The organism is Pseudonocardia bannensis (assembly GCF_012911875.1).
Lineage (GTDB): Bacteria > Actinomycetota > Actinomycetes > Mycobacteriales > Pseudonocardiaceae > Pseudonocardia > Pseudonocardia bannensis.
This window is the reverse complement of record NZ_JAAXKZ010000036.1, coordinates 1-45,937: the sequence shown is the minus strand read 5'-3', so window position 1 is coordinate 45,937 and position 45,937 is coordinate 1. Positions and strand designations below refer to the sequence as shown.

The window sequence follows — 45,937 nt, the reverse complement described above, 5'->3', positions numbered from 1 at the left end:
TGTGCTGCACCCCGCGCAGCACCTGCGACGCGTCCAGGTAGTTCAGGCACCCGACCTCGTCGTCCGGACCCCACTTACCCCAGTTGCTGGGCGCGTCGGCACCCAGGAACTCACCCATCGCGGGGGCATCAGACATCCTCGTCTCCTCCTTGCGAGCGGCCTCGTGGTCGCCCGTGATCGTTGTGGCGGCGATCACGGCGTGTCAAGGAGCCCGACGCGGCGTCCCGGATGGTGGATCCGGCACCCGGAACGGCCCAACGGGCGGGTGCGCGAAGCGAGGGACGGGTGGCCCACGGAGCGTGACGAACCTCTCATTCAGCGGCCGTCCGGAGACGCGGTGACCGTCGGGATGTCAGGGAGGTGGCCCGGCGAGCGGTCGGACGGTCGGGCCGGAGGGGGCGAAGGCGCTGCTTGGCGGCCCACTCGTTAGGCTGTAGGGCCCTGACCGGCCGGTCGTCCTCCGAAAGGGACCACTTACCGACGCGTAGAGTCTTGACTCGGTGCGCCTGTCAGGTCACTCTTAGGTCTCGATGGTTCCCTCGGTGACCCGTCTCGACAGCGGCTGCATTTGCAGCTAGACTGCCTCTTTGCGCTGCCTCCGGCCAGGTTTCGTGCGCGCGCTGTCGGGAGCTCCCCACCGGGAGAGGTCCGGCTCGTGTCGACGGACCCTGGTTGGTGCCAGCGCCCGACAACAGACGGCGTGCACCAACCTCTGCGACCAGATGATCGCCCCCGCCCGGACCTCCCGCCCGGGCGAGACGACCAAACGGTAGCGCGTAGGGGCCGGTGCCCGCCAGACGAGAGCGTAGTTCTCGGAAGGACGCATCTTGGCTGTCTCCCGCGCCACCAAGACCCCCGCGACCGCCGTCTCGGCCAACCCGAGCTTCCCGGGCGCACCGACCCGGGTCTCTTTCGCGAAGATCCGCGAGCCGCTCGAGGTTCCCGACCTCCTCGATCTGCAGATCCAGTCCTTCGAGTGGCTGGTCGGCAACGAGGCGTGGTTCCAGCGGCGGATCGACGCCGGCGAGGAGAACCCGCTCGGCGGTCTCGAGGAGATCCTCGCGGAGATTTCTCCGATCGAGGACTTCTCCGGTTCCATGTCCCTGTCCTTCTCCGACCCGCGCTTCGACGAGGTCAAGGCCTCCGTCGAGGAGTGCCGGGACAAGGACATGACGTACGGCGCCCCGCTGTTCGTCACCGCGGAGTTCACCAACAACACCACCGGCGAGATCAAGAGCCAGACGGTGTTCATGGGTGACTTCCCGGTGATGACCGACAAGGGCACCTTCATCATCAACGGCACCGAGCGCGTCGTCGTGTCGCAGCTGGTGCGCTCCCCGGGCGTCTACTTCGATCACAGCATCGACAAGACGACCGAGAAGGACGTCTACTCGGTCAAGATCATCCCGAGCCGGGGCGCCTGGCTCGAGTTCGACGTCGACAAGCGCGACACCGTCGGTGTCCGCATCGACCGCAAGCGTCGGCAGCCGGTCACCGTGCTGCTCAAGGCGCTGGGCTGGACGACCGAGCAGATCCAGCAGCGTTTCGGCTTCTCCGAGACGATCCTCGCGACGCTCGAGAAGGACCACACGGCGGGCCAGGACGAGGCCCTGCTCGACATCTACCGCAAGCTGCGCCCGGGCGAGCCGCCGACGCGCGAGAGCGCGCAGACGCTCCTGGAGAACCTGTTCTTCAAGGACAAGCGCTACGACCTCGCGAAGGTCGGCCGTTACAAGGCCAACAAGAAGCTCGGCCTCCGCATCCCCATGGAGGTCGGGACCCTCACCGAAGAGGACGTCGCCACCACCATCGAGTACCTCGTCCGGCTGCACGCCGGTGAGACCACGATGACCGTGGGCGAGGGCGACGACGCGGTCGAGATCCCGGTCGAGACCGACGACATCGACCACTTCGGCAACCGGCGTCTGCGCACGGTCGGCGAGCTGATCCAGAACCAGGTCCGGGTGGGCCTGTCGCGGATGGAGCGCGTCGTCCGCGAGCGGATGACGACCCAGGACGTCGAGGCGATCACGCCGCAGACCCTGATCAACATCCGGCCCGTCGTGGCCGCGATCAAGGAGTTCTTCGGCACCAGCCAGCTCTCCCAGTTCATGGACCAGCACAACCCGCTCGCGGGCCTGACGCACAAGCGCCGGCTCTCCGCGCTGGGTCCGGGCGGTCTGTCCCGGGAGCGGGCCGGCTTCGAGGTCCGCGACGTGCACCCCAGCCACTACGGCCGGATGTGCCCGATCGAGACCCCCGAAGGTCCGAACATCGGCCTGATCGGGTCGCTGTCGACGTTCGCGCAGGTGAACCCGTTCGGCTTCATCCAGACCCCGTACCGCAAGGTCGAGAACGGCCGGGTCACCGAGCAGATCGACTACCTGACCGCGGACGAGGAGGACCGGTTCGTCATCGCGCAGGCCAACGCGCCGCTGCACGACGACGGCCGCTTCCAGGAAGAGCGCGTCCTGGTCCGCCGCAAGGGCGGCGAGGTCGACTACATCTCGCCGGCCGGCGTCGAGTACATCGACGTCTCGCCGCGGCAGATGGTGTCGGTCGCGACGGCGCTGATCCCGTTCCTCGAGCACGACGACGCGAACCGCGCCCTGATGGGTGCGAACATGCAGCGTCAGGCCGTTCCGCTGCTGCGCAGCGAGGCGCCGCTGGTCGGTACCGGCATGGAGTTGCGCGCCGCGGTCGACGCCGGTGACGTGCTCGTGGCCGACAAGGCCGGTGTGGTCGAGGAGCTGTGCGCCGACTACATCACCGTGATGGCCGACGAGGGCACCCGGCAGACCTACCGGCTGAACAAGTTCCGCCGGTCGAACCAGGGCACCTGCAACAACCAGAAGCCCATCGTCGACGAGGGTCAGCGGGTCGAGGCCGGCCAGGTGCTCGCCGACGGGCCGTGCACCGAGAACGGCGAGATGGCGCTGGGCAAGAACCTGCTCGTCGCGATCATGCCGTGGGAGGGCCACAACTACGAGGACGCGATCATCCTCAGCCAGCGGCTGGTCCAGGACGACGTCCTCACCTCGATCCACATCGAGGAGCACGAGATCGACGCCCGGGACACCAAGCTCGGCGCCGAGGAGATCACCCGGGACATCCCGAACGTCTCCGAGGAGGTGCTCGCCGACCTCGACGAGCGCGGCATCATCCGGATCGGCGCCGAGGTCCAGCCCGGCGACATCCTGGTCGGCAAGGTGACGCCGAAGGGCGAGACCGAGCTGACCCCGGAGGAGCGGCTGCTCCGCGCGATCTTCGGCGAGAAGGCGCGCGAGGTCCGTGACACCTCGCTGAAGGTGCCGCACGGCGAGAACGGCAAGGTCATCGGCATCCGGGTGTTCAGCCGGGACGACGAGGACGAGCTGGCGCCGGGCGTCAACGAGCTGGTCCGGGTCTACGTGGCCCAGAAGCGCAAGATCTCCGACGGCGACAAGCTGGCCGGTCGCCACGGCAACAAGGGTGTCATCGGCAAGATCCTGCCCGTCGAGGACATGCCGTTCCTGCCGGACGGCACCCCGGTCGACATCATCCTGAACACCCACGGTGTTCCGCGACGGATGAACATCGGCCAGGTGCTGGAGACCCACCTCGGGTGGATCGCCAAGTCCGGATGGGAGATCGAGGGCAAGCCCGACTGGGCGTCGATGATGCCCGAGGAGCTCTACTCCGTGCCCGCCGGCACGAACACCGCTGTGCCGGTGTTCGACGGCGCCAAGGAGCACGAGATCACCGGGCTGCTCGGCTCGACGCTGCCCAACCGCGACGGCGAGCGCATGGTCGGCCCGGACGGCAAGGCCCAGCTGTTCGACGGGCGTTCCGGGGAGCCGTACCCGTTCCCGGTGGCCGTCGGCTACATGTACATCCTGAAGCTGGCGCACCTGGTGGACGACAAGATCCACGCTCGCTCGACCGGTCCGTACTCGATGATCACCCAGCAGCCGCTCGGTGGTAAGGCCCAGTTCGGTGGCCAGCGCTTCGGTGAGATGGAGTGCTGGGCCATGCAGGCCTACGGCGCCGCCTACACCCTGCAGGAGCTGCTCACCATCAAGTCGGACGACGTGGTGGGCCGGGTCAAGGTCTACGAGGCCATCGTCAAGGGGGAGAACATCCCCGAGCCGGGCATCCCGGAGTCGTTCAAGGTGCTGCTGAAGGAGCTTCAGTCGCTGTGCCTGAACGTCGAGGTGCTGTCCAGTGACGGTGCGGCCATCGAGATGCGCGACACCGACGACGAGGACCTGGAGCGGGCCGCGGCGAACCTGGGCATCAACCTGTCCAGCCGTCCCGGATCCGACTCCGTCACCGTCGACGACGTCGTGAACTGACCAGACCCGAGGCCACCTGTCGACCTACGAAGGAACTGAGGACACACGTGCTCGACGTCAACTTCTTCGACGAGCTGCGCATCGGCCTGGCGACCGCCGAGGACATCCGCCAGTGGTCCCACGGCGAGGTGAAGAAGCCCGAGACCATCAACTACCGGACGCTGAAGCCGGAGAAGGACGGTCTCTTCTGCGAGAAGATCTTCGGTCCCACCCGGGACTGGGAGTGCTACTGCGGCAAGTACAAGCGCGTCCGGTTCAAGGGCATCATCTGTGAGCGCTGCGGCGTCGAGGTGACCCGTGCCAAGGTCCGCCGCGAGCGGATGGGGCACATCGAGCTGGCCGCCCCGGTCACGCACATCTGGTACTTCAAGGGTGTGCCGAGCCGGCTGGGCTACCTGCTGGACCTGGCGCCGAAGGATCTCGAGAAGATCATCTACTTCGCCGCCTACGTCATCACCAGCGTCAACAAGGAGCTGCGCCAGCAGGACCTGCCCACGCTCGAGAACGAGATGAGCGTGGAGCGCAAGCGGGTCGAGCAGCGCCGCGACACCGACGTGGAGGCCCGGGCCCAGAAGCTCGAGGCCGACCTCGCCGAGCTGGAGGCGGAGGGCGCCAAGAGCGACGTCCGCCGCAAGGTCAAGGAGGGTGGCGAGCGTGAGATGCGCCAGCTCCGTGACCGTGCCCAGCGCGAGCTGGACCGGCTCGACGAGATCTGGACGACCTTCGTCAAGCTGGACGTCCAGCAGCTGATCGCGGACGAGGGGCTCTACCGCGAGCTCTACGACCGCTACGGCGACTACTTCACCGGTGCCATGGGCGCCGAGGCGATCCAGACCCTGCTGCAGAACTTCGACATCGACGCCGAGGCCGAGAACCTGCGGGAGACCATCCGCAGCGGCAAGGGTCAGAAGAAGCTGCGCGCGCTCAAGCGGCTGAAGGTGGTGGCCGCGTTCCAGGCCACCGGCAACAGCCCGATGGGCATGGTGCTGGACTGCGTCCCGGTGATCCCGCCGGACCTGCGCCCGATGGTGCAGCTCGACGGTGGCCGGTTCGCCACGTCGGACCTGAACGACCTGTACCGCCGGGTCATCAACCGGAACAACCGCCTCAAGCGACTGATCGACCTCGGCGCGCCCGAGATCATCGTCAACAACGAGAAGCGGATGCTGCAGGAGGCCGTCGACGCGCTGTTCGACAACGGCCGCCGCGGCCGGCCGGTGACGGGCCCGGGCAACCGGCCGCTCAAGTCGCTGTCCGATCTGCTCAAGGGCAAGCAGGGCCGGTTCCGGCAGAACCTGCTGGGCAAGCGCGTCGACTACTCCGGCCGTTCGGTCATCGTGGTCGGCCCGCAGCTCAAGCTGCACCAGTGCGGTCTGCCCAAGCAGATGGCGCTGGAGCTGTTCAAGCCGTTCGTGATGAAGCGGCTGGTCGACCTCAACCACGCGCAGAACATCAAGTCCGCGAAGCGCATGGTCGAGCGCGGCCGCTCGCAGGTGTGGGACGTGCTGGAGGAGGTCATCTCCGAGCACCCCGTGCTGCTGAACCGCGCGCCGACGCTGCACCGCCTCGGCATCCAGGCCTTCGAGCCGCAGCTGGTGGAGGGTAAGGCCATCCAGCTGCACCCGCTGGTCTGCGAGGCGTTCAACGCCGACTTCGACGGTGACCAGATGGCGGTCCACCTGCCGCTGTCGGCCGAGGCCCAGGCCGAGGCCCGGGTGCTGATGCTCTCGAGCAACAACATCCTGTCGCCGGCGTCGGGTCGTCCGCTCGCGATGCCGCGGCTGGACATGGTGACCGGTCTGTTCCACCTCACCCGGGAGCGCCCCGGCGCCACCGGTGAGGGACAGTCGTTCTCCTCGCCGGCCGAGGCAATCATGGCCTACGACCGCAAGGTGCTCCACCTGCAGGCGCCGATCAAGATCCGGCTCCAGGGTGTGGTGCCGGAGGCCGGGCAGACCGCCGGGGAGGACGGTGTCTGGCGGGCGGAGACGACGCTCGGCCGGGTGCTGTTCAACGAGCTGCTCCCGTCGGACTACCCGTTCGTCAACGAGCCGCTGCCCAAGAAGCGTCAGGCCGCGATCATCAACGACCTGGCCGAGCGGTACTCCATGACCGAGGTCGCGCAGGTGCTCGACCGGCTCAAGGACGCCGGCTTCTACTGGGCCACCCGCTCCGGTGTCACGCTGGCGATCGACGACGTCGTGGTCCCGCCGAACAAGCAGGAGATCCTCGACGGCTACGAGGCCAAGGCCGACCAGGTCAACAAGCGCTACCAGCGGGGCGCCTTGTCCCACCAGGAGCGCAACGACGAGATGGTCAAGATCTGGACCCAGGCGTCCGAAGAGGTCGCCCGGGCCATGGAGGAGAACTTCCCCGAGGACAACCCGATCCCGACGATCGTGAAGTCGGGTGCGGCGGGCAACATGACCCAGGTCCGGCAGCTCGCCGGTATGCGTGGTCTGGTGGCCAACCCGAAGGGCGAGTACATCCCCCGTCCGATCAAGGCCAACTTCCGTGAGGGCCTGTCGGTGCTGGAGTACTTCATCTCCACGCACGGCACCCGTAAGGGTCTGGCGGACACCGCGCTGCGGACCGCCGACTCGGGGTACCTGACCCGTCGTCTCGTCGACGTCTCCCAGGACGTCATCGTCCGCGAGGTCGACTGCGGGACCGAGCGCAGCATCGTCATGCCGGTCACCGAGGAGACCAGCGACGGCCGGCTCATCCCGCACCGCTACATCCGGACCAGCGTCTACGCCCGCAGCTCCGCTGAGGACGTGTACGGCCCGGACGGCGAGCTCGTGGTGCGCCGCGGCGACGACCTCGGCGACCCGGCGCTCGACGCGCTGGTCGCGGCGGGCGTCCGGCAGATCAAGGTGCGCAGCGCCCTGACCTGCACGTCGGCCACCGGCATCTGCGGCATGTGCTACGGCCGTTCGATGGCCACCGGCAAGCTGGTGGACGTCGGCGAGGCCGTCGGCATCGTCGCGGCACAGTCGATCGGTGAGCCGGGTACGCAGCTGACGATGCGTACCTTCCACACCGGTGGTGTGGCCGGGGACGACATCACGACCGGTCTGCCCCGTGTCCAGGAGCTGTTCGAGGCCCGGGTCCCGCGCGGCAAGGCGCCCATCGCCGACGTCGACGGCCGGATCCAGATCGAGGACGGCGACCGCTTCTGGAAGATCACCCTCATCCCGGACGACGGGGGCGAGGAGATCGTCTACGAGAAGCTGTCGAAGCGGCAGTGGCTGGCGATGACCGTCGTGGACGGTCAGGAGCGGCCGCTGGCGGACGGCGACCACGTGCACGTGGGCCAGCTGCTCCTCGAGGGCACGGCCGACCCGCACGAGGTGCTGCGGGTCATGGGTCCGCGCGAGGTGCAGCTGCACCTGGTGCGTGAGGTGCAGAAGGTGTACCGCACGCAGAGCGTGGACATCCACGACAAGCACATCGAGGTCATCGTCCGGCAGATGCTGCGCCGGGTCACGATCATCGACTCGGGTGCGACGGAGTTCCTGCCCGGTGCGCTGGCCGAGCGGTCGGACTTCGAGTCCGCCAACCGTCAGGTGGTGGCCGAGGGCGGCGAGCCGGCCTCGGGTCGCCCGGTGCTGATGGGGATCACGAAGGCCTCGCTGGCGACGGAGTCGTGGCTGTCCGCGGCGTCGTTCCAGGAGACCACCCGGATCCTCACCGATGCCGCGATCAACGGAAAGCGCGACAAGCTCGTCGGGCTGAAGGAGAACGTGATCATCGGCAAGCTGATCCCGGCCGGTACGGGCATCAGCCGGTACCGCAACATCCAGGTGCAGCCCACCGAGGAGGCCCGCGCGGCCGCCTACGCCCTGCCGAGCTACGACGACGGCTACTACAGCCCCGACGTGTTCGGTACGGGTACCGGTGCAGCGGTGCCGCTGGACGACTACGACTTCGGGCGCGACTACCGCTGACGCGGTAGCCACCTGAGGTCCGGCACCCGAACGGGGCCGGGGACCGCTCTCCCGCGGCGGTCCCCGGCCCCGTTCGTCGTTTCCGGGCGTTGTCCCGCAGGCGCGGCGTCCGAGCCGTTCCGCGGAGCCCCCAGCACATGATCCCCGGCTCGGAGCCGCGAGCCTCGGGCGTCGCGGCCACCGAGCGCGGCAGGCGAGGTCCGGAGCCGGTCAGCGAGCGGGGAGCGGCTCGACGTGGTAGTCCGCCGGGTCGAAGCGGCTGGTGCGCTTGCGGTACTCGCGCATCAGGCCCGGCCAGTTGTTGACGATCCGGCCGGACGCCGTCCGGTACCAGCTCGAGCAGCCGGTCCAGACGCTCTCGGAGAGCCGGCGCTGCATCTCGCTGTCGAACGCCGACGCCGCCTCGGAGCGCACGGTGAGGCTGCGCGCCCCCGCCGACAGGCGGTGCACGGCCTCCCGGACGTAGTGGATCTGGGACTCCAGCATGTGCACGACCGAGCCCGACCCGACGTTGGTGTTCGGGCCGTAGAGCAGGAACAGGTTCGGGAACTCCGGCACGGTGATGCCGAGGTAGGCCCGGGCCCCGTCGCGCCACTGCTCGCTCAGTTCCTGGCCGTCGGGTCCGAACACCTTCATGGGAGCCAGGAAGTCGTTCGTGGCGAAGCCGGTCCCGAAGATGATCACGTCGGCCGGATGCTCCACGCCGTCGCTCGTGCGCACGCCGTTCGCGGTCACCTCGGCGATGGGATCGGTGACGACGTCGACGTGCGGCCGGGCGAGGGCCCGCAGGTACTCCGACGAGATCAGCAGCCGCTTGCAGCCGATGGGGTAGTCCGGGCGCAGTTTCTCGCGCAGCGCGGCGTCGGGCACCTGGCGGCGCAGCAGCCCCTCGAACGCGTACCGGAACGGCACGGCGGCGGTCTGGACGGTCGTGAGGCCGAGGGCGCCGACCTCGAAGAACGCCGCCCAGCCGACGCGTGCGGCGTTGCGCCAGGCCGGCACCCGCCGGAACAGTGCGTGGTGCCAGGCGCGGTACCGGCGGTCCGGCTTGGGGATCAGGTACGGCGCCGACCGCTGGAACACCGTCACGGCGCCGACCCGGTCGGCGATGGCCGGCACGAACTGCACGGCGCTGGCCCCGGTGCCGATGACGGCGACCCGCTTGCCGGTGAGGTCGACGTCGTGGTCCCAGCGGGCCGAGTGGAACACCGGGCCGTCGAACCGGTCGAGGCCGGGCAGGGCGGGGGTCGCGGGCCGGGACAGCTGCCCGCAGGCGGAGACCAGAACGTCGGCCTCGACGGTCTCGCCGCCGGCCGTGCTCAGCCGCCACGTGGCCGTCGGCGCGTCGTAGCGGGCCTCGGTGACCTCGGTGCCCAGCCGCAGGTGCCCGTCGAGGCCGCCCTCGGTCGCCACCCGGCGCAGGTAGCGCAGGATGTCGGGCTGGGGCGCGAAGCGCCGCGACCACTCGTGGCCGGGCGCGAAGGAGAAGGAGTAGAGGTGTGACGGCACGTCGCAGGCGGCGCCGGGATAGGTGTTGTCCCGCCAGACGCCGCCGACGCCGTCGGCCCGGTCGAGGATGGTGAGGTCGGCGGCGTCGCGGTAGCCGGCCTCGCGCAACGCGATGCCCATCCCGATCCCGCCGAACCCGGCCCCGACGACGGCGACACGCGGTCGGCGCGCCGCGCAGTCCCGTCGCAAGGCGGCGCCGAGCTCGGCCACCGCGGCGTCGGCCTCGGCGAGCAGCCCGGCGAAGATCGGGTAGTCGTGCCACATCCGGGGGGCCCGGCGGTAGGTGACGGGCACGCCCGCGGCCCGGGCCCGGTCGACCAGCGCGTCGGAGTCGCTCACCAGCAGCTCGCGTGCCCCCGCGATGACGTGCAGCGGCGGCAGGCCGGCCAGGTCGGCGTGCAGCGGGGTCAGCTCTGGGGTGTCGGCCGGCGCGCCCGCGCGGTACGCCCGGGCCGAGTCGGCGAGCCAGCGTGGGTCGAGCATCGCGTCCCGGTGCGCGTTCGCGGCGACGGCGGGTCCGGTGAGGTCGAGATCCAGCCAGGGGGAGATGAGGCCGACGGTGGCGGGCAGGTCCTCCCCGGCCGCCCGCAGCCGCAGCAGCAGCGCGAGGGCCACCCCGCCGCCGGCGGAATCACCGACGACCGCGATGCGTTGTGCTGGGTGGCCCGCTGCGCGCAGGGCCCGGTAGGCGGCGTGTGCGTCGTCGACCGCGGCGGGGTACGGGTGTTCCGGTGCCCGCCGGTAGTGCAGCAGGTGGACGGGAGCGCCGGTGGCGCGGCTCAGGTGTCCCGCGAGGGAACCGTGCGAGCCGGGTGAACCGGTGACGTATCCGCCACCGTGCAGGAACAGGACGACGTGGGGGCCGGCAGCGCCGGGAGCCACGAAGCGGACCGCGGGGACACCACCGAGTGGCTCCGTGGTCCGGCGGACGCCGGGAGGTGCCGGCACGGTTCGACCCGCGAGGTCGAGCAGCCGGCGCTGGGCCGGGACCGGAACACGGGGGGACAGGATCGGCGCGACGACGGCGCGCACGATCCCGCTGACGACAGGTCGGGGCACCCGAATGCTCATTACCGGACGGTAACTACTCGGCCATTCGGGCGGTACAGCAGGATCCGGGACCGGTCGTCGCGGGGCGTGTGTCCGGACTCACCGCAGGTGGCGACGAGGTCGACGCCGCGACGAGCGGCCATCGGTACGCGGCGAGCGGGTGAGTCGGCTTGCGGCGAAGCGGTTGTTACGGCACCCTGCCGACGACGACTGCGGACCCGTTTTGACCCCTCAACTGCGGGCCGGGTACTCTGTGGTCTTGCGCTCGACCATGGTCGGGCCGATCCGCGTGCCCGATGGTCACCGGCTCTGCGCTTCAGTGCGGGGCGGGACCGACGGGTCGCGGGCCACCCGGACTCTCCTGCTGGGTTCCCCGACCTGCCATGAGGAGCTTCGGGTGCGACACGCCCGACCTCGGGGTACGGGCGGCCGGTGCAGCCGTCCGTCCGACCATCCCGCACAGCACGATCTAAGAGATACAGCCGAGCAAGCCGACGGGAAGAAGTAAACGGTCCATGCCCACGATCCAGCAGCTGGTCCGCAAGGGCCGTCAGGACAAGGTCGCGAAGACCAAGACCGCCGCGCTCAAGGGGAGCCCCCAGCGCCGCGGGGTCTGCACGCGCGTGTACACCACGACGCCCAAGAAGCCGAACTCCGCGCTGCGCAAGGTCGCCCGCGTCCGGCTGACCAGCCTGATCGAGGTCACCGCCTACATCCCGGGTGAGGGCCACAACCTCCAGGAGCACTCCATCGTGCTCGTCCGCGGCGGCCGGGTGAAGGACCTGCCGGGCGTCCGCTACAAGATCGTCCGGGGTTCCCTGGACACCCAGGGCGTCAAGAACCGCAAGCAGGCGCGTAGCCGCTACGGCGCGAAGAAGGAGAAGAGCTGATGCCCCGCAAGGGTCCCGCCCCGAAGCGGCCGTTGGTCTCCGACCCGGTGTACAGCTCGCCGCTGGTCACCCAGCTGGTGAACAAGGTGCTGCAGGACGGCAAGCGCTCGCTGGCCGAGCGCATCGTCTACGCCGCGCTCGAGGGCACCCGGGAGAAGACCGGCACCGACCCGGTGGTCACGCTGAAGCGTGCGCTGGACAACGTCAAGCCGGCCCTCGAGGTCCGCAGCCGCCGTGTCGGTGGCGCGACCTACCAGGTCCCGGTCGAGGTCCGTGCCGTCCGGCAGACCACGCTGGGCCTGCGGTGGCTGGTCTCGTACGCCGGTCAGCGTCGCGAGAAGACGATGGTCGAGCGGCTGATGAACGAGCTGCTCGACGCGAGCAACGGGCTGGGCGCCAGCGTGAAGCGGCGCGAGGACATGCACAAGATGGCGGAGTCCAACAAGGCCTTCGCCCACTACCGCTGGTGACGGGCCGACCGTCCGCGCACCACTGCTGAGGGAGCGAGCGACAAGTGGCACGGGACGTGCTGACGGACCTGGGCAAGGTCCGCAACATCGGCATCATGGCGCACATCGACGCCGGCAAGACCACCACCACCGAGCGGATCCTCTTCTACACCGGGATCAACTACAAGCTCGGTGAGGTGCACGACGGTGCCGCCACCATGGACTGGATGGAGGAGGAGCAGAAGCGCGGTATCACGATCACGTCGGCCGCGACGACCTGCTTCTGGAAAGACCACCAGATCAACATCATCGACACCCCGGGGCACGTCGACTTCACCGTCGAGGTGGAGCGGTCCCTGCGGGTGCTCGACGGCGCCGTCGCGGTCTTCGACGGCAAGGAGGGCGTCGAGCCCCAGTCCGAGCAGGTCTGGCGGCAGGCCACCAAGTACGACGTCCCGCGCATCTGCTTCGTCAACAAGATGGACAAGCTCGGTGCGGACTTCTACTTCACCGTGCGCACCATCGAGGAGCGCCTCGGCGCTCGGCCGCTGCCGCTGCAGCTGCCGATCGGCTCCGAGAGCGAGTTCATCGGAGTCGTCGACCTGGTCGAGATGCGCGCGCTGACCTGGCGCGGCGAGGTCCAGAAGGGCGACGACTACGCGGTCGAGGAGATCCCCGCCGACCTGGCCGACCGTGCCGCGGAGTACCGCGAGAAGCTGGTCGAGGCCGTCGCGGAGACCGACGACGCGCTGATGGAGGCCTACCTCGGCGGTGAGGAGGTCACCACCGAGCAGATCAAGCAGGGCATCCGCAAGATCGTGAACGACCGGATCGCCTACCCGGTGCTGTGCGGCTCCGCGTTCAAGAACAAGGGCGTGCAGCCCATGCTCGACGCGGTCATCGACTACCTGCCGTCGCCGATCGACGTGCCGCCGGTCGAGGGCACGCTGCCGGACGGGGAGACCCCGGCCAGCCGCAAGCCGAGCACCGACGAGCCGTTCTCGGCGCTCGCGTTCAAGATCGCTGCGCACCCGTTCTTCGGCAAGCTCACCTACGTCCGGGTCTACTCGGGCCGGGTCGCCGCGGGTTCCCAGGTCATCAACTCGACCAAGGACCGCAAGGAGCGCATCGGGAAGCTCTTCCAGATGCACGCCAACAAGGAGAACCCGGTCGACGAGGCCCTGGCCGGCCACATCTACGCGGTCATCGGCCTGAAGGACACGACCACGGGCGAGACGCTCTGCGACCCGCAGGCGCCGATCGTCCTCGAGTCGATGACCTTCCCGGACCCGGTGATCCAGGTCGCGGTGGAGCCGAAGACCAAGGCCGACCAGGAGAAGCTCTCGACGGCGATCCAGAAGCTGGCCGAGGAGGACCCCACGTTCCAGGTGTCCCTGGACGAGGAGACCGGCCAGACCATCATCGCCGGCATGGGTGAGCTGCACCTCGAGGTGCTGGTCAACCGCATGAAGAGCGACTTCAAGGTCGAGGCCAACATCGGCAAGCCGCAGGTGGCCTACCGGGAGACGATCCGCCGCCCGGTCGAGAAGTTCGAGTACACGCACAAGAAGCAGACCGGTGGCTCGGGCCAGTTCGCTCGCGTGATCATCGCGCTGGAGCCGCTGAACACCGCGGACGGTGCGCTGTACGAGTTCGACAACAAGGTCACCGGTGGTCGCGTCCCGCGGGAGTACATCCCGTCGGTGGACGCCGGCGCCCAGGACGCCATGCAGTACGGCGTGCTGGCGGGCTACCCGCTGGTCGGCATCAAGCTGACCCTGCTGGACGGCCAGTACCACGAGGTCGACTCGTCCGAGATGGCCTTCAAGGTCGCCGGTTCGATGGCCCTCAAGGAGGCTGCGCGCAAGGCCGACCCGGCCCTGCTCGAGCCGATGATGGCCGTCGAGGTCACCACGCCCGAGGACTACATGGGCGATGTCATCGGCGACCTCAACTCCCGCCGTGGCCAGATCCAGGCCATGGAGGAGCGGGCCGGCGCCCGCGTCGTCAAGGCGCTGGTGCCGCTGTCGGAGATGTTCGGCTACGTCGGTGACCTGCGGTCGCGGACCCAGGGCCGGGCGAACTACACGATGGTCTTCGATTCGTACGCGGAGGTTCCGACCAACGTGGCCAAGGAGATCATCGCCAAGGCGACGGGCGAGTAAGAGGTGCGTGCCGCGGACCTGTAGGGTCCGCGGCCCGTTCCCGTACGACCCCGGAAGCACTTACCAGACCTGCCGTCAGCACGGCGGACAAGAAGAACTCAGTCCAGGAGGACCCTGCAGTGGCGAAGGCGAAGTTCGAGCGGACCAAGCCGCACGTCAACATCGGCACGATTGGTCACATCGACCACGGCAAGACCACGCTGACGGCGGCCATCACCAAGGTTCTGCACGACAAGTACCCGAACCTCAACGAGGCGTCGGCGTTCGACCAGATCGACAAGGCTCCCGAGGAGCGTCAGCGCGGCATCACGATCTCGATCGCGCACGTCGAGTACCAGACCGAGAAGCGGCACTACGCGCACGTCGACTGCCCCGGTCACGCCGACTACATCAAGAACATGATCACCGGTGCGGCCCAGATGGACGGCGCCATCCTGGTGGTCGCGGCGACCGACGGCCCGATGCCGCAGACCCGCGAGCACGTGCTGCTGGCCCGCCAGGTCGGCGTGCCCTACATCGTGGTCGCGCTGAACAAGGCCGACATGGTCGACGACGAGGAGATCCTGGAGCTCGTCGAGCTCGAGGTCCGCGAGCTGCTGTCGTCCCAGGACTACCCGGGTGACGACCTGCCGATCGTGCGCGTCTCGGCCCTCAAGGCCCTCGAGGGCGACGCCGAGTGGGGCGAGAAGCTGCTCGAGCTCATGAACGCGGTCGACGAGTCGATCCCGGAGCCCGAGCGCGACATCGAGAAGCCGTTCCTCATGCCCGTCGAGGACGTCTTCACCATCACCGGCCGCGGCACCGTGGTCACCGGCCGCATCGAGCGCGGCATCGTGAAGGTGAACGAGGAGGTCGAGATCGTCGGCATCCGCGAGAAGTCGACCAAGACCACCGTCACCGGTGTCGAGATGTTCCGCAAGATCCTCGACGAGGGTCGCGCGGGTGAGAACGTCGGCCTGCTGCTCCGCGGCATCAAGCGCGAGGACGTCGAGCGCGGTCAGGTCGTCGTGAAGCCGGGTTCGATCACCCCGCACACCGAGTTCGAGGGCCAGGTCTACATCCTGTCCAAGGACGAGGGTGGCCGGCACACGCCGTTCTTCAACAACTACCGGCCGCAGTTCTACTTCCGTACCACGGACGTGACCGGTGTGGTGACCCTGCCCAGCGGGACCGAGATGGTCATGCCGGGCGACAACACCTCGATGAGCGTCGCGCTGATCCAGCCGATCGCCATGGAGGAGGGCCTGCAGTTCGCCATCCGCGAGGGTGGTCGGACCGTCGGCGCCGGCCAGGTCACCAAGATCAACAAGTAAGACCCCCCGGTTGAGGAGGCTGCACTCCGGTGTGGCATCCTTGACGGGTTGCGCGTACGGCTGCGGCGCGCGGGATCCCATGATTCCGCGCGCCGTGCCGGGCGCCAGCCCCCGAACACAGCACCCCCCGTGGGGTGCACGTGACCCGGGGACCGGTATGAGGTTCGAGCGCGACACGCCCGACCTCGTGGACCGGAGCCCACGGAGTGAGACCTGAACAGAGCGCGGGCCGCGGCTGGAGTCGCCAGTGAGCGGTGCGAGCCCTGCGGGGCTCCTTGCGGGCACGACCCGGAGCACGCGTACGCAGCGGCAGGAAGAAGAGGACGACCGACGACCATGGCGGGACAGAAGATCCGCATCAGGCTGAAGGCCTACGACCACGAGGCAATCGACGCGTCTGCTCGCAAGATCGTCGAGACGGTGACGCGTACCGGTGCCAGGGTCGTCGGGCCGGTGCCGCTGCCGACCGAGAAGAACGTCTACTGCGTCATCCGCTCGCCGCACAAGTACAAGGACTCGCGCGAGCACTTCGAGATGCGCACCCACAAGCGGCTGATCGACATCCTCGACCCGACGCCGAAGACGGTCGACGCGCTCATGCGCATCGACCTGCCGGCCAGCGTCGACGTCAACATTCAGTAGGGCTGACGAACCGATGACTGACAGGCAGATCACCGGGATCCTGGGCAGGAAGCTCGGGATGACCCAGGTATTCGACGAGAACAACCGGGTGGTTCCGGTCACCGTGGTCCAGGCCGGGCCCAATGTCGTGACCCAGGTCCGCTCGGCCGAGAAGGACGGTTACGTCGCCGTCCAGCTCGCCTACGGCGCCGTCGACCCGCGCAAGGTGAACAAGCCGGAGACCGGCCACTTCACCAAGGCCGGCGTGACCCCGCGCCGCTACCTGATCGAGCTGCGGACGTCCGACGCGGGCGAGTACACCGTCGGCCAGGAGATCACCGCCGAGGTGTTCGACGCCGGCGCGGTGGTCGACGTGGTCGGCACCAGCAAGGGCAAGGGCACCGCGGGTGTCATGAAGCGCCACGGCTTCAAGGGTCTGGGCGCGTCGCACGGTACCCAGCGCAAGCACCGCTCGCCGGGCTCCATCGGCGGCTGCGCCACTCCGGGCCGGGTCTTCAAGGGCCTGCGGATGGCCGGGCGCATGGGTGTCGCGCGGGTGACCACGCAGAACCTGACCGTCCACCGGGTGGACGCCGACAACGGGCTGCTGCTGATCAAGGGCGCGGTTCCCGGTCCGCGCGGCGGCCTGGTCGTGGTCAAGTCGGCCGCGAAGGGTGGTGTCAAGTGACCAGCGTTGAGATCAAGACCCCCAGCGGGGGCACCGAGGGCAGCGTCGAGCTGCCGGCTCACGTCTTCGACGTGACGGCGAACGTCCCGCTGATGCACCAGGTCGTGGTGGCCCAGCTGGCCGCGGCCCGGCAGGGCACGCACGACACGAAGACCCGTGGCGAGGTGCGCGGCGGTGGCCGCAAGCCGTACCGCCAGAAGGGCACCGGGCGCGCCCGCCAGGGCTCGACCCGCGCGCCGCAGTTCGCCGGCGGTGGTGTGGTGCACGGCCCGACGCCGCGCGACTACGCGCAGAAGACGCCCAAGAAGATGAAGGCCGCCGCGCTGCGCGGGGCGCTCTCCGACCGGGCCCGGGCCGGCCTCGTGCATGTCGTGTCCGGGATCGTCACCGGCGACACGCCGTCGACCAAGACGGCCCGCGCGGTGATCGAGACCCTGGTCACCGACCAGAAGACCCGGGTCCTCGCGGTCGTCGGCCGCGACGACACGGTGAGCCTGCAGAGCCTGCGCAACCTGCCGTCCGTGCACCTGATCGCGCCGGACCAGCTGAACACCTACGACGTGCTCGTCAACGACATCGTGGTGTTCACGTCGGATGCGCTGGACACGTTCCTCGCGGGCCCCGTCGCCGCTCCGCGGTCGGCGAAGCGCGCGGGCGGTGCCGCCGAGGAGGATGGCAAGTGATCCCCGACCCGCACGACATCCTGGTCGCGCCGGTGGTGTCGGAGAAGAGCTACGGGCTGCTCGAGGAGCGCCAGTACACCTTCCTCGTCGCGCCGGACGCGAACAAGACCGAGATCAAGATCGCCGTGGAGAAGGTGTTCGGGGTCAAGGTGCTCAGCGTGAACACGCTGAACCGCCCGGGCAAGCGCAAGCGCTCCCGCACCGGCTACGGCAAGCGCAAGGACACCAAGCGCGCGGTCGTCACGCTCTCCGAGGAGAGCAAGACGATCGACGTGTTCGGTGGCCGGGCGAGCTGAGGGAGCGAGCAGACCCATGGGTATCCGCAAGTACAAGCCGACCACCCCCGGCCGCCGCGGCGCCAGCGTCTCCGACTTCGCCGAGATCACCCGGTCCGAGCCGGAGAAGTCGCTGATCCGTCCGCTGCACAGCAAGGGCGGGCGGAACGTGCACGGCAAGGTGACCGCGCGCCACCAGGGCGGCGGGCACAAGCGCGCCTACCGGCTGATCGACTTCCGGCGGGCGGACAAGGACGGCGTGCCGGCCAAGGTCGCGCACATCGAGTACGACCCGAACCGCACCTCGCGGATCGCGCTGCTGCACTACGCCGACGGCGAGAAGCGCTACATCATCGCGCCGGCGAAGATCAAGCAGGGCGACCGGATCGAGAGCGGCCCGAAGGCCGACATCAAGGTCGGCAACAACCTGCCGCTGCGCAACATCCCGACCGGCACCGTGGTGCACGCGATCGAGCTCCGCCCCGGCGGCGGCGCCAAGATCGCCCGTGCCGCCGGCTCGGGTGTGCAGCTGGTCGCCAAGGACGGCCCGTACGCGCAGCTGCGCATGCCGTCCGGCGAGATCCGCAACGTCGACGTGCGCTGCCGCGCCACGGTCGGCGAGGTGGGCAACGCCGAGCAGTCGAACATCAACTGGGGCAAGGCCGGCCGCATGCGGTGGAAGGGCAAGCGCCCGACCGTCCGTGGTGTGGCCATGAACCCGGTCGACCACCCGCACGGTGGTGGTGAGGGCAAGACCTCCGGTGGTCGGCACCCGGTGAACCCGAACGGCAAGCCGGAGGGTCGCACCCGCCGCCGCAAGCCGAGTGACAAGTTGATCGTCCGCCGGCGTCGTACCGGCAAGAAGCGCTGAGCAGGGAGGTTCAAGACATGCCGCGCAGCCTGAAGAAGGGCCCGTTCGTGGACGACCACCTGCTCAAGAAGGTGGACGCCCTCAACGAGTCGGGCAAGAAGACCGTTATCCGGACCTGGTCCCGCCGGTCCACGATCATCCCGGACATGATCGGCCACACGATTGCGGTGCACGACGGCCGCAAGCACGTGCCGGTCTTCGTCTCGGACTCGATGGTCGGCCACAAGCTGGGGGAGTTCGCCCCCACCCGGACCTTCCGGGGCCACATCAAGGACGACCGCAAAGCGCGTCGGCGCTGAGCGGCCCGAGTAGCGACTAGGAGAGGTGGAGAGGAATGGCTGACGACAGCCAGAACACCCCCGGCGCCGCGCTCGAGCTGCCTCGCGCGCACGCCAAGGCCAGGTTCGTCCACATGTCGCCGACCAAGGTCCGGCGCGTGGTCGAGCTGATCAAGGGCCGGCCGGTGGCCGAGGCCCTGAGCGTCCTGCGGTTCTCGCCGCAGGCCGCGGCCGAGCCGGTGGCCAAGGTCGTGGCGAGCGCCGCGGCCAACGCCGAGAACAACTTCGACATGGATCCGGACACCCTGGTGGTGGCCGTGGCCTACGTCGACGAGGGCCCGACGCTCAAGCGCATCCGGCCGCGTGCGCAGGGTCGCGCGTACCGGATCCGCAAGCGGACGAGCCACATCACCATCGAGGTGGAGTCGCGGCCGGCCAAGGCGGGCACGCGAGGCGCCCGAGGTGCGAAGGGGAGGGCCCGCTGATGGGTCAGAAGATCAACCCGCACGGGTTCCGGCTCGGTATCACCACCGACTGGAAGTCCCGGTGGTACGCCGACAAGCAGTACGCCGAGTACGTCAAGGAGGACGTCGAGATCCGCCGCATGCTCTCCAAGGGCATGGAGCGGGCCGGCATCTCCAAGGTCGAGATCGAGCGGACCCGGGACCGGGTGCGGGTGGACATCCACACCGCCCGTCCGGGCATCGTCATCGGCCGTCGTGGTGCCGAGGCGGACCGCATCCGTGGCCAGCTCGAGAAGCTGACCAAGAAGCAGGTCCAGCTCAACATCCTCGAGGTCAAGAACTCCGAGTCGGACGCGCAGCTCGTGGCGCAGGGCGTCGCCGAGCAGCTGTCCAACCGCGTGGCGTTCCGTCGCGCGATGCGTAAGGCCATCCAGTCGGCCATGCGCTCGCCGCAGGTCAAGGGCATCCGGGTGCAGTGCTCGGGTCGTCTCGGCGGCGCGGAGATGTCGCGGTCGGAGTTCTACCGTGAGGGTCGGGTGCCGCTGCACACGCTGCGCGCCGACATCGACTACGGCCTGTTCGAGGCCCGTACGACCTTCGGCCGGATCGGTGTGAAGGTCTGGATCTACAAGGGCGACGTGGTCGGTGGCCGCCGTGAGGGCGCGCCCGCCGTTGCCGAGCCGAGCCGTGGCCCGCGCCGCGAGCGTCCCGCCCGTCGTCGTTCGGGTGCCTCGGGCACGACGGCGACCAGCACGGACGCCGGCCGCGCCGCCGCCGAGCAGGCCGGTGGCGGAGTCGCCACCGAGACCACGCCGACCGAGAACACCGGTGGGGAGGCCTGAGTCATGCTGATCCCGCGCAGGGTCAAGCACCGCAAGCAGCACCGGCCGCACCGCACCGGTATGGCCTCGGGTGGCACCCGGGTCACCTTCGGTGACTTCGGCATCCAGGCCCTGGAGCCGGCCTACGTGACGAACCGGCAGATCGAGTCCGCCCGTATCGCCATCAACCGGCACATCCGCCGTGGCGGCAAGGTGTGGATCAATGTGTTCCCGGACCGGCCGCTGACCAAGAAGCCGGCGGAGACCCGGATGGGTTCCGGTAAGGGTTCGCCGGAGAAGTGGGTGACCAACGTGAAGCCCGGCCGGGTGCTCTTCGAGATGAGCTACCCGAACGAGCAGACCGCTCGCGAGGCGCTCCGTCGCGCCATCCACAAGCTGCCGATGAAGTGCCGGATCGTGACCCGTGAGGGTGGTGACATCTGATGGCACGCACCGCAGGCACCACGGCCGCGGAGCTGCGTGAGCTGACCGACGAGGAGCTCGTGCAGCGGGTGCGGGAGCTGAAGGAGGAGCTGTTCAACCTCCGCTTCCAGATGGCGACCGGGCAGCTGGACAACAACCGGCGGCTGCGGACCGTCCGGCACGAGATCGCGCGGGTGTACACCGTGATGCGCGAGCGCGAGCTGGGTCTGTCCGCGGCGCCGATCGAGGACGAGGGCGCGGCATGAGCGAGAAGCAGGCCGAGCAGCGCGGCGAGCGGAAGGTCCGCGAGGGACTGGTCGTGTCCGACAAGATGGACAAGACGATCGTGGTCTCTCTCGAGGACCGGGTGAAGCACCCGCTGTACGGCAAGGTCATCCGGCGGACGAGCAAGGTGAAGGCGCACGACGAGGCCAACACGGCCGGCATCGGCGACCGGGTCCGGCTGATGGAGACCCGACCGCTGTCGGCGACGAAGCGCTGGCGGCTGGTCGAGATCCTGGAGAAGGCGAAGTGATCCAGCAGGAGTCGCGGCTGCGCGTCGCCGACAACACCGGTGCCAAGGAGATCCTGTGCATCCGGGTGCTGGGCGGTTCGGCGCGGCGCTATGCGGGGATCGGCGACATCATCGTGGCAACGGTGAAGGAAGCCATCCCGGGTGCCGGGGTGAAGCGCGGTGACGTGGTCAAGGCCGTCATCGTGCGCACCGTCAAGGAGAAGCGTCGTCCGGACGGCAGCTACATCCGGTTCGACGAGAACGCCGCCGTGCTGATCAAGCCGGACGGCGAGCCGCGGGGGACCCGCATCTTCGGCCCGGTCGGTCGCGAGCTGCGCGACAAGCGGTTCATGAAGATCATCTCCCTCGCGCCGGAGGTGTTGTGAGCATGAAGGTCAAGAAGGGCGACACCGTTCTGGTGATCGCCGGCAAGGACAAGGGCGCCAAGGGCAAGGTCATCCAGGCCTACCCGACCCGTGACCGAGTCCTGGTCGAGGGCGTGAACCGGATCAAGAAGCACACCCGGGTCAGCCAGAACCAGCGGGGCGCGCAGTCCGGCGGGATCGTCACCCAGGAGGCGCCGATCAACGTCTCCAACGTGATGCTGATCGACGCGGACGGCAAGCCGACCCGCGTGGGTTACAAGATCACCGAGGACGGCAAGAAGGTCCGGATCTCCAAGCGTTCCGGGAAGGAGATCTGATGAGCGCGCCGACGCAGGAGAAGGTCGCGCCGCGGCTCAAGCTTCGCTACCGCGAGGAGATCCGCGAGCAGCTCCGCGAGGAGTTCAGCTACTCGAACGTCATGCAGATCCCGGGCGTGGTCAAGGTCGTCGTGAACATGGGTGTCGGCGAGGCCGCTCGCGACTCCAAGCTCATCGACGGCGCGGTCCGGGACCTGGCCACCATCACCGGTCAGAAGCCGCAGGTCCGGCGGGCGACCAAGTCCATCGCGCAGTTCAAGCTGCGCGAGGGCATGCCGATCGGCGCCAAGGTCACCCTGCGCAACGATCGGATGTGGGAGTTCCTGGACCGGCTGCTGACGATCGCGCTGCCGCGTATCCGCGACTTCCGTGGCCTGTCCCCGAACCAGTTCGACGGCCGGGGCAACTACACGTTCGGCCTGAACGAGCAGTCGATGTTCCACGAGATCGACCCGGACAGCATCGACCGCCCGCGCGGCATGGACATCACGGTCGTGACCACCGCGACCACCGACGAGGAAGGCCGGGCGTTGCTGCGCCGGCTGGGCTTCCCCTTCAAGGAGAGCTGACCCGCCATGGCGAAGAAGTCGCTGATCATCAAGGCGGCCAAGAAGCCGAAGTTCGCCGTGCGCGGCTACACCCGCTGCCAGAAGTGCGGGCGTCCCCGCGCCGTCCTGCGCAAGTTCGGGCTGTGCCGTGTCTGCGTGCGCCAGATGGCGCACGCAGGTGAGCTGCCCGGCGTGAGCAAGAGCTCCTGGTAAGTGCCGCCTCCGGCACACGCACCTAGTGCATCTATCGCCACAGGCCCCTCGGGGAACCAGGGCGGGAAAGTGACGACGTCACCATGACGATGACCGATCCGATCGCAGACATGCTCACACGTCTGCGCAACGCGAACTCGGCTTACCACGACCAGGTCGTGATGCCGCACTCCAAGCTGAAGGTGGCGATCGCCGAGATCCTTCAGAAGGAGGGCTACATCGCCTCGCACCGCACCGAGGACGCCGAGGTCGGCAAGTCCCTGGTGATCGAGCTGAAGTACGGGCGTAACCGGGAGCGCAGCATCGCGGGTCTGCGCCGGGTCTCCAAGCCCGGCCTGCGGGTCTACGCGAAGTCCACCAACCTGCCGCGGGTCCTCGGTGGCCTCGGCGTCGCGATCATCTCGACGTCGACCGGTCTGCTGACCGACAAGCAGGCGAACCGCAACGGCGTGGGCGGGGAAGTCCTCGCCTACGTCTGGTGAGAGGGGAGTAGACGATGTCCCGTATCGGGAAGCTGCCGATCCCCGTTCCGTCCGGCGTCGACGTGGCCATCGAGGGCCGCACGGTGACCGTGAAGGGGCCGAAGGGCACCCTGTCGCACACCGTGATCGAGCCGATCACCGTCGCGCGCGAGGACGGCGTCATCGTCGTCGGGCGCCCGGACGACGAGCGCAAGACAAAGGCCTTCCACGGCCTGTCGCGCACGCTGGTCAACAACCTCGTGGTGGGTGTGACCGCCGGTTACGAGAAGAAGATGGAGATCCACGGCGTCGGCTACCGCGTCGCGCTGAAGGGCTCCAACCTCGAGTTCGCGCTCGGCTTCAGCCACCCGGTCGTGATCGAGGCTCCGGAGGGCATCACCTTCACGGTGGAGACGCCGACCAGGTTCTCGGTCTCCGGCATCGACAAGCAGTTGGTCGGCGAGGTCGCCGCCAACATCCGGAAGCTGCGCAAGCCCGACCCGTACAAGGGTAAGGGTGTGCGTTACGCCGGCGAGGTGATCCGGCGCAAGGTCGGAAAGACGGGTAAGTGATGGCCGAGACCACAACGACCGCCGCCGCCAAGAAGCGGGCCGGCTCGAAGGTGTCGCAGCAGCGCCGCATCGGGCGGGCGCAACGGCACTTCCGGCTGCGCAAGAAGGTCCACGGCAGTGCCGAGCGGCCTCGCCTGGCCGTCCACCGCAGCTCGCGGCACGTCTTCGTGCAGCTGATCGACGACCTGGCCGGTCACACGCTGGCCTCGGCGTCGACGATGGAGGCCGACGTCCGCGCGCTGGACGGCGACAAGAAGGCTCGCGCCGCCAAGGTCGGCGAGCTGATCGCCGCCCGGGGCCGCGAGGCCGGCGTGACGGCCGTCGTGTTCGACCGGGGTGGCTACGAGTACCACGGCCGTATCGCGGCGCTGGCCGACGCCGCTCGCGAGGGCGGGCTGGAGTTCTGATGATGATTGAGAAGATGGAAGGGAACGTCTGATGCCGGGACGTACACGGCGTGACGGCGGAGGGCCTGGTGGCGAGCGCAGCGGCGACCGCCGGGACCGCCGGGACGGAGGCCGTGGCGGGGCGGCCCAGGACAAGACCCCGTACATCGAGCGACTGGTCACCATCAACCGCGTGGCCAAGGTCGTCAAGGGTGGTCGGCGCTTCAGCTTCACAGCGCTGATGATCGTCGGTGACGGCGACGGCCTGGTCGGCGTCGGCTACGGCAAGGCCAAGGAGGTGCCGGCCGCGATCGCCAAGGGCGTGGAGGAGGCGAAGAAGAACTTCTTCCGCGTCCCCCGCATCGGCGGCACGATCGTGCACCGCGTGCAGGGTGAGGCCGCTGCGGGCGTGGTGCTGCTGCGCCCGGCCAGCCCCGGTACCGGTGTCATCGCCGGTGGTCCGGTGCGTGCGGTGCTGGAGTGCGCCGGAATCCACGATGTGCTCTCGAAGTCGCTGGGTAGCGACAACGCGATCAACATCGTGCACGCGACCGTCGCCGCGCTGAAGCAGATCCAGCGTCCGGAGGAGGTGGCCGCTCGCCGTGGCCTGCCTCTCGAGGACGTCGCGTCGGCCCAGATGCTGCGTGCCCGTGCGGCCGCGGCACAGGGCGCGAGGGCGTGAGCGCGATGGCAGAGAAGCTGAAGATCACCCAGGTCCGTAGCTCGATCGGCCGCAAGCAGAACCAGCGGGCGACCCTGCACTCCCTCGGGCTGCGCAAGATCCGCCAGTCCGTGGAGCGGGACGACACCCCGCAGATCCGCGGCATGATCAACACCGTGCGGCACCTCGTGACGGTGGAGGAGGTCGGCTCCTGATGAGCGCCATCAAGATCCACCACCTGCGTCCGGCACCCGGGGCCAAGACCGAGAAGACCCGGGTCGGCCGCGGTGAGGGCAGCAAGGGCAAGACCGCCGGTCGCGGTACGAAGGGCACCAAGGCCCGGAAGAACGTGCCGGCCGCCTTCGAGGGCGGGCAGATGCCGCTGCACATGCGGCTGCCCAAGCTCAAGGGCTTCAAGAACCGGTTCCGGGTGGAGTACCAGGTCGTGAACGTCGGCGACCTCGCGCGGCTCTTCCCCGAGGGCGGGACGGTCGGTCCGGACGAGCTGATCGCGATCGGTGCGGTCCGGCGCAACCAGCCCGTCAAGGTGCTCGGCAACGGCGAGATCAACGGGGTCAGCCTGACGGTGAGCGCACACGCGTTCTCCGGCAGCGCCCGCGAGAAGATCACCGCCGCCGGCGGTTCCGTCACCGAGCTGTAAGTCCGAGGCGCCGTCCGCATTCCTGCCCTGTGGTAACACCCGGGGCGGGCGTGCGGGCGGCGTCGTCGCTGTTAGAGTCTTTTCCGCGTTCGGTTTCTCCACGGGGCCGGCGCGGGCGCCGGACGGGCGCAGGCGGTGCTGGTCGCGCCGGGCCCGTCCGCCGGGAGCCGGGCATGCCGGCTCCCGCGTGTTCTCCACGGACGGTGCCCACTCAGTACAGGAGGATCCCCGAGTGCTCAGCGCGTTCCGGTCGGCACTGGCCACGCCCGACCTCCGGAAGAAGATCCTCTTCACGCTCGGCATCGTCGCGATCTATCGTCTCGGTGCCAACATCCCCTCGCCCGGTGTCTCCTACCCGAACGTCCAGGAATGCATCCGGCAGGTCGAGGGCGGGGACAACGCCGGCGTCTACTCGCTGATCAACCTGTTCTCCGGCGGGGCGCTGCTCCAGTTGTCGATCCTGGCGCTGGGGATCATGCCCTACATCACGGCCAGCATCATCGTGCAGTTGCTCACCGTCGTCATCCCGCGGTTCGAGCAACTGAAGAAGGAAGGGCAGTCGGGTCAGAACAAGCTGACCCAGTACACCCGCTACCTCACCATCGCGCTGGCCATCCTGCAGGCGACCGGAATCGTCGCGCTCGCCGACCGGGGGCAGCTGTTCGGCAACTGCACACTGCCGATCATTCCCGACTCCGGCATCTTCTCGCTGACCATCATCGTGATCGTGATGACCGCCGGTACGGCCGTCGTCATGTGGTTGGGCGAGCAGGTCACCGAACGCGGCATCGGCAACGGCATGTCGCTGCTGATCTTCGCCTCCATCGCGCACCGGATCCCGGCCGAGGGCAAGAACATCCTCGACAACTCGGGTCCGCTCGTGTTCGCCGGTGTCTGCTTCTTCGGCCTGGCCATCATCGCGAGCGTCGTGTTCGTCGAGCAGGGGCAACGCCGGATCCCGGTGCAGTACGCCAAGCGCATGGTCGGCCGTCGCATGTACGGCGGTACCTCGACCTACCTGCCGCTGAAGGTGAACCAGGCCGGCGTCATCCCGGTCATCTTCGGTAGCTCGCTGCTGTACCTGCCCGACCTGATCGCGCGGCTCGCCGGGAACGAGGACGGAGCCTTCCAGGCGTTCGTCCGCACCTATCTGGTCGATCAGTCGAATTGGCTGCACATTCTCCTGTACATCGGCCTGATCATCTTCTTCACGTACTTCTACGTCGGCATCACGTTCAACCCCGATGAGCGCGCCGACGAGATGAAGAAGTTCGGTGGCTTCATCCCCGGCATCCGACCCGGTCGCCCGACGGCGGAGTACCTGAACTACGTGCTCTCCCGCATCACGCTGCCCGGATCGCTGTACCTGGGCATCATCGCGGTGCTGCCGAACTTCTTCCTCGGTATCACCGGCAGCGGGCAGAACCAGAACTTCCCGTTCGGCGGTACCGCTGTGCTGATCATGGTCGGGGTCGGGCTGGACACGGTGAAGCAGATCGAGAGCCAGCTCATGCAGCGCAACTATGAAGGGTTCCTGCGTTAGGGTGAAGCCGACAGTCCTGCGACGCGGTGTGAGGTCGCCCGCGAGGACACCCCGGCCCTCCGACCGGAAGGCCGACGTCGGCTGCCGCACAGTAGCGTTGCGGCGGTATCAGCGTTTGACATCAGCTTTGACACGAGCACAGAGCAGCAGGGAGGTCGCGTCGCGTGCGACTCGTTCTGGTCGGTCCGCCAGGTGCGGGCAAGGGAACCCAGGCGGAGCGGTTGGCCGAGCGGCTGGACGTCCCGCACATCTCCACCGGTGACCTCTTCCGCGCGAACCTGCGCGATGAGACCCCGCTGGGTGTCGAGGCGAAGCGGTACATGGACGCCGGGGAGCTCGTCCCCGACGAGGTGACCGTCGGCATGGTCCGGGACCGGCTCGCCGACCCGGATGCGGCCAAGGGCTTCATCCTCGACGGCTTTCCGCGGACCGCGGCGCAGGCCGAGGCGCTGGCCGCCCTGCTCGCCGAGAACGGCACCGAGCTCGACGCGGTCGTCGAGTTCGCCGTGTCCGACGACGTCGTGGTTCAGCGGCTGCTCGGGCGGGGCCGCTCCGACGACACCGAGGACGTGATCCGCCGGCGCCAGGAGGTGTACCGCCAGGACACCACCCCGCTGCTCGACTTCTACAGCGACCGGCTGGTCAGCGTGGATGCCGTCGGCTCGGTCGAGGAGATCACCGACCGGGTCACGGACGCGCTGCGCGACAGGCGATGACGGGAGCGCAGCTGTGAACCGTGGCCGGCGGGGTGTCCGCGGGGCCCTGGCCCGGCTGCGCGGACGCGACATCGAGATCAAGTCCCGTGGCGAGCTGGAGGCCATGCGGGCCGCCGGTGCGCTGGTGGCCGCCACGCTGAAGGCGGTGACCGAGTTGGCGCGGCCGGGGGTGAGCACGGCGGAGCTCGACGCGCTCGCCGAGCAGACCATCCGTGACGCCGGAGCCGTGCCGTCCTTCCTCGGCTACCACGGCTACCCGGCGAGCATCTGCGCCTCGGTCAACGAGCAGATCGTGCACGGCATCCCGTCGGCTGGTCAGATCCTCGCTGAAGGGGACCTCATCTCGGTCGACTGCGGCGCGATCCTGGAGGGCTGGCACGGCGACGCGGCCGTCACGATCCCGATCGGGACCGTGTCGGCCGCCGACCTGGCGCTGTCCGCGGCCTGCGAGGAGGCGCTGTACGCCGGCATCGCGGCCGTGCAGGCCGGGGCCAGGCTGTCCGACATCTCGCACGCCGTGCAGGTCTCGTGCGAGAAGTCGGCCCATCGCGACCGCGCCGACTACGGCATCGTCGCGGAGTACGGCGGGCACGGCATCGGGAGTTCCATGCACATGGACCCGTTCCTGCCCAACTTCGGCGATCCCGGTCAGGGCCCGCGGCTCAAGCCCGGGATGGCGCTCGCCGTCGAGCCGATGCTCACGGCGGGCGACCCCGAGACCCGCGAGCTCTCCGACGGCTGGACCGTCGTCACGGCCGACGGTAGCCGGGCCGTGCACTGGGAGCACAGCGTGGCCGTCACCGAGGACGGTCCCTGGCTGCTCACCGCCCCGGCCGACTGACCTCGGCCGCACGTCGCGGGCGGTTACTGGTAGTACGCATGTACTGCCAGACAGTGATCAAGGCCTCGCGGTGGAGGGCCCCGAGACGGCTCCGCTGGTCTAAGTTCCCCCCATGAATGCAGAAGCCGAAGCGCAGCGCCCCACCTCGGTGGGTGTGCCCCGCGAGTCCGGTGAGGATGAGCGTCGCGTCGCGCTGGTGCCGAAGGTCGTGGAGAAGCTGGTCGGCCGCGGTGTTCAGGTCGTGGTCGAGGCGGGAGCCGGGCTGGGAGCGTTGATTCCCGACGAGCTGTACACCGCCGCGGGTGCGAGCATCGGAGATCCGTGGGACTCCGAGGTCGTTGTGAAGGTCGCGCCGCCGTCGGCCGAGGAGATCGGCCGGCTGCGCCGGGGAGCGACGATGATCGGGTTCCTGGCTCCGCTCACCGCTCCGGAGACGATCGTGGCCCTTCGCTCGGCGGGGGTGCAGGCGTTCGCGATGGAGTCGATCCCGCGGATCTCGCGCGCCCAGTCGATGGACGCGCTGTCGTCGCAGGCGAACGTGGCGGGCTACAAGGCGGTGCTGCTGGCCGCCGACCGCTCGACCCGGTTCTTCCCGATGCTGACCACCGCCGCGGGCACGGTGAAGCCGGCGACCGCCCTGGTGCTGGGCGTCGGGGTGGCCGGTCTCCAGGCGCTGGCGACCGCCAAGCGGCTCGGCGCGCGGACGACGGGCTACGACGTGCGCCCGGAGGTGGCCGACCAGGTGCGGTCGCTGGGGGCGCAGTGGCTGGACCTGGGCATCGACGCGGCGGGCGAGGGCGGCTATGCCCGGGAGCTGACCGACGACGAGCGCGCGGAGCAGCAGAAGCGGCTGGAAGAGGCGATCACCGGGTTCGACGTGGTGATCACGACGGCGCTGGTCCCCGGGCGCAAGGCCCCGACGCTGGTGACCGCGGAGGCCGTCAGGGGCATGCGGCCGGGCAGCGTGGTCGTCGACCTGGCCGGCGAGGCGGGCGGCAACTGCGAGCTGACCGAGCCGGGCGAGATCGTGGTCAAACACGACGTGACGATCGCGTCGCCGCTGAACCTGCCGGCCACGATGCCCGAGCACGCGAGCGAGCTGTACGCGCGCAACGTCTCGGCGTTGCTGGAACTGATGCTCGACGAGGACGGGGCGCTGGCCCCGAACTTCGACGACGAGGTGCTCGCCAAGTCCTGCGTGACGCGTGAAGGGAAGGACGCCTGATGGAGACCGGACTGCTGGCCAACCTCGCGATCCTGGTGCTGGCCGGGTTCGTGGGCTTCGCGGTGATCTCGAAGGTGCCCAACACGCTGCACACGCCGCTGATGTCGGGTACGAACGCGATCCACGGGATCGTTCTGCTGGGCGGGCTGATCGTGCTCGGTCACGCGGAGAACCCGTCGCTCGTGGACCAGATCATCCTGGTCGTCGCGATCACGTTCGGCATGATCAACGTGGTCGGTGGTTTCCTGGTGACCGACCGGATGCTGGCCATGTTCAAGTCCAAGCCCGAGCCGCCGGCGGCGGACAAGGTCTCGGCCGACGGAAAGGTCGAGGGCTGATGGCCACGCTGATCCCTATCCTCTACATCGTCGCCTTCTCGCTGTTCATCTACGGCCTGATGGGCCTGACCGGGCCCAAGACCGCGGTGCGGGGCAACCACATCGCCGCGGTCGGCATGGTCGTCGCGGTGGTGGCGACGCTGCTCATGCCGGGTACGCACAACTGGCTGCTGATCATCCTCGGCCTGGTGCTCGGAACCCTGCTCGGTGTGCCCTCGGCCCGCCAGGTCAAGATGACCGCGATGCCGCAGATGGTGGCGCTGTTCAACGGCGTCGGCGGTGGGGCGGTCGCGCTGATCGCGTGGTCGGAGTTCCGCATGACCGCCGGCTTCACCGACGAGCCGGCGTACGTGGTCATCGCGTCGCTGTTCGCGGCGATCATCGGTTCGGTGTCGTTCTGGGGCTCGCTGATCGCGTTCGGCAAGCTGCAGGAGATCCTGCCCGGCCGTCCGATGGGCCTGGGGAAGGCGCAGCAGGTGGTCAACGCCGTGCTGCTGATCGGCGCCGTCGTGTGCGCCGTGATGGCCGGGATGGGCGGGGCGTCCGAGCTCTGGATCATCGGCCTGCTCCTGGTCGCCGCGGTCCTCGGCGTCATGGTCGTGCTGCCGATCGGCGGTGCCGACATGCCGGTCGTCATCTCGCTGCTCAACGCGCTGACCGGGCTCTCGGCGGCTGCCGCCGGCCTCGCGCTGGACAACACCGCGATGATCGTCGCAGGCATGATCGTCGGTGCCTCCGGTTCGATCCTGACCAACCTGATGGCCAAGGCGATGAACCGGTCGATCCCGGCGATCGTGGCCGGCGGGTTCGGTGGCGGCGGGACGCTGCCGGGCGCCGAGGACGGCGTCGAGCGCACCGTGAAGTCGACCAGCGCGGCGGACGCGGCCATCCAGATGGCCTACGCGTCGCAGGTCATCGTGGTGCCCGGTTACGGAATGGCCGTCGCGCAGGCCCAGCACGCGGTCAAGGACATGGCCAAGCTGCTCGAGGCCAAGGGCGTCGAGGTCAAGTACGCCATCCACCCGGTGGCCGGCCGCATGCCCGGGCACATGAACGTGCTGCTCGCCGAGGCCGACGTCCCCTACGACGCGCTCAAGGAGATGGACGAGGTCAACGACGAGTTCTCCCGCACCGACGTCACGCTGGTGATCGGGGCGAACGACGTCACCAACCCGGCGGCGCGCAACGACCCGTCCTCGCCGATCCACGGGATGCCGATCCTGAATGTCGACGAGTCGAAGTCGGTCATCGTCCTCAAGCGCTCGATGAGCAGCGGCTTCGCCGGCATCGACAACCCGCTGTTCTACGCCGACCGGACGTCGATGCTGTTCGGTGACGCGAAGAAGTCGGTCGTCGAGGTGACCGAGGAGCTCAAGGCGCTGTAGTGGCGCCAGGCGGGTCCGGCGAGCCACGTGGCTCGCCGGACCCGCTCGGTCAGCAGCAGCGGCTGCCCGGCCGGGCATCGGCGCGGTCGATGCGGCGCCGCTCGAACTCCCGCCTCGACAGCGGCGGCGTGCCGGCGTGCTCCCGGGCGTGCCGCTCGAGGTAGCGGTCGTACTGCGTCTCGCCGGTGAGCTCCCGCAGGTACCAGCGCACGCCGTTCCAGAGCCGGGTCACGATCGCTCACCGGCCGCCGCGAGCGCCCGCTTCTCCTCCGCCGTGGGGATCAGCCCGGCCGGTGCCACGATCTGCGAGGGCACCGCGGGTGCCTCCGTGCTGGGCAGAGGCTCCGGTGAGGTCAGCGCGCGGTACCAGACCAGCATCGCGTTGCCGACCACGATGATGACCAGCGAGGCGAACAGCGCCGCCAGGACGCCGTCGACCGTGGAGTTGGTGATCACGGCCTGCATCTCGCCGAGGTTCTTGGCCGGGGCGAGCACCTCGCCGCGTTCCAGCGCTGCGGCGAACTTCTCCCGCTGGGCGAAGAAGCCCAACTTCGGGTCGGCCGAGAACACCTTCTGGTAGCTGGCGGTGAGCGTGACCGCCACGTCCCAGGCCAGCGGGATCCCGGTGACCCAGGCGTAGCGCGCCCGGCCCGTCTTGATCAGCAGCGTGGTGCAGACCGTCAGGGCGATCGCCGCGAGCAACTGGTTGGCGATGCCGAACAGCGGGAAGAGCTGGTTGATCCCGCCGAGCGGGTCGGTGACGCCGGCGTAGAGGAAGTAGCCCCATGCGCCGACGACGGCCGCGCTCGTGATCCACAGGCCCGGCTTCCAGTTCACGTCGCCCATCGGCTTGTACACGTTGCCGAGGGTGTCCTGGAGCATGTAGCGCCCGACCCGGGTGCCGGCGTCCACCGTGGTGAGGATGAACAGCGCCTCGAACATGATCGCGAAGTGGTACCAGAACGCCCGCAGGGCGTCACCGCCGAAGGTTCCGGAGAAGATCTCCGACATGCCGACGGCGAGGGTCGGTGCGCCGCCCGTGCGCGCGACCAGCGTGCTCTCCTGCACGGCGGCGGCCGCGCCCGCCAGCGCCTCCGGCGTGATCGAGAACCCGAGGTTGTTGACCGCCGCCGAGGCCGACTCGACGGTGTTGCCGAGCAGGCCGGCGGGCGCGTTCATCGCGAAGTACAACCCGGGATCGATCACCGACGCGGCGATCAGGGCCATGACCGCCACGAAGGACTCCATGAGCATGGCGCCGTAGCCGATGAGCCGGACCTGCGACTCCTTCTCGATCATCTTGGGCGTGGTGCCCGAGGCGATGAGCGCGTGGAAGCCGGACAGGGCGCCGCAGGCGATCGTGATGAACACGAACGGGAACAGCGACCCGGCGAACACCGGACCGTTGCCGGAGAACGCGAAATCGGTGAACGCCTCGATCTTCAGCACCGGGTTCGTGACGATGACCCCGACGGCCAGCAGCACGATCGTGCCGATCTTCATGAACGTCGACAGGTAGTCCCGTGGCGCGAGCAGCATCCATACCGGCAGGACCGACGCGGCGAAGCCGTAGATGACCAGGCAGATCACCAGGGTGCGCGGGTCGAGGGTGAACACGCCGGCCCAGCTCGACTCCTGCACCCAGCCACCGGCGACGATGGCCAGCAGCAGCAGTGCGACGCCGATGAAACTGGTCTCGACGACCTGGCCGGGGCGCAGCACCCGCATGTAGAAGCCCATGAACAGCGCGATCGGGATCGTCATCGCGATGGAGAACGTGCCCCACGGCGACTTCGCGAGCGCGTTGACGACGACGAGCGCGAGCACCGCGAGCAGGATGATCATGATGGTGAACACGGCGAACAACGCGGCCGCCCCGCCGACCGGGCCGATCTCGTCGCGCGCCATCTGGCCGAGGCTCTTCCCGTCGCGGCGCATCGAGAAGAACAGGGTGACCATGTCCTGCACGGCGCCGGCGAAGATGACCCCGACGATGATCCAGATCGTGCCGGGCAGGTAGCCCATCTGCGCGGCGAGCACCGGACCGACCAGCGGACCGGCGCCCGCGATCGCGGCGAAGTGGTGACCGAAGAGCACGCGGCGATCGGTGGGCTGGTAGTCGATGCCGTTGTCGAGCCGCTCGGCGGGCGTCGCGCGGGAGTCGTCGACCTGCAGGACCTTCCGGGCGATCCAGCGCGCGTAGAAGCGGTAGGCGATGGCGTACGAACCGAGCGCGGCCGCCACCAACCAGATCGCGGAGATCTCCTCCCCGCGGGAGAGGGCGAGCACCCCCCACGCCACCGCTCCGATGATCGCCACCGTGCTCCAGATGAGCACGGACCGGGGATTGATCCGCGGCCGTGCCTCGAGGACGTTCACGACGAGCCTCCCCGGGTCGCCGCGCCGCCGTCGCTCAGTCGGCGCGATCGCTGCGCGCCCTGGTGTACCGATGTCGTCAGCATCAGCTCTCCTTGCACCGTCCGCGGCGCCCTCGCCGCGGTTCCGTGGTCTCGTTGCCGACCCGAGCCGCCCGGTTTACGCCGATCTCCATGATTCTCGCCGCCAGGCGACCACGGACACCACCGTCGGGGTCTGCGTAGCCTCCCGCTGCGCGAGCCCGCGCGCAGGGTGAGGCGGGCGAGAAGAGGTGGCCGATGGACGAACCGGCCGCCACTGTCGTATTCGTCGCGCTTCTCGGCGGCACCTCGCTGCCGGCGTTCTCGGCACGCTGGTTCCACCGCCGCGACGCGCTCCCCGACCTCGGGCGCCGGCCGACCTGAGTCCGATCCTGTTCCTGCTGCTGCCGAGACTGTGGTCCGCAGCGCGACGATGCCCTGAGCACGAGGTCCGGATCGCGCGGTCGGTGTCGCTGCTCGCGAAGGCGGCCGCGCTCGCCTCAACCTGTCCGTCGCGACCGTGGCGACGCCCGTGCTGGACCGGTGGGGTGCGAGCCGCGGACATCGCCCCTCCGCGGTCGCCCGATGATGAAGGACTCCGGCACCGCCACCCCCCGCGCCGTGGCTCCGCGCGGGCCGGTCGAGAGGCTCGACCGCGAGCGGCTGGTGTGCACGCCGGCCCCGCCGCCTACCGGCGGGCGAGTTCGGGCCGGCGGCGTCGTCATCGCCGCTGCCGGTCGGTCCTGGCGATCCTCGCCGCGCTGGTCTTTGCCGCCGCCGGGCTGTGGGCGCTGAGCCGGGCCGACCCGAACACGCACGTGATCTTCTCCGACCCCCGCCCGTGCCCACCGGCCCCGGCTCGATCGCCTCGGTCAGCCCTCCCGCCGAGGCGCCGGTCAGCTCGTGGTGACCGGCGCGGGGTCGTCCGCGGGACGGGCGTCGAGCGGGTTCGCGATCTCATCGCGCGGCAGCCGCCAGCCGAGGATCGCGGCCACCGCGAGGAAGACGGGGACGACGCCCACCAGCACGAACGTGATCGGGATGCCGAGCCGTTCACCGACCGGTCCGGCCAGCGCCATCGACACCGGCATCAGCGCGAGCGAGACGAAGAAGTCCAGGCTCGAGATCCGGCCGAGCAGATGCGGCGGGACCCTCCGCTGCAGCAACGTCCCCCAGATGACCATCCCCGCCGCGCCCGTGAACCCCACCACGAAGAGCGCGACGGCCATCACCCAGAGCTCACGGGTGAGCCCGAGCACGGCCAGCGGTGCGGCACCCGCGCCCCACAGCAGGAGTATCGCCGTCAGGTAGCGCCGTGGCAGCCGCCACCAGGACACGAGGAGCGAGCCGAGCGCAGCACCCACCCCGTACGAGGCCAGGACGAGCGCGAATCCGCTCGCGCCACCGCCCGTCCGGTCGCGGACGGCGAACGGGAGAAGTACCTCGATCGGGCCTGTGATCACCAGTACGTACACCGTGGCGAAGGCGAGCGAGGCGAAGAGCCAGCCGGTCCGGAAGAGGTAGGCGAAGCCTTCGCCGAGGTCGAGCAGCACGGTGCTCCCGCCGGCCGGGGCCGGTGCGGGCAGGGGCCGCATCGCGGCCAGCGCGACGAGGGCGGCCGTGTACATCCCGCCCGCCAGCAGGAGGGCGACACCCGGGAGGAACGCACCGACCAGCACCCCGGCGAGGGCCGGGCCGAGGGCCTGCTGGGCGATCGGACGCAGGGTGCCCTCGACGCCGTTCGCGGCCAGCAGCTCGTCCGCCGGGAGCAACGTCGGCAGCAGGGCGGAGTAGGCGGGGAAGAAGAACGCCTCGGCCGCGCCGATGACGAAGGCGGCCACGGCCAGGTGCCAGAGCTCCAGCAGGCCGACGACCGCGAGCAGGCCCGCGGCCGTGGCCGAGAGGATCCGGACACCCTCGACGGCCATCAGCAGGGCGCGCCGGGGCAACCGGTCGGCCGCGACCCCGCCGATGAGCGCGCTGGCCAGCAGCCCCAGGCTGGACGCGGCCGCGACGATCGACAGTTCGGACGGCCCGCCGCCGAGGTCGATCACCTGCCAGACGATCGCGACCAGCCACAGGCCGCTGGCGAACAACGACGCGGCCAGGGACGCGGCCAGGTACCGGTACTCGCGATGGCGGAAGGGACGGAGCGGACGGGGCAACCGGCGGCCGGCGTCCACGGTCCCGGCTGGTCGTTCGGTCATCACCGCTCCACGGAACTACCTGTACCGGGGTCGAGGTCAAGGCGCCGGCCACGCTAGCCGGACCGGTGTCCGGGTGGCGCGTGAATTAGCGCGGCCGGTGGCGGTGCCGCCGGACGGCGGGCATCATGGAGGACGTGGGGCCGCACGCTCCGGGGTGTGGCCCGAGGGTCTGCGCGCCGAGCCCGTAGGGATCGGTGGCGGATTCGTGCTCGACCGAGTTGCCGTGTCGGCGGAGCGCTGACCGGCTGGATCGTGTACCCCATGTGCGGTCACTCGCGCAACGGACGTACACTGGTGATTCGGCGCGCTTCACGGCGCCGGTTCCGTCGTGCCTCCCGCACCTCCGGTCCCGGTGGCGACGCGTGCCCGGAAAGATCGAACAGCACGATTCGTCGAACGAACCTGTCACGGAACGCGGAGGACATGGCCAAGAAAGACGGGGCGATCGAGGTCGAGGGCCGGGTCGTCGAACCCCTGCCGAACGCGATGTTCCGCGTCGAGTTGGAGAACGGGCACCGGGTCCTGGCTCACATCAGCGGGAAGATGCGGCAGCACTACATCAGGATCCTCCCCGAGGACCGGGTGGTGGTGGAGCTGTCTCCGTACGACCTGACCCGCGGCCGCATCGTCTACCGCTACAAGTGACCGACCTCAACCAGAAGGCACAGGCGTGAAGGTCCAGCCGAGCGTCAAGAAGATCTGCGACAAGTGCAAGGTGATCCGCCGTCACGGGCGGGTCATGGTGATCTGCGAGAACCTGCGCCACAAGCAGCGCCAGGGCTGATCACCCGCACTTCCTCGCGGGCCTCAGGCACGCAGCAACACAGAGGAACTCAGCGCACCTGCCGTGCCACACGGGCGCGGCCCGCCCCCGGACCAGGCCGGGGCCTCCGATCCTCGAGTCGGTTCGGAGGACGGGCGCTGAGCAGACCTGGGCGAACAGAACAAGGAGAACACCGCCGCATGGCACGACTCGCCGGCGTCGACCTCCCCCGCGAGAAGCGGATGGAGATCGCGCTCACCTACATCTACGGGATCGGCCGGTCCCGTTCGAAGGAGATCCTCGACGCCACCGGGATCAGCGCCGACCTGCGCTCCCGCGACCTGAGCGACGAGGACCTCGCGAAGCTCCGCGAGTACATCGAGAACAACATGCGCGTCGAGGGCGACCTGCGCCGTGAGGTGCAGGCCGACATCCGACGCAAGATCGAGATCGGCTGCTACCAGGGCCTGCGCCACCGCCGTGGCCTGCCGGTGCGCGGCCAGCGGACCAAGACCAACGCCCGCAGCCGCAAGGGACCGAAGAAGACGGTCGCCGGCAAGAAGAAGGCAGGTAAGAAGTAATGCCGCCCCGCACTCGCGCCGGCGCCGGCCCCAAGAAGGTCCGGCGCAAGGAGAAGAAGAACGTCGCGCACGGCCACGCGCACATCAAGAGCACCTTCAACAACACCATCGTGTCGATCACCGACCCGAACGGTGCCGTGATCGCGTGGGCCTCCGCCGGCCACGTCGGTTTCAAGGGCTCGCGCAAGTCGACGCCGTTCGCCGCGCAGATGGCCGCGGAGAACGCCGCCCGCAAGGCCGCCGAGCACGGCATGAAGAAGGTCGACGTGTTCGTGAAGGGCCCGGGCTCCGGCCGGGAGACCGCGATCCGTTCGCTGCAGGCCGCCGGCCTCGAGGTCGGCACGATCTCCGACGTCACCCCGCAGCCGCACAACGGCTGCCGTCCGCCCAAGCGGCGCCGGGTCTAGGGGAGGGAGAACCAGAGATGGCTCGTTACACCGGACCCATGACCCGCAAGTCCCGCCGGCTGAAGGTCGACCTCGTCGGCGGCGACCAGGCGTTCGAGCGCCGTCCTTACCCGCCCGGCCAGCACGGCCGGATCCGGATCAAGGAGACCGAGTACCTCCTGCAGATGCAGGAGAAGCAGAAGGCCCGTTTCGCGTACGGCGTGCTGGAGAAGCAGTTCCGCCGCTACTACGAAGAGGCCAACCGTCGCCAGGGCAAGACCGGTGACAACCTGCTGCAGATCCTCGAGTCGCGGCTGGACAACGTCGTGTACCGGGCGGGCCTCGCCCGGACCCGGCGGATGGCCCGCCAGCTGGTCAACCACGGCCACTTCCTGGTCAACGGCCAGAAGGTGGACATCCCCAGCTTCCGCGTCTCGCAGTACGACGTGATCGACGTGAAGCCGAAGTCGCTGAACACCGATCCGTTCATCATCGCCAAGGAGCTCGTGGGCGACCGCCCGGTTCCGGCGTGGCTGCAGGTCGTTCCCTCGACCCTGCGCATCCTGGTCCACCAGCTGCCCGAGCGGGCCCAGATCGACACCCAGGTCACCGAGCAGCTGATCGTCGAGCTCTACTCCAAGTAGTGGTTCGACACCCCCGGCGCCGCAGGGAGGCGCCGGGGGTTTCTCCGTGGCGTCAAATAGCGGTCGTCACGGGCCTGAAGGAGGCAACATCCCATGCTGATTTCTCAGCGCCCCACTCTCACCGAGGACTCGGTCACCGAGACCCGTTCCCGGTTCGTCATCGAGCCGCTCGAGCCCGGCTTCGGCTACACGCTCGGCAACTCGCTGCGCCGGACCCTGCTGTCCTCGATCCCCGGGGCGGCGGTGACCAGCATCCGCATCGACGGCGTGCTGCACGAGTTCACCACCGTGCCGGGTGTCAAGGAGGACGTCACCGACATCATCCTCAACCTCAAGGAGCTCGTCGTCAGCTCCGAGGAGGACGAGCCGGTGACCATGTACCTGCGCAAGCAGGGCCCCGGCCCGGTCACCGCGGGTGACATCGTTCCCCCGGCCGGTGTCACCGTGCACAACCCGGACCTGCACATCGCGACGCTGAACGACAAGGGCCGGCTCGAGGTCGAGCTCGTCGTCGAGCGGGGTCGCGGCTACGTGCCGGCCATGCAGAACAAGGCCACCGGCGCCGAGATCGGCCGCATCCCGGTCGACTCGATCTACTCGCCGGTGCTCAAGGTGACCTACAAGGTGGAGGCCACCCGCGTCGAGCAGCGCACCGACTTCGACAAGCTGGTGCTCGACGTGGAGACCAAGCCCTCGATCACCCCGCGGGACGCGCTGGCCTCGGCCGGCAAGACCCTGGTCGAGCTGTTCGGCCTGGCCCGCGAGCTGAACGTGGACGCCGAGGGCATCGAGATCGGCCCGTCGCCGCAGGAGGCCGACACCATCGCGGCCTTCGCGATGCCGATCGAGGAGCTGGACCTCACCGTCCGCTCCTACAACTGCCTCAAGCGCGAGGGCATCCACACGGTGGGTGAGCTGGTCGGCCGCAGTGAGGCCGACCTGCTGGACATCCGCAACTTCGGCGCCAAGTCGATCGACGAGGTCAAGATGAAGCTCGTCGGCCTCGGCCTGGCCCTCAAGGACAGCCCGCCCGGATTCGACCCGTCGGCCGCGGCCGCCGAGTACGGCTCCGACGGGTTCGACCCCGACAACTTCGGGGACGACGGCCAGGACTACGCAGAAACGGAGCAGCTGTAGCCATGCCTCAGCCCACCAAGGGGCCCCGCCTCGGCGGCTCACCCGCGCACCAGCGGCTGATGCTGGCGAACCTGGCGACGGCGCTGTTCGAGCACGGCCGGATCACCACGACCGAGGCGAAGGCGCGCCGGCTCCGTCCGTACGCCGAGCGGCTGATCACCAAGGCGAAGCGCGGCGACCTGCACAACCGCCGCGAGATCCAGAAGGTGATCCGCGACAAGACCGTCGTGCACCGGCTGCTCGCCGACATCGGCCCGTTCTTCGCCGACCGCAACGGCGGTTACACGCGGATCACCAAGACACTGCCGCGCAAGGGCGACAACGCCCCCATGGCAGTGATCGAGCTGGTCTCGCAGAAGACGGTCACCGACGAGGCCGAGCGTGCTCGCCGGGTCGCCGCGTCGCAGGCCGCCAGCACCCCGGTCGAGGAGAAGGCGGAGGCGGCCCCGGTCGCCGACACCGAGGCGGCCCCGGCTGCCGACACCGTGACCGAGGAGAGCACCTCCACCGCGGACGCGCCGTACGGCGAGGGCAGCCACGCCCCGCTGGCCGATGCGTCCGAGGCCCCGGAGGGCTTCCCGATCAAGGGCAACGAGGACTCGAAGCTGTACCACGTCCCCGGTTCGTCGCACTACGACCGCACCGTGGCCGAGGTCTGGTTCGCCACCCCGGAGGCCGCCGAGGCCGCCGGGTTCGAGCTGCCCGCGTCGCAGCGCGCGGAGTCGTCCGAGGACAACTCCTGACGCACCCGCACCACCCGAGCGAGCCCGCCGTCCGTCCGGACGGCGGGCTCGCTGCTGTCGGTACCGCCCCGGACGTCGACCGGGCGCGCCACCGGCTCGAGATCTCCTACGACGGCACCGACTTCTCCGGGTGGGCGATGCAGCCGGGGTTGCGCACGGTGTGCGGTGTGCTCACCGACGCGCTGTCGACGGTGCTGCGCAGGCCGGTCGCGCTGACCGTGGCGGGCCGGACCGACGCCGGGGTGCACGCCACGGGCCAGGTCGCACACGCCGACCTGCCCGCGGACCTGGACACCGCGTGGACGGTGCGCCGGCTGGCCCGGCTGCTGCCCCCGGACGTGCGGGTGCGGGCCGTGACTGCGGTACCGGCCGCGTTCGACGCCCGCTTCTCCGCGCTGCGCCGGCACTACCGTTACCGGGTGGCCACCGCCGTGCACGGCGCCGATCCACTGCGGGCCCGCGACACCGTCTCCTGGCCGCACCCGCTCGACCTCGACGCCGTCAACGCCGCGTCGGCGGGGCTGCTCGGTGAGCACGACTTCGCCGCGTTCTGCCGCCGCCGGGAGGGCGCGACGACGGTGCGCGAGCTGCAGCGGCTGTCCTGGAGCCGCGGCGAGGACGGGGTGGTCGTCGCCGAGGTTTCGGCCGACGCCTTCTGCCACTCGATGGTGCGCAGCCTCGTCGGCGCGCTGCTCGACGTCGGCCGTGGCCGCCGGGCCGTCGAGTGGCCCGCGAGCCTGCTGACCCGCACCGAGCGAGCGAACGACGTCGCCGTGGCGCCCGCCCACGGGCTCACCCTCGTCGGCGTCGACTACCCGCCCGACGACGAGCTGGCCGCCCGGGCGGACATCACCCGCAACGTGCGCCTCCCGCAGGCCTGACGACAGCCTTCTCCGCCACGAACGGCACTTCGTTCACATGGGTTCGAGCGAAAGTGCCGTTCGTGAGCGCGGGCGTGGTGCCGGCGGGGTGGGTTTGGTCAATTCGGCTCGGGGGCGCGGGTGGTTGGCTAGCGTGCGGTGGGTGCCTCGTGCTCCGGCCACTCGTGACCAGGTCGACGCCTACCGGTTCGGGCTGCGCCGGCTGGAGGCCGCGCTCGTGCGTGGCGACCCGGTTCCGCTGCACGAACAGATCCGGTCGCAACGCCGCGCCGCGATGGCCGGCGTCCTGCTCGGTCTGCTCGCGCTCGGCGGGGTCGCCGTCTACGCGCTGGTCGTGCCCCGACCGGACTGGACGCGCCAGGCGCTCGTGGTCGGCGGTTCCTCCGGGGCGATGTACGCGGTGGCGCACGATCCCGACCGGCTGGTGCCGGTCGCGAACCTGGCCGCCGGCCGGTTGGTGCTGGGCGCGCTGGGGGCCGCCGGGTCCGGGGCGGATCCGGCGGTGCCCGTCGTGGTGCCCGACGACGACCTGGCACGTGCCCCGCGGACCGCGACCGCGTTCGTTCCCGGGGCGGTGGCCGTCCACCCGGAGGGCCCCGGCATCGCGCCCCGCTGGGCCGTCTGCGACGAGGTCGATCCCGAAGGCCGGGCCCGGCTCGTCGGTACCACGGTCGTCGGCGGTGCGGCCGAGGCGGCACCGGCGCCGTCGGACACCGGGGTGCTGCTGGCGGTGCCCGGTGGCGACACCTACGTCGTGGTCGACGGCCGGCGCCACCGGGTGGACCCGGACGATCGCCCCGTGCTCGCGGCCCTCGGTCTCGCCGGGCGGTCGCCCCGGCCGGCGAGTCCGGGACTGGTCTCGGGTATCCCCGAGGGGCCGCCCCTGGCCACCCCGACACTCCGGCCCGGGCGAGCCCCGGCGGGCGTGCCGGGCGGAATCGGCGACGTCCTGACCACGACCACCGCCGGTGGCGCCACCCGCTCGTTCCTGGTGCTGGCCGGAGGTCTCCAGGAGGTCCCGGCACTCGCCGCCCAGGTGCTGACCGCCGCGGGCGGCGCCGGACCGGTCCCGGTCGGACCCGCCGTCGTCGCCGCGACGCCGCTGCTCGACGAGCTGGACCTCACCGGCTGGCCGTCCGGCCCGGCCCGGTGGGCGGAGCCGCCGGACGCGCCGGTCGTGTGCTGGACCTGGTCGGCCGGAGCCGAGCCCGGTGTGTCGGTGCTGGTCGGGGACCGCCCACCGGCGCCCGCCGACGCCAGGCCCGTCGCGCTCGCACAGGCCGACGGAGCGGGTGAGCGCGCCGACACCGTGCTGCTCGCCCCCGGCGGGGGCGGACCGGTACGCGCCACCGTCCCGGGACAGCCCGCGGGCACCGGACCACTGTGGCTGGTCTCGGCGACCGGGGTCGGCCACGGCGTGCCCGACGACGCCTCGGCCGCCGCCCTCGGCATCACCCGGTCCGATCCGGCCCCAGAGACGGCCCTGCGGCTGCTCCCGACCGGGCCGGCGCTCGACGTGGCGGACGCCGCACGGGTCATCGATGTGGTCGACCCGCCGGGGAGCGGCGGGGGCTGATCCGCAGCCGTCGGGCGGCCAGCACCACCGCGCCGAGCAGTACCACCACTGCGAGCGCGGCGGGCGCGCCCATCGGGGTGCCGGTGGCGGCGGGCCGGGCCCCGGGCAGCGCGGCCGTCGGGCGTTCCACCGGCGGGTCCGCGGGCAATCGCAGCGGCTCGGCCGTCAGCGCGGCCACCGGATCGAGGACACCGTGGCCGACCGCCGGATCGGGACCCGCGGGGCGCCGCGCGGTCGCCAGGATCCGATCGGCCACCTCCCGGGCCGTCAGCCGGGGAAACCGTTCGCGCAGCAACGCGGCCACACCCGCGACCCACGGGGTGGCGAAGCTGGTGCCCTGCACGTCCGGGCTCGTGAGCCCGCGGCCGACGGCGAGCGAGCGCAGTCCGGTGCCGGGCGCGGCCAGGTCGACCCACGGGCCGGGCACCGAGAACCGGGCCGCGGTGCCGTCCGGTTCGGCCGCGGCCACCGTCAGCACATCCGGCCCGTACCAACCCGGCAGCGACACCTCCTCGACGTCCTCCCCGGTGCATCCGCCGGTGCCGATGTTCCCGGCCGCGGCGACCACGACGACGTCCGCCTCGACCGCGAAGCGCAGCGCGGCCTGCAGCGATCGCCCGGCCACCGCCGCTCGGTCCGCCGGTAGGCACGCCGCCTCGGAGATGTTGACGACGGTCGCGCCCTGCCGGACCGCGAGCACGATCGCTTCGGCGAGCGTGTCGGTGTCACCTGCCGGGCGCCGTGCCCCGCCCGGCCCCGGCACGGTGAACAGCGCGCTGGACTGCCGGATGGAGAGGACCTCGGCGCCCGGTGCGACCCCGACGAAACCGTCGGCGGGATCGGGGGCCGCGGCGAGCAGCCCCGCGACCGCGGTGCCGTGCCCGTCGCAGTCGTCCAGGCCGTCGGTCCCTTCCAGGAAGTCCCCGCCGCCGCGCAGCCGCCCGGCCAGCCTCTGATGCGGCGACACCCCGGTGTCGATCACGGCGATGCGCTGGCCGGCGCCGGTGGCGAGCGCGTGCACGGCATCGAGAGGCCGGACAGGCACGGGCGGGCCGGAACCGGGCCGGGACCCGGGGACGTCGGTGGCGACGCATCTGCCGGGCCCGTGCAACCCGGGGGCCGGGCCGGGCGTGCGACCCGCGGGCGGGGAGCCCTGGACCGGCGGTGGGGTGGGAGCGACCTGCGCGGCGGGGACGAGTGCGAGCGTCAGGACCAGCGCCACCGACGCAGCCTTCACAGCCCGCGTACCAGCTCGTACAGCCCCATGGCCCCCAGGGCCAGCGGGATCGCGAGCGCCACCAGCACGACCTCGAGCACGTCCACGGCGCGACGGGCCACCGGCGACCCGACCCGGTCCCCGCGGTGGACCAGCAGCGCCGCTGTGAGCAGCAGGGCGAGTGCGCCGGCCACCCGCCCGACCGGCCCCGCGGCGCCGGCGGCCGGTACCAGCGTGCCGATCCCGGCGACGAGACCGGAGACCAGTAGGGCGCGGGCCGGCACCGGGTCGACGAAGCCGCGGGCCCGCAGCAGCAGCACCGCGACGGTGACCACGGCGAACGCGGCCCCCGCCCATCCCGGCTGCGCCGCCGCCAGCACCGCAGCGGCGCCTGCGACGACAGCGCAGCCACCGGTCGTCCCGGCCAGCAGTCCGCGCGCCAGGTCGGCGCGCTCGGCCAGTTCGCCGGGCGGCAGCAGGTCGCCCGCGGTGTCCGCGGCCACGAGCTCAGCCGCGTCGGTGGGGACCTCCGGGCGCGGCAGCCCGGCCAGCCGCAACGCGCACCGCGGCAGCATCGGCCCCACCGCGAGCGCAGCGGCGCCCAGCCCGGCGGCCAGCGCGCCCAGCGGCACGTCGAACCAGAGCCGCAGCAGCGCTGCTAAGCCGGTGGCGACTGCGAGGACGACCGCCCCGACCAGTGCCGGGGCGACCACCCGCAACGCTGCCTGGCCCACCGCCGCCGCCGTGCCGGCCGCAGCCGCCGCCAGCAGCAGGTGCGCCGCGCCGGGGGCGCCGGGCAGGGCGGCCCAGCCGGCGGCGGCGGCCGGTGGCAGGGCGGCGAGCGCGGCCGTCAGCGCGGCGGCGAGGTCGCCGTCCGGCTGCGGGCCCGGCCCCGGGCCGTCCGGCGCCACCCGTCCTGCCCTACGCGCGGTGTACAGCAGTGCCGCCGTGGCGCTCGCCGCCCCGAGCACCACGGCCGACGCCACGACGAGTGGCCCCGCCGCAGCCGTCCCGCGCACCCCGGCGATCAGTCCGGCTGCGGCGCCCGCGAGCACGAGCACCGCGCCGGATCCGAGCCGGCGGTCCACGATGCCGCCGGGGGCGCGGGCCCGCGCTCCGACGGCCGCGGCCAGCGCGTCCACCGGGTCGTCGAACACGGGGGCGGGTGGCGGCGGGGCGGCCGGGCCGATCCGCAGCAGCTCCCCGTCGAGCACCCCGAGCCCGGCCAGCGTGGCCTCCGCCGGCAGCGGACCCCCGGCCGGACCGCTCAGCCGCCAGGGCACGGGGCGGTGTCCCGCCGCCGAGCGGGCGGGTTCGTCGATCAGTTCGAGCACCATCGGCACCAGCTCCCCGAGCGGGACGTCGACGGGCAGCGCGAGGTCCACCCGGCTGCGCGGCGCGAGCACGGTCAGCCGGCAGTAGGCCCCGCCGGGGCCAGCGGACGCCTGCATCTCGGTGCTCCCCTCGGGTTCTGCCAAACGGCCTCGGCGGGCCGGACGGGCTGCCTAGTATCGCCACGCCCGCGCCACCGCCGGGGCCGTTTCGGTGATTCCCGGGCTCGCCCGGGCGAGGTGAGAAGGGAGCGCCGGTGACCACAGTCGGGGTCCCTCGATCGCGCCGCACGCTGCCGCGCACGCCCGGCGGCGAGCTCACCCTGGAGCCGCCACCGGAGCCCGAGCGAATCGTCCCGGCCGGTGTGCTGGCCCGGTTGCTGCCCATGGTGATGCTGGCCGGTTCGGTCGGGTTCATCGCCGTGCTCGGGCCGCAGAATCCGACGTCGTGGCTGTTCGGCGGCATGTTCGCGATCTCGACCCTGGGCATGGTGCTGAGCGGGGCGGGTGGGCGCGGCGGGGCGA

50 protein-coding genes are annotated in these 45,937 nt (G+C 70.3%); 44 read left to right on the top strand and 6 right to left on the bottom strand.

What is annotated here, in order from left to right; all coding sequences use genetic code 11:
* Window positions 1-827 precede the first annotated feature (827 nt).
* Window positions 828-4,334, top strand: a complete 3,507-nt coding sequence (gene rpoB / locus HF519_RS12325) for a DNA-directed RNA polymerase subunit beta (protein ID WP_169413052.1) — start codon at window positions 828-830, stop codon at window positions 4,332-4,334.
* A 47-nt stretch (window positions 4,335-4,381) separates the two neighbouring features.
* Window positions 4,382-8,284, top strand: a complete 3,903-nt coding sequence (locus HF519_RS12320) for a DNA-directed RNA polymerase subunit beta' (RefSeq protein ID WP_169413051.1) — start codon at window positions 4,382-4,384, stop codon at window positions 8,282-8,284.
* A 210-nt stretch (window positions 8,285-8,494) separates the two neighbouring features.
* Here the strand turns inward: HF519_RS12320 and HF519_RS32840 are convergent, their stop codons facing one another.
* Window positions 8,495-10,864, bottom strand: coding sequence for an alpha/beta hydrolase fold domain-containing protein (locus HF519_RS32840; protein WP_169413050.1), 2,370 nt, complete (start codon window positions 10,862-10,864; stop codon window positions 8,495-8,497).
* A gap of 494 nt (window positions 10,865-11,358) precedes the next feature.
* Here HF519_RS32840 and rpsL point away from each other — a divergent pair, with 494 nt between their 5' ends.
* From rpsL to HF519_RS12160, 31 genes are all read left to right on the top strand, one after another.
* The gene (gene rpsL, locus HF519_RS12310) at window positions 11,359-11,733 is read left to right on the top strand and encodes a 30S ribosomal protein S12 (RefSeq protein WP_169383930.1); all 375 of its coding nucleotides are present in this window, start codon (window positions 11,359-11,361) and stop codon (window positions 11,731-11,733) included.
* Window positions 11,733-12,203: a 30S ribosomal protein S7 gene (gene rpsG / locus HF519_RS12305; protein ID WP_169413049.1), complete on the top strand. Its 471-nt coding sequence runs from the start codon at window positions 11,733-11,735 to the stop codon at window positions 12,201-12,203. The genes rpsL and rpsG overlap by 1 nt, the downstream gene beginning before the upstream one ends.
* Before the next feature lie 44 nt (window positions 12,204-12,247).
* Window positions 12,248-14,347: an elongation factor G gene (gene fusA / locus HF519_RS12300; protein ID WP_169413048.1), complete on the top strand. Its 2,100-nt coding sequence runs from the start codon at window positions 12,248-12,250 to the stop codon at window positions 14,345-14,347.
* A gap of 119 nt (window positions 14,348-14,466) precedes the next feature.
* The gene (gene tuf, locus HF519_RS12295) at window positions 14,467-15,660 is read left to right on the top strand and encodes an elongation factor Tu (protein WP_169413047.1); all 1,194 of its coding nucleotides are present in this window, start codon (window positions 14,467-14,469) and stop codon (window positions 15,658-15,660) included.
* A gap of 336 nt (window positions 15,661-15,996) precedes the next feature.
* Window positions 15,997-16,302, top strand: a complete 306-nt coding sequence (gene rpsJ / locus HF519_RS12290) for a 30S ribosomal protein S10 (protein ID WP_003938093.1) — start codon at window positions 15,997-15,999, stop codon at window positions 16,300-16,302.
* A 13-nt stretch (window positions 16,303-16,315) separates the two neighbouring features.
* Window positions 16,316-16,969, top strand: a complete 654-nt coding sequence (rplC, locus tag HF519_RS31265) for a 50S ribosomal protein L3 (RefSeq protein WP_169413046.1) — start codon at window positions 16,316-16,318, stop codon at window positions 16,967-16,969.
* Entirely contained in the window at window positions 16,966-17,652 is a 687-nt protein-coding gene (gene rplD / locus HF519_RS12280; protein WP_169413045.1) for a 50S ribosomal protein L4, read from the top strand. Before rplC ends, rplD begins: the two co-directional genes overlap by 4 nt.
* Entirely contained in the window at window positions 17,649-17,948 is a 300-nt protein-coding gene (rplW, locus tag HF519_RS12275; protein ID WP_169413044.1) for a 50S ribosomal protein L23, read from the top strand. Before rplD ends, rplW begins: the two co-directional genes overlap by 4 nt.
* 16 nt (window positions 17,949-17,964) lie before the next feature.
* Entirely contained in the window at window positions 17,965-18,798 is an 834-nt protein-coding gene (gene rplB, locus HF519_RS12270; protein WP_169413043.1) for a 50S ribosomal protein L2, read from the top strand.
* A 17-nt stretch (window positions 18,799-18,815) separates the two neighbouring features.
* Window positions 18,816-19,097: a 30S ribosomal protein S19 gene (rpsS, locus tag HF519_RS12265; protein ID WP_020622935.1), complete on the top strand. Its 282-nt coding sequence runs from the start codon at window positions 18,816-18,818 to the stop codon at window positions 19,095-19,097.
* Between the two features lie 35 nt (window positions 19,098-19,132).
* A complete protein-coding gene (rplV, locus tag HF519_RS12260; RefSeq protein ID WP_169413042.1) occupies window positions 19,133-19,561 on the top strand; it encodes a 50S ribosomal protein L22 in 429 nt (142 codons plus the stop codon).
* Window positions 19,561-20,382: a 30S ribosomal protein S3 gene (rpsC, locus tag HF519_RS12255; protein WP_169413041.1), complete on the top strand. Its 822-nt coding sequence runs from the start codon at window positions 19,561-19,563 to the stop codon at window positions 20,380-20,382. The genes rplV and rpsC overlap by 1 nt, the downstream gene beginning before the upstream one ends.
* A 3-nt stretch (window positions 20,383-20,385) precedes the next feature.
* Window positions 20,386-20,805, top strand: a complete 420-nt coding sequence (gene rplP, locus HF519_RS12250; protein ID WP_169413040.1) for a 50S ribosomal protein L16 — start codon at window positions 20,386-20,388, stop codon at window positions 20,803-20,805.
* Window positions 20,805-21,050, top strand: coding sequence for a 50S ribosomal protein L29 (gene rpmC, locus HF519_RS12245; protein WP_169413039.1), 246 nt, complete (start codon window positions 20,805-20,807; stop codon window positions 21,048-21,050). Before rplP ends, rpmC begins: the two co-directional genes overlap by 1 nt.
* Window positions 21,047-21,319 carry a 30S ribosomal protein S17 gene (gene rpsQ, locus HF519_RS12240; protein ID WP_169413038.1) on the top strand — a complete coding sequence of 91 codons (273 nt, stop codon included), beginning with the start codon at window positions 21,047-21,049 and terminating at the stop codon, window positions 21,317-21,319. The genes rpmC and rpsQ overlap by 4 nt, the downstream gene beginning before the upstream one ends.
* Complete coding sequence (gene rplN / locus HF519_RS12235; protein ID WP_169413037.1) at window positions 21,316-21,684, top strand: 50S ribosomal protein L14; 369 nt, start codon at window positions 21,316-21,318, stop codon at window positions 21,682-21,684. Before rpsQ ends, rplN begins: the two co-directional genes overlap by 4 nt.
* 2 nt (window positions 21,685-21,686) lie before the next feature.
* Window positions 21,687-22,001, top strand: a complete 315-nt coding sequence (rplX, locus tag HF519_RS12230) for a 50S ribosomal protein L24 (protein WP_169413036.1) — start codon at window positions 21,687-21,689, stop codon at window positions 21,999-22,001.
* Window positions 22,001-22,570 (top strand): 50S ribosomal protein L5, encoded by a 570-nt coding sequence (gene rplE / locus HF519_RS12225; protein ID WP_169413035.1) that lies wholly within the window; start codon window positions 22,001-22,003, stop codon window positions 22,568-22,570. The genes rplX and rplE overlap by 1 nt, the downstream gene beginning before the upstream one ends.
* A 6-nt stretch (window positions 22,571-22,576) precedes the next feature.
* A complete protein-coding gene (locus HF519_RS12220) occupies window positions 22,577-22,762 on the top strand; it encodes a type Z 30S ribosomal protein S14 (protein ID WP_169413034.1) in 186 nt (61 codons plus the stop codon).
* 83 nt (window positions 22,763-22,845) lie between these two features.
* The gene (gene rpsH / locus HF519_RS12215; RefSeq protein WP_169413033.1) at window positions 22,846-23,244 is read left to right on the top strand and encodes a 30S ribosomal protein S8; all 399 of its coding nucleotides are present in this window, start codon (window positions 22,846-22,848) and stop codon (window positions 23,242-23,244) included.
* A 14-nt stretch (window positions 23,245-23,258) separates the two neighbouring features.
* A complete protein-coding gene (gene rplF / locus HF519_RS12210) occupies window positions 23,259-23,795 on the top strand; it encodes a 50S ribosomal protein L6 (RefSeq protein WP_169413032.1) in 537 nt (178 codons plus the stop codon).
* On the top strand, window positions 23,795-24,202 hold the full coding sequence (gene rplR, locus HF519_RS12205) for a 50S ribosomal protein L18 (RefSeq protein ID WP_169413031.1): 408 nt from the start codon (window positions 23,795-23,797) through the stop codon (window positions 24,200-24,202). The genes rplF and rplR overlap by 1 nt, the downstream gene beginning before the upstream one ends.
* A 31-nt stretch (window positions 24,203-24,233) precedes the next feature.
* Window positions 24,234-24,863 (top strand): 30S ribosomal protein S5, encoded by a 630-nt coding sequence (gene rpsE, locus HF519_RS12200; RefSeq protein WP_169413030.1) that lies wholly within the window; start codon window positions 24,234-24,236, stop codon window positions 24,861-24,863.
* Window positions 24,864-24,868: 5 nt separating this feature from the next.
* Window positions 24,869-25,057: a 50S ribosomal protein L30 gene (gene rpmD / locus HF519_RS12195; protein ID WP_169413056.1), complete on the top strand. Its 189-nt coding sequence runs from the start codon at window positions 24,869-24,871 to the stop codon at window positions 25,055-25,057.
* Window positions 25,057-25,503 carry a 50S ribosomal protein L15 gene (gene rplO, locus HF519_RS12190; protein WP_169413029.1) on the top strand — a complete coding sequence of 149 codons (447 nt, stop codon included), beginning with the start codon at window positions 25,057-25,059 and terminating at the stop codon, window positions 25,501-25,503. The genes rpmD and rplO overlap by 1 nt, the downstream gene beginning before the upstream one ends.
* A gap of 232 nt (window positions 25,504-25,735) precedes the next feature.
* Entirely contained in the window at window positions 25,736-27,046 is a 1,311-nt protein-coding gene (gene secY, locus HF519_RS12185) for a preprotein translocase subunit SecY (RefSeq protein WP_169413028.1), read from the top strand.
* Between the two features lie 164 nt (window positions 27,047-27,210).
* On the top strand, window positions 27,211-27,762 hold the full coding sequence (locus HF519_RS12180) for an adenylate kinase (protein ID WP_169413027.1): 552 nt from the start codon (window positions 27,211-27,213) through the stop codon (window positions 27,760-27,762).
* Window positions 27,763-27,775: 13 nt separating this feature from the next.
* Window positions 27,776-28,603 (top strand): type I methionyl aminopeptidase, encoded by an 828-nt coding sequence (map, locus tag HF519_RS12175; RefSeq protein WP_312860063.1) that lies wholly within the window; start codon window positions 27,776-27,778, stop codon window positions 28,601-28,603.
* A 112-nt stretch (window positions 28,604-28,715) separates the two neighbouring features.
* Window positions 28,716-29,828 (top strand): Re/Si-specific NAD(P)(+) transhydrogenase subunit alpha, encoded by a 1,113-nt coding sequence (locus tag HF519_RS12170; RefSeq protein ID WP_169413025.1) that lies wholly within the window; start codon window positions 28,716-28,718, stop codon window positions 29,826-29,828.
* Window positions 29,828-30,166 (top strand): NAD(P) transhydrogenase subunit alpha part 2, encoded by a 339-nt coding sequence (locus HF519_RS12165; protein ID WP_169413024.1) that lies wholly within the window; start codon window positions 29,828-29,830, stop codon window positions 30,164-30,166. Before HF519_RS12170 ends, HF519_RS12165 begins: the two co-directional genes overlap by 1 nt.
* Entirely contained in the window at window positions 30,166-31,551 is a 1,386-nt protein-coding gene (locus tag HF519_RS12160; protein ID WP_169413023.1) for an NAD(P)(+) transhydrogenase (Re/Si-specific) subunit beta, read from the top strand. The genes HF519_RS12165 and HF519_RS12160 overlap by 1 nt, the downstream gene beginning before the upstream one ends.
* 49 nt (window positions 31,552-31,600) lie before the next feature.
* On the opposite strand, the gene HF519_RS12155 is transcribed toward HF519_RS12160, so the two are convergent.
* Together HF519_RS12155 and HF519_RS12150 are read right to left on the bottom strand one after the other, a co-directional pair.
* Window positions 31,601-31,783: a YbdD/YjiX family protein gene (locus HF519_RS12155; RefSeq protein ID WP_312860062.1), complete on the bottom strand. Its 183-nt coding sequence runs from the start codon at window positions 31,781-31,783 to the stop codon at window positions 31,601-31,603.
* Complete coding sequence (locus HF519_RS12150) at window positions 31,780-33,930, bottom strand: carbon starvation CstA family protein (RefSeq protein ID WP_312860061.1); 2,151 nt, start codon at window positions 33,928-33,930, stop codon at window positions 31,780-31,782. Before HF519_RS12150 ends, HF519_RS12155 begins: the two co-directional genes overlap by 4 nt.
* Window positions 33,931-34,205: 275 nt before the next feature.
* Here HF519_RS12150 and HF519_RS32335 point away from each other — a divergent pair, with 275 nt between their 5' ends.
* Entirely contained in the window at window positions 34,206-34,331 is a 126-nt protein-coding gene (locus HF519_RS32335) for a hypothetical protein (protein ID WP_281358502.1), read from the top strand.
* A 512-nt stretch (window positions 34,332-34,843) separates the two neighbouring features.
* Here HF519_RS32335 and HF519_RS12145 read toward each other — a convergent pair.
* On the bottom strand, window positions 34,844-36,154 hold the full coding sequence (locus tag HF519_RS12145; protein ID WP_169413022.1) for an MFS transporter: 1,311 nt from the start codon (window positions 36,152-36,154) through the stop codon (window positions 34,844-34,846).
* Window positions 36,155-36,577: 423 nt separating this feature from the next.
* On the opposite strand from HF519_RS12145, the gene infA reads away from it, so the two are divergent.
* From infA to eccB, 9 genes are all read left to right on the top strand, one after another.
* Window positions 36,578-36,799, top strand: coding sequence for a translation initiation factor IF-1 (gene infA / locus HF519_RS12140; protein ID WP_028929190.1), 222 nt, complete (start codon window positions 36,578-36,580; stop codon window positions 36,797-36,799).
* Between the two features lie 25 nt (window positions 36,800-36,824).
* The gene (gene rpmJ, locus HF519_RS12135; protein ID WP_010148647.1) at window positions 36,825-36,938 is read left to right on the top strand and encodes a 50S ribosomal protein L36; all 114 of its coding nucleotides are present in this window, start codon (window positions 36,825-36,827) and stop codon (window positions 36,936-36,938) included.
* 179 nt (window positions 36,939-37,117) lie between these two features.
* Window positions 37,118-37,498, top strand: coding sequence for a 30S ribosomal protein S13 (gene rpsM, locus HF519_RS12130; protein ID WP_169413021.1), 381 nt, complete (start codon window positions 37,118-37,120; stop codon window positions 37,496-37,498).
* A complete protein-coding gene (rpsK, locus tag HF519_RS12125; RefSeq protein WP_169383899.1) occupies window positions 37,498-37,905 on the top strand; it encodes a 30S ribosomal protein S11 in 408 nt (135 codons plus the stop codon). The genes rpsM and rpsK overlap by 1 nt, the downstream gene beginning before the upstream one ends.
* Before the next feature lie 17 nt (window positions 37,906-37,922).
* The gene (rpsD, locus tag HF519_RS12120) at window positions 37,923-38,528 is read left to right on the top strand and encodes a 30S ribosomal protein S4 (RefSeq protein WP_169413020.1); all 606 of its coding nucleotides are present in this window, start codon (window positions 37,923-37,925) and stop codon (window positions 38,526-38,528) included.
* 93 nt (window positions 38,529-38,621) lie between these two features.
* Window positions 38,622-39,665: a DNA-directed RNA polymerase subunit alpha gene (locus HF519_RS12115; protein ID WP_169413019.1), complete on the top strand. Its 1,044-nt coding sequence runs from the start codon at window positions 38,622-38,624 to the stop codon at window positions 39,663-39,665.
* Window positions 39,666-39,667: 2 nt separating this feature from the next.
* Window positions 39,668-40,408, top strand: coding sequence for a 50S ribosomal protein L17, sunset domain variant (rplQ, locus tag HF519_RS12110; RefSeq protein WP_169413018.1), 741 nt, complete (start codon window positions 39,668-39,670; stop codon window positions 40,406-40,408).
* Window positions 40,409-40,509: 101 nt separating this feature from the next.
* Window positions 40,510-41,289, top strand: coding sequence for a tRNA pseudouridine(38-40) synthase TruA (gene truA / locus HF519_RS12105; protein ID WP_312860064.1), 780 nt, complete (start codon window positions 40,510-40,512; stop codon window positions 41,287-41,289).
* Window positions 41,290-41,431: 142 nt separating this feature from the next.
* On the top strand, window positions 41,432-42,865 hold the full coding sequence (gene eccB / locus HF519_RS12100) for a type VII secretion protein EccB (protein ID WP_169413017.1): 1,434 nt from the start codon (window positions 41,432-41,434) through the stop codon (window positions 42,863-42,865).
* Here the strand turns inward: eccB and mycP are convergent.
* The gene (gene mycP, locus HF519_RS12095; protein ID WP_211169912.1) at window positions 42,825-43,910 is read right to left on the bottom strand and encodes a type VII secretion-associated serine protease mycosin; all 1,086 of its coding nucleotides are present in this window, start codon (window positions 43,908-43,910) and stop codon (window positions 42,825-42,827) included. The two genes, eccB and mycP, sit on opposite strands and share 41 nt — an antisense overlap.
* A gap of 188 nt (window positions 43,911-44,098) precedes the next feature.
* A complete protein-coding gene (gene eccD, locus HF519_RS12090) occupies window positions 44,099-45,532 on the bottom strand; it encodes a type VII secretion integral membrane protein EccD (protein ID WP_169413015.1) in 1,434 nt (477 codons plus the stop codon).
* 137 nt (window positions 45,533-45,669) lie between these two features.
* On the opposite strand from eccD, the gene HF519_RS12085 reads away from it, so the two are divergent.
* The coding region (locus HF519_RS12085) for a hypothetical protein (protein ID WP_169413014.1) at window positions 45,670-45,937 on the top strand (268 nt) is incomplete at its 3' end.

What these genes read in the sequence shown, in the direction of transcription:
- rpsS (WP_020622935.1), top strand. Translation starts at nt 18,816, where the DNA reads ATGCCGCGCAGCCTGAAGAAGGGCCCGTTCGTGGACGACCACCTGCTC.
- rplF (WP_169413032.1), top strand. Translation starts at nt 23,259, where the DNA reads ATGTCCCGTATCGGGAAGCTGCCGATCCCCGTTCCGTCCGGCGTCGAC.
- HF519_RS32335 (WP_281358502.1), top strand. Translation starts at nt 34,206, where the DNA reads ATGGACGAACCGGCCGCCACTGTCGTATTCGTCGCGCTTCTCGGCGGC.
- rpsE (WP_169413030.1), top strand. Translation starts at nt 24,234, where the DNA reads ATGCCGGGACGTACACGGCGTGACGGCGGAGGGCCTGGTGGCGAGCGC.
- HF519_RS12160 (WP_169413023.1), top strand. Translation starts at nt 30,166, where the DNA reads ATGGCCACGCTGATCCCTATCCTCTACATCGTCGCCTTCTCGCTGTTC.
- rplV (WP_169413042.1), top strand. Translation starts at nt 19,133, where the DNA reads ATGGCTGACGACAGCCAGAACACCCCCGGCGCCGCGCTCGAGCTGCCT.
- HF519_RS32840 (WP_169413050.1), bottom strand. Translation starts at nt 10,864, where the DNA reads ATGAGCATTCGGGTGCCCCGACCTGTCGTCAGCGGGATCGTGCGCGCC.
- HF519_RS12145 (WP_169413022.1), bottom strand. Translation starts at nt 36,154, where the DNA reads ATGACCGAACGACCAGCCGGGACCGTGGACGCCGGCCGCCGGTTGCCC.
- rplP (WP_169413040.1), top strand. Translation starts at nt 20,386, where the DNA reads ATGCTGATCCCGCGCAGGGTCAAGCACCGCAAGCAGCACCGGCCGCAC.
- rpsJ (WP_003938093.1), top strand. Translation starts at nt 15,997, where the DNA reads ATGGCGGGACAGAAGATCCGCATCAGGCTGAAGGCCTACGACCACGAG.
- rplR (WP_169413031.1), top strand. Translation starts at nt 23,795, where the DNA reads ATGGCCGAGACCACAACGACCGCCGCCGCCAAGAAGCGGGCCGGCTCG.
- rpmD (WP_169413056.1), top strand. Translation starts at nt 24,869, where the DNA reads ATGGCAGAGAAGCTGAAGATCACCCAGGTCCGTAGCTCGATCGGCCGC.
- rplC (WP_169413046.1), top strand. Translation starts at nt 16,316, where the DNA reads ATGACTGACAGGCAGATCACCGGGATCCTGGGCAGGAAGCTCGGGATG.
- HF519_RS12170 (WP_169413025.1), top strand. Translation starts at nt 28,716, where the DNA reads ATGAATGCAGAAGCCGAAGCGCAGCGCCCCACCTCGGTGGGTGTGCCC.
- rpsM (WP_169413021.1), top strand. Translation starts at nt 37,118, where the DNA reads ATGGCACGACTCGCCGGCGTCGACCTCCCCCGCGAGAAGCGGATGGAG.
- infA (WP_028929190.1), top strand. Translation starts at nt 36,578, where the DNA reads ATGGCCAAGAAAGACGGGGCGATCGAGGTCGAGGGCCGGGTCGTCGAA.
- rpsC (WP_169413041.1), top strand. Translation starts at nt 19,561, where the DNA reads ATGGGTCAGAAGATCAACCCGCACGGGTTCCGGCTCGGTATCACCACC.
- HF519_RS12165 (WP_169413024.1), top strand. Translation starts at nt 29,828, where the DNA reads ATGGAGACCGGACTGCTGGCCAACCTCGCGATCCTGGTGCTGGCCGGG.
- rplX (WP_169413036.1), top strand. Translation starts at nt 21,687, where the DNA reads ATGAAGGTCAAGAAGGGCGACACCGTTCTGGTGATCGCCGGCAAGGAC.
- rpsD (WP_169413020.1), top strand. Translation starts at nt 37,923, where the DNA reads ATGGCTCGTTACACCGGACCCATGACCCGCAAGTCCCGCCGGCTGAAG.
- rplE (WP_169413035.1), top strand. Translation starts at nt 22,001, where the DNA reads ATGAGCGCGCCGACGCAGGAGAAGGTCGCGCCGCGGCTCAAGCTTCGC.
- rplQ (WP_169413018.1), top strand. Translation starts at nt 39,668, where the DNA reads ATGCCTCAGCCCACCAAGGGGCCCCGCCTCGGCGGCTCACCCGCGCAC.
- eccD (WP_169413015.1), bottom strand. Translation starts at nt 45,532, where the DNA reads ATGCAGGCGTCCGCTGGCCCCGGCGGGGCCTACTGCCGGCTGACCGTG.
- HF519_RS12115 (WP_169413019.1), top strand. Translation starts at nt 38,622, where the DNA reads ATGCTGATTTCTCAGCGCCCCACTCTCACCGAGGACTCGGTCACCGAG.
- rpsL (WP_169383930.1), top strand. Translation starts at nt 11,359, where the DNA reads ATGCCCACGATCCAGCAGCTGGTCCGCAAGGGCCGTCAGGACAAGGTC.
- rpsG (WP_169413049.1), top strand. Translation starts at nt 11,733, where the DNA reads ATGCCCCGCAAGGGTCCCGCCCCGAAGCGGCCGTTGGTCTCCGACCCG.
- HF519_RS12220 (WP_169413034.1), top strand. Translation starts at nt 22,577, where the DNA reads ATGGCGAAGAAGTCGCTGATCATCAAGGCGGCCAAGAAGCCGAAGTTC.
- rpmC (WP_169413039.1), top strand. Translation starts at nt 20,805, where the DNA reads ATGGCACGCACCGCAGGCACCACGGCCGCGGAGCTGCGTGAGCTGACC.
- rpsK (WP_169383899.1), top strand. Translation starts at nt 37,498, where the DNA reads ATGCCGCCCCGCACTCGCGCCGGCGCCGGCCCCAAGAAGGTCCGGCGC.
- rplO (WP_169413029.1), top strand. Translation starts at nt 25,057, where the DNA reads ATGAGCGCCATCAAGATCCACCACCTGCGTCCGGCACCCGGGGCCAAG.
- rpsH (WP_169413033.1), top strand. Translation starts at nt 22,846, where the DNA reads ATGACGATGACCGATCCGATCGCAGACATGCTCACACGTCTGCGCAAC.
- rplB (WP_169413043.1), top strand. Translation starts at nt 17,965, where the DNA reads ATGGGTATCCGCAAGTACAAGCCGACCACCCCCGGCCGCCGCGGCGCC.
- rpsQ (WP_169413038.1), top strand. Translation starts at nt 21,047, where the DNA reads ATGAGCGAGAAGCAGGCCGAGCAGCGCGGCGAGCGGAAGGTCCGCGAG.